This window comes from Streptomyces sp. NBC_00483, from assembly GCF_036013745.1.
In the GTDB taxonomy this organism is placed as follows: Bacteria; Actinomycetota; Actinomycetes; order Streptomycetales; family Streptomycetaceae; genus Streptomyces.
On record NZ_CP107880.1, the window covers coordinates 5798349 to 5856019 of the forward strand.

Below are 57671 nucleotides of genomic sequence, written 5' to 3' on the forward strand. Positions count from 1 at the left end.
ACATGGCCGAGCGCGAGCTGGACATTCTCGTGGTGGGCGCCGGGGTGGTCGGCGCGGGCACGGCGCTCGACGCGGTGACCCGCGGCCTGTCCACAGGGATCGTCGAGGCGCGGGACTGGGCCTCCGGCACGTCGAGCCGGTCCAGCAAGCTGATCCACGGCGGGCTCAGGTATCTGGAGATGCTGGACTTCGCGCTCGTACGAGAAGCGTTGAAGGAGCGGGGGCTGCTTCTTGAGCGGCTGGCCCCCCATCTCGTGAAGCCGGTTCCGTTCTTGTATCCGTTGCAGCACAAGGCGTGGGAGCGGGTGTACGCCGGCTCGGGCGTCGCGCTGTACGACGCGATGTCGATGGCGCGCGGGCACGGGCGCGGCCTCCCGATGCACCGGCACCTGACGCGCAAGCACGCGCTGCGGGTCGCCCCCTGCCTGAAGAAGGACGCGCTGGTCGGAGCGTTGCAGTACTACGACGCGCAGATGGACGACGCCCGGTATGTGGCGACCCTGGTGCGGACCGCCGCCATGTACGGCGCCAAGGCCGCCAACCGCGCGCGGGTCACCGGGTTCCTGCGGGAGGGCGAGCGGGTCGTCGGCGCGCGGGTGGAGGACGTCGAGGGCGGCGGCGAGTACGAGATCCGGGCCAAGCAGGTCGTGAACGCGACGGGCGTGTGGACCGACGACACGCAGGCCATGGTCGGCGAGCGCGGGCAGTTCCATGTGCGGGCTTCCAAGGGGATTCATCTTGTTGTCCCTAAGGACCGGATCAATTCGACGACCGGGCTCATCCTCCGTACCGAGAAGAGCGTGCTGTTCGTCATTCCGTGGGGGCGGCACTGGATCGTGGGGACGACCGACACCGAGTGGGATCTCGACAAGGCGCATCCGGCGGCTTCGAGCGCCGACATCGACTATCTGCTGGAGCACGTCAATTCCGTTCTCGGTGTCCCGCTTTCGCGTGATGACGTGCAGGGCGTCTATGCGGGGCTGAGGCCGCTGCTTGCCGGGGAGTCCGACGCCACCAGCAAGCTGTCGCGGGAGCACACGGTGGCGCATCCCGCGCCGGGTCTGGTCGTCGTGGCGGGCGGCAAGTACACGACGTACCGGGTCATGGCCAAGGACGCCGTCGACGAGGCCGTGCACGGGCTCGACCAGCGGGTCGCCGAGTGCGTGACCGAGGAGGTGCCGCTGGTGGGCGCCGAGGGGTACCGGGCGCTCTGGAACGCGCGGGCGCGGATCGCTGCGCGCACCGGGCTGCACGTGGTGCGGGTCGAGCATCTGCTGAACCGGTACGGGGCTCTGGCCGAGGAGGTGCTCGAACTGGTGGCTGCCGATCCGGCGTTGGGTGCGCCGCTCACCGGGGCCGACGACTATCTGCGGGCCGAGGTCGTGTACGCGGCCTCGCACGAAGGGGCGCGGCATCTCGACGACGTGCTGACGCGGCGTACGCGGATCTCCATCGAGACGTTCGACCGGGGGGCGCGGTGTGCGCGGGAGGCGGCGGAGCTGATGGCGCCGGTACTGGGGTGGGACAAGGATCAGGTGGAGCGGGAGGTCGAGCATTACGAGAAGCGGGTGGAGGCGGAGCGGGAGTCGCAGCGGCAGCCGGATGACCTCACGGCCGATGCGGCGAGGTTGGGGGCGCCGGACATTGTTCCGCTTTGACCTTCGGTGGGGCGGGTGTTGTTTGTTGCGGGAGCCGGGGTTGCGGTTGCGGGGCTCTGCCCCGGGCCCCGCGCCTCAATCGCCGGCGGGGCTTGATTTTGCGGGGCTGGACTGGCAGAACTCTGCCGTGAGTATTCGGCGCTCAGGGGCCCCGCTGCCCGACAAAGTTGCCTTTGTCGTGCGGTAGGTGACGACGTGTGAGCCGGTGCGGGTGGCTGCTGCGCGGATGTAGGTGTGGGCTATGCGGCCGTTGTGGCCCCAGACCGTGGTGCCGCAGGGGAGTTTTTCCGGGTAGAGGCCCATGCCGTAATGACCGTCCGTGGGGCGGGTGTTGAGCATCGTGCGGAGGGCCCCGGGTGGGAGGAGGCGGCCCTCCAGGAGGGCTGCGTAGAAGCGGTTCAGGTCGGGGAGCGTGGAGATCAGTTCGCCGGATGCGCCGGCCGTGCGTGGGTCGAGGCGGACCGCGGCGGGGCCGTGCGGGCTCGGGACCGTGGTGCGGGTGCCGGGGAACATGGTGCCGGTGAGGTGGAGCGGGTCGATGATGCGGCTGCGGGCCTCCGTGGCGTAGGAGTGGCCCGTGACCTGATGGATGATCATGCCCAGGAGTACGTAATTGGTGTTGGAGTACGCCCAGGTGCCGCGCTGGGTCGTGCGCGGCTCGGACAGGGAGAGTTTCGCCACCGCCGTCGGGGTAAGCGGGACGTGGCCGCGGGTGGTGGTCGTGAAGTCGTAGAGGCCGCTGGTCTGGGTGAGCAGCGAGCGGACCGTGAGCGTACGGGTGCCTGTGAGGGAGGGGAGGTAGGTGGTGACGCGTGCGGAGAGTTTCAGACGGTGTTCCGCGGCAAGTTGGAGGACGACCGTCGCGATGAAAGTCTTGGTGATGCTGCCCGCGCGCACATGATCGGAGCGCGTGAGGGTGGGGCTGGTGGTGGTGAAGTGGCCGGTGGAACCGGCGGTTGCGAGGAGCGCGGCCGATGGGGCCTTGCCTCGCGTCACGAGCAGCGGAAGAGTGTCGTCCGCAGGTGTCGTCGGGCCGGGCGCGCTGCCCTGGCCCAGGCACAGCACGGCCACGGCCAGCGGTATGGCCAGGAGTGTCCGGAGTGCGGGCAACGACGGTCCCTTTCGGCGGCGCGGGCCATCATTGTGGGACGTTCCTGTGCGTGTCGGGTGGGGGTGACCCGGCGCGCGGAGTGGTGGTCCAGTGATGGGACAATGAAGGCTCTGTCAGGGCGGGTTGCTAGAGGGGACGCATGTCGGAGGCGGAGCGGGCGGGCGAGGCCCGTGAAGACAAGGGCACTCGCCAGGATTCATCCGGTCGGGACACTCAGGGGGCTTCCGTGAAGGACCCGGAGGGCCGGCTGCTCGCCGGCCGGTACCGGCTCGGCGACGTGCTCGGCCGTGGCGGCATGGGCACCGTGTGGCGGGCCAAGGACGAGACGCTCGGGCGCACGGTGGCGGTGAAGGAGCTGCGCTTCCCGAACGCCATCGACGACGACGAGAAGCGCCGCCTGATCACGCGCACCTTGCGTGAGGCGAAGGCGATCGCGCGGATCCGCAACAACGGCGCGGTGACGGTCTACGACGTGGTCGACGAGGACGACCGGCCGTGGATCGTCATGGAGTTGGTCGAGGGCATGTCCCTCGCCGAGGCCATCCGCGAGGACGGGCTGCTTGAACCCCGGCGGGCCGCCGAGGTCGGGCTCGCCGTGCTCGACGTGCTGCGCTCCGCGCACCGCGAGGGCATCCTGCACCGCGACGTGAAGCCGTCGAACGTGCTGATCTCGGAGGACGGTCGCGTCGTTCTGACGGACTTCGGGATCGCGCAGGTCGAGGGCGACCCCTCGATCACCTCCACCGGCATGCTCGTCGGCGCCCCCTCGTACATCTCGCCGGAGCGCGCCCGCGGCCACAAGCCGGGCCCCGCCGCCGACATGTGGTCGCTCGGCGGTCTGCTGTACGCGGCCGTGGAGGGCGTCCCGCCGTACGACAAGGGGTCGGCGATCGCCACGCTGACCGCCGTGATGACCGAGCCGGTGGACCCGCCGAAGAACGCCGGGCCGCTGGAGCCCGTGATCTACGGCCTGCTCGAGAAGGACCCCGACCACCGGCTCGACGACGCGGCGGCGCGGTCGATGCTCAACGACGTCATCCACGCCCCGGAGCCGAAGCCGGCCCCCGAGCCGGAGCCGGTCGAGGCCACGAAGGTGGTGCCGCTCCCGCCCGCCCCCGCGCCGAAGAAGCGCAGGGAGCCCAGGGAGAAGGGTGCCTCCACGGCTGCCGCCAGGGCCGCTGCCGCCTCGGCCGCGGCCGGTGTCGCCGCGAAGAGCGCGGAGACCGCGGAGAAGATGCGCGGCGCCCTGACCAACGTACGCAAGGCGGCCGCCGCGGCGACGGCCCCGAAGGAGAAGACGGAACCCGCGGCGACCGCGCCCGCGGGTCCGGCTCCGGGCGGTGCGCGCCCCGGCGGCGCGGCCGTCCTCGCGGACGCGCTGCGGGGCCGCTCCCTCGTCATCGGCGCACTCGTCGTCGCGCTCGTCGTGCTCGCCGGCATCCTGGCCCTCGTCCTGAACAACGGCGACGGCACGGACGCCAAGGGCGGCGACAAGGGCGCGTCGTCGGGGGCCACGGCCGGCTCGGACGACAAGAACGCCGGCAGCGGCGACAAGGACGCCGACAAGGGCCAGGACAAGGGTTCAGGCGACGACAAGAAGCCTTCCGGAAGCCCGTCGGCGAGTGACTCCGGGTCTCCCGACCAGAGCGCGAGCGCCTCACCGAGCGGTGACGACGCCGGGGGCAAGTCGGCCACGGCCGCCAAGGAGACGTACAAGCACTCCCAGGGCTTCTCGATCGGCCTGCCCAAGGGGTGGAAGTACGTCAAGACGGAGGCGGCGGGAGCCCGCTTCACGGGGCCCAACGGGCAGCGGCTGCTCGTCGGCTGGACCAACAGCCCCAAGTCCGACCCGGTCGCGGACTGGCGCAATCAGGAGCGGAGCATGGTCCGCCCCCAGTACGACCGGGTGCGCATAGCGTCGGTGGACTATCGCGGCTGGAAGACGGCCGACTGGGAGTTCACGTACGTCGACGGCGGCACGAAGTGGCACTCGATAGACCGGGGGACCGTGGTGAACGGCTCGCTGGGATACGGGCTCATGTACACCGCCAAGGACTCCGCCTGGAGCGGCGAGCAGCGCAAGACGACCTGGAAGACATTCACACAGACGTTCAAGCCCAAGTCCTGAACCAGCGGGGCGCCCGGCACGTATCGTGAATGTTTGCGGACCGTGCGCAGTCGCTCGGCAGAGCCGGTGGAACAGGGGGAGTCGTCGTGGACGAGTACGCGGGGCGGGTGCTCGCGGGCCGGTACCGGCTGCCGGTCCTCTCCTCCGACGCGTACGACTCCTCGGCCGAGACGCGGGCCTTCGACACGTACAGCGGCCAGGAAGTCCTTGTACGGCAGGTGCCGTTGCCCGAGGTCGTCGAGGCGGAGGTCCTTGACGCCGACGGGCTGCCGGAGGGCTTCCGGCCCGGGGGCGATACGGGGCGGGAGGCCGCCGAACCGTCCGTGGCGCGCGCCGTCGAGGCGGTGCAGGCCGCCGCGCGCATACCCGACCACCCCCGCCTCGACCAGGTCTTCGACGTGTTCGCCGAGGGCGGCTCGCTGTGGATCGTGAGCGAACTGGTGGCGGCGCGGCCGCTGTCGGCGCTGCTCGCCCGTGGGCCGCTCAGCCCCTACCGGGCCGCCGAGGTCGCCGCGGACGTGCTCACCGCGCTGCGGGTGCTGCACGCGCACGGGTGGGTGCACAGGAACGTCACGGCGCGGACCGTGCTCGTCTGCGACGACGGGCGGGTGATGCTCACGGGGCTCGCCGTGGGCGCCGCGGAGGAGGCGTTGTGCGGGTACGACGTGGTGCCGGCCTTCCCGGAGGAGGCCGACGACGTCGTCGAGGAACCGGTGCCGGTGCCCGGGGCGGGGGATCATCGGGCGGCTCGGGCGGGGGCGGTCGCGGCGTATCGCGCGGGCGCGGTGGCGGGGCGGGCGGAGCCGGCGGGGGCCGGGTTGCCTGTTCAGCCGTCCCGCTGGAGGGAGTTGATACCCGAGGCCGATGGGGGCGACGACTCGGGGCTCCGCCCCGGACCCCGCGCCTCAAACGCCGGCGGGGCTGGAATTGCCGGAGGGGCTGGATTTGGCGGCACTGTGATCGCCGAGCGCGCACGCCAGGTGCGGATGACCGTCGTCGGGCCCGTCACCGAGCGGTGGGCGCCCGAGCAGGCGCATCCGGTGCAGGAGAACTGGCAGTTGGCGGCGCCCGTCGGGCCCGCCACCGATCTGTGGGCCCTCGGCGCGCTGCTGTTCCGTGCCGTGCAGGGGCACGCTCCGTACCCGGAGGAGTCCACGCCCGAGCTGGTGCAGATGGTGTGCGCCGAGCCGCCCGCGTTCGCCGAGGAGTGCGGGCCGGTGCGCCCGGTCGTCGAGTCGCTGCTGCGCCAGGACCCCACCGAGCGGCTCGACATCGAGGAACTGCGCGGCTGGCTGCGGTCGTTGGTGCGCTCCGCGCCGGAGCCCGAGGCCGGGGCGAACGTCATCCCCGCGCCCGCCTTCGACGCGGGCCGGCTGCCCGTCGTACGCCGCAGGGGAGAGCTCGTCCGCAAGCGCAGGGCGCGGGTTCCGGCCACCTCCGGGCAGCACGGTCGACACAAGCGGAGCCGGGCCGTGGAGCGCGCGCCGCGTCCCGCGAGGGCTCCCGGTCAGCGGCGGCCGAGATCGCTCGGGCGCTGGCTGCTCGTGCTGATCCTGCTGGGGCTCGTGGGCGCCGTGGCGTACGCGATGGTGTTCATGCCCAAGGAGGGCCGTGGAGCGGGGTCCGGGGCGGCGGGCGCCCAGCAGGAGAACGCGGTGGGGGCCGTGCCCTCCGCCTCGTCGGAGAACCGCGGCAAGCCGTCGTCGGAGCCGAAGCCGTCGAAGAGCGCCGCGTCCCCGTCGGGCAAGCGCAGTTCGACTCCGTCCTCCACCAAACCGCAGTCCGATGTGGCCCCCGGTTTCGTGCTGCGCGAGGACCCCGCGGGGTTCGAGGTGGCCGTCGCCAAGGGGTGGCAGCGGACGGGGAAGAACGGTCGGGGGCAGGTCGTGTACGCGCACGGCGCCTTCGAGATGATCGTCGTCCCCGGGCGCGACTCCACGGCGACGTACGGCAAGGACCCCATGAAGTACCAGCGTGAGGAGGAGCGGGAGTTGCAGCCGTTCCGGGACTCCACCTGGGCCACGTCGAGCGGCATGAAGAGCATCGACGTCGGCGGACGGACCATGGCCGAGGGGCAGTTCACCTGGCAGGGCTCGGACGGGCGCGAGATGTACGTCCGCAATCTCGCGATGGTGGTCGGCGGGAAGTACCACGTGGTGCAGGTACGCGGCCCGGAGGCCGAGCGGGACGAGGTCACGCGGCTGTACCAACAGGCGTACTCGACGTATCGCTACGGTGGTTGAGCCGACGACAAAGCGTCACAGTGCGGTCTCTGTGGGACCCCGGCTGTTCCGTGGGTGGCGGCTGATCCCTAGTGTGAACCGGGTCGACACAGTAGCGGGGAAACGTGAATCAGATGCAGGGCGAGGTCCTCGCCGGCCGGTACCGGCTCGGTGAATCCATAGGGCGCGGCGGCATGGGCAGGGTCTGGCGCGCGCACGACGAGGTGCTGCACCGCGCCGTCGCCGTGAAGGAGCTGACGGCTGCCCAATGGGTGGCCGAGGCGGACCGGGCCGTCCTGCTCGCCCGTACGCAGACGGAGGCGCGCGCCGCCGCCCGGATCAACCACCCCGCCGTCGTCACCGTGCACGACGTGCTGGAGCACGACGACCGGCCGTGGATCGTCATGGAGTTGGTCGAGGGCCGCTCGCTGGCCGACGCGGTCAAGGAGGAAGGGCGCGTCGCCCCCGCCGAGGCCGCCAGGATCGGGCTGTGGACGCTGCGGGCATTGCGCGCCGCGCACAACGCCGGTGTGCTGCACCGGGACGTGAAGCCGGGCAATGTGCTGCTCGCCAGCAACGGCCAGGTCAAACTGACGGACTTCGGCATCGCCCAGGTCGAGGGCGACTCGACCATCACGCGGACCGGCGAGATCGTCGGCTCCGTGGACTACCTCGCGCCCGAGCGGGTGCGCGGGACCGAGTTCGGGCCCGCCGCCGATCTGTGGGCGCTCGGCGCGACGCTCTACACCGCCGTGGAGGGCCTCTCCCCGTTCCGGCGCACGTCGCCGATCAGTACGATGCAGGCCGTCGTCGAGGACGACCCGGAGCCGCTGGAGAACGCCGGGGCGATCGGGCCCGTCATAGGCGCGCTGCTCAGCAAGGACCCGGCCGCGCGACCGGACGCCGACGCGGCCGAGGCGATGCTCGCCGAGGCGGCGGAGGGACGCCGGGCGAGCGCGGCGCAGGCGTACGTGCCGACACAGGTGCACGTCCCGGCCCAGCCGACCGGCTTCACGCCGCCCCCGCCGACGCCGATGAGCACGGCCGCCACCACGACCGTGACACCCCCGGGCCTCGACCGGGCTCCCGCGTCCACCACCAGGGCGCGGCGCTGGCCGAAAGCGCTCGCCGTCGTCCTCGCCGCCGCGCTCGTCGGCGGCGGAGGCGCGTTCGCCGCCCTGTACTACGCCGAGCACCGCAGCACCGGGACGGAGGCCACGTACGACCAGGGCGGCGCACAGGAGAAGGGCTCGGGCAAGGACGGGGCGGGCAGGGACGGGTCGGGGGAGGGCTCGAAGGGGTCCGCCAAGGCCGGTTCCGTTCCCGCCAATTGGGAGCGCGTCGCCGGAGCCGAGGGGTTCAGCCTGATGCTGCCGCCCGGCTGGCAGCGGCAGACGGACAGCAACCAGATCGACTACTCACCGGATGGCGGAGAGACGTTCGTCCGCATCGCCATCGACGCGCAGACCGACTGGCAGGACTCGTACCAGCACCAGCTGGACCTGGAGAAGACCCTGCGGCGCACGCTGCCCGGCTATCAGCGGGTGAGCCTGAACGCCAACACGTTCCGGGACCAGCGCGGTTCGCGGTGGGAGTTCACCTGGAGGGCCGGGACGAAGGACGCGTCGTCCGGCCCCCGGCACGCCATGGAGGAGACCTACCGGGCCGATGACGGCACGGAGTACGCGATCTACCTGGCGGTACCGGCGGGGAAGTGGAACGGGAACCAGACCCGCCAGACCTTCGACGCGATCCTGCGTGGCTGGCGGGAGCCGCAGGCGCAGTAGCGGCTCCGCCCCGACCGAAAAGATCAAGCCATGGTTGCGTATGCCGCTGACATGTACAGCACCTAAGTGATCTCCTCGTGCCTGACCAAATGACTGCCCTCGAGCGAGCCGTTGGGCGCGCTTCGAGTGTCGAGAAGACGGGGTGCTTGAAGTTGATGCGGATGAAGAGGGCTCTTGCCGCGGTGAGTGTCATTGCTGCCGCGGGAGTTGTGCCGATCGTGACGGCGGCTCCGGCCTCGGCGGACATCTCTCTGTGCAAGAGCTATCTGTCGAAGTGGTACACGGTGGGCCCGAAGGTCACGAAGGCGTGCACGAGGGGGTCGTACGACGGATCCGGGGTCTCCGACTGCTCCAACCAGCTGGTCGCGATCGGGGTGACGCGTTCGCGCGCCAATAACGCCTGCAGCTACGCGCACATGACCGAGGGAAGCTAACCCTGACCGGCGCCCCTGACCGGAAGCGAGGACTCGGTCCGCACACCCGTGCGGCATGATGGGGCGCATGGGGACCGAGGGGGACAACGCCCGTGTGATCGCCGGGCGTTACCGGCTGGAGGCCAGGATCGGGCGCGGTGGCATGGGCGTCGTCTGGCGGGCAGCCGACACTTTGCTCGGGCGCCAGGTCGCCGTCAAGGAACTCGGCGTCGACGAGACCCTCTCGGAGGACGAGGCCCAGCAGCAGCGGGAGCGGATGCTGCGCGAGGCGCGGGCCGTGGCCCAGTTGCAGCACGCGAACGTGATCGTCGTGCACGACGTGGTGCTGTACGAGGGACACCCGTACATCGTGATGGACCTGGTGAACGGCGGCTCGCTCGCCGACCGCATCGCGAGCGAGGGCCCCGTCGAACCCCTGGAGGCCGCCCGGATCGGGCTCGCGCTGCTCGGCGCGCTGCGCGTCGCCCACGCCGCGGGCGTGCTGCACCGGGACCTGAAGCCCGCGAACGTACTCCTGGAGAGCTCGACGGGCCGGGTCGTCCTCACCGACTTCGGGATCGCCCAGGTGGAGGGCGCCACCACGCTCACCGAGAACGGCGGGTTCGTCGGCTCGCCCGAGTACACGGCGCCGGAGCGGATGCAGGGGGAGCGGGCCGGGGCCGGGGCCGACCTGTGGTCGCTCGGGGCGCTGCTGTGCGCGGGCATGAGCGGCGAATCCCCGTTCCGCCGCGACTCGTTGGGCGGCATCCTGCACGCCGTCGTCTACGACGAGATAAGACCGCCGGAGGAGGCCGAACCGCTGCTCCCGGTGATCCGCGGCCTGCTGGAGCGGGACCCCGTGCGCCGGATGAACCTGGACGAGGCCGAGCGGCTGCTGCGCGCGTACATCGCCACCGGGGCGACGCCGCAGCCCGCGATCCCCATCCCGCTCGTGCCGCGGGTGCTCTACACCCCGACGCAGGCCAACGTGCCCACGGCGGAGCGCAGGCGCGTCGTGTCGACCCGGGCGCTGCTCGTGGCGGCGGCGCTGGTGGCCGCGGTCGCGGGGGCCGGGATCGCCACCGCGGTGCTGCTGGCAGGGGACAACGGCAAGACGCCCGCGCCGCCCCCGACGACCACCGTCTCCGCCCCGACCCGTACGCCGTCCGCCTCCGCCTCGCCCTCGCCGACCTCCACCGTCACCGTGACCCGGCCGGGGACCCGTACGCCGTCCGCCGCGGCCCCGCAGGGGTATCGCACGGTCACGGACCGCGAGGGGTTCCGGCTCGCCGTGCCCGACGGGTTCACGCGCTCCGTGGACGGGTCGCGGATCTTCTACATGTCGCCCGGCGAGACCTACCGCATCGGCATCAAGGTGGGGCGCACGCAGAGCGGCGGCCCCGGCGCCGTGCAGCGGCGCTCCGCCGCCGAAGGGCCGAAGAGCAACCCGGGCTACCGCGCCGCCAAGGTCACCGACACCTCGCACAACGGGCACGACGCGGCGCTGTGGGAGTTCACCTGGGACGGGTTCAGCGAGGCCGAGGGCGCCCGGCGCACCGTCGACCTGTGCTGGGAGGAGGGCGGCCGGCTGTACGACGTGTGGGTCTCGGCGCCCGTCGCCGACACCGCCCGGGCGCGCGCCCACTTCGACGCGGCCGTCGACACCTTTGCGGCATCTGGGCGGTAATGGCCGGGTGTTGGTGTGCCTGGGGTCCGGTGCCTCGCATCAGCGCGGTCACAATTCGTGTCCTCGGTGGAACCCGGCGTACCCCGCGAGGTAGGGATGACCCCATGAGTGACAACGGGGGAGCCGCACACGGCCCGAACGATCCCACCAGCTACGGCCTCCAGCCGCCGCGACAACCGTACGCGCCGCACCCCGGCAACCCGTACGCCCAGCCCACGCAGGCCGCGCCCCAGCAACAGCAGCCGCACCAGCAGCAGTCGCATCAGCAACAACAACAGCAGCAGTCGCATCAGCCGCAGCACCAGCCCACCCAGGTCGTGCCCGAGCAGCACGACCCGGGCGCGGGGCGGCTCGTGGCCGGGCGCTACCGGCTGCTGAGCAAGCTGGGCCACGGCGGCATGGGCACGGTGTGGCGGGCGAAGGACGAGACGGTGGACCGCGAGGTCGCCGTGAAGGAGCCGCGGCTGCCGGACCACCTGCCGGAGCGGGAGCGGTCCAACGCCTTCGAGCGGATGCGCCGCGAGGCCCGCGCCGCGGCCCGGCTCGACCACCCGTCGGTCGTGAACGTGCACGACGTGGCCGTCGAGGACGGCCAGCCGTGGATCGTCATGGAGTTCGTGCAGGGCCGCTCGCTCGGCGCCGCCCTCCAGGAAGGCACGCTCGGCGTCCGCGAGGCCTCCCGCATCGGCCTCGAGGTGCTCGGCGCCCTGGAGGCCGCGCACGCCGCGGGGATCCTGCACCGCGACGTGAAGCCGGACAACGTGATGCTCGGCCGCCACGACCGCGTGATCCTCACCGACTTCGGCATCGCCCAGATCGAGGGCGAGACGAATCTGACCGACACCGGCGGCTTCGTCGGCTCGCCCGAGTTCATCGCCCCGGAGCGGGTCCTTGGTCAGCGCCCGGGACCGGCCTCCGACCTGTGGTCGCTCGGCGTCGTCCTGTACGCGGCGACCGAGGGCGTGTCCCCGTTCCGCCGCAACAACACGCCCGCCACGCTCCAGTCCGTGCTGAACGCGACGCCGGCCGCGCCCGCCGCCGCGCAGGGCCCGCTGGCCGACGCCATCAACGGCCTGCTGCAGAAGGACCCGGCGCGCCGGCCGAACGCGGCGCAGGTGCGGATCCTCCTGGAGAAGGCCGCCGAGCCCCCGTCCCAGGCGCCCACGCAGGTCGTCCAGATCGGCTCGGCCCAGGGCGGCCTGCGCCTGGGCCGCAAGACGCTGCTCGGCATCGGGGCGGGTGTCGTGGTGGTGGCTGCCGCGGCGTACCTGGTCCTCGCGAACCCGTTCGCGGGTCCGCTGCCGGACGGCTGGAAGGAGTTCGAGGCGGGGGCGCCGCTGAACACGACCCTCGGGCTGCCGGACGCGTACATCCCGATCCCGGACGAGGACGACGAGTCCGTGATGACGTACGCGGACCCGAGCGGCGCGATCTCCGTGAACCTGGTGCGCTGGGACCACAAGGAGGACACGACCGACATCGCGAGCACGGCCGACGCCGAGGCCACCAAGGACTCCGAGGACATCAAGGGCGGCACGTTCAGCGGCGCCGGGGTGTCGATGTCGAGCGACACCGAGAGCACCAGCAAGACGGACTCCAACGTCACGTACAACGACCGCGACGCCGCGCTCAACACGATCACGTACGGCGTGAGCAGCACGGGGACGGACTTCGACAAGGACGTCCCGCGCGAGGCGAAGGCGTTCTACTACAAGACCAAGGCCGGCGACATGTACCGGTTGTGGATCGACTATCCGGGCAAGGGCGACTTCACCGAGCGCGGCCGCGAGGTCGCCAAGACCGCCATTGCCAACTTGGGGATCAAGAAGCTCTGAAGTGGCGGAGGTTGGCGGCAAAGCCCTGATCAGCGGCTTTGCTGCCAGCGATCACTGGCGCGGTGTGTGCACTCGGTGAAACCTGTTACCGACCGGTACCCAAAGCGCACGCCCCGGCCTACGCTCGCGCTATGAAGCAGTCGCAGGCCACCCCCGAGCACGTAGCAGAGAAGACCCGCACGAACCCGGTCGCGGCCGCCCCCGAGGGCGCCCGCACGGCCGTCGACGTGGTGACACCGGACCTGATCGCCCGGCTCACGAAGGACGTGGTCGGTTCGGGGCGGACCGCGAACCACACGCCGTTCACCGGCGAGAAGCTCGCGGACCTCCCGGAGTCGACGCCCGAGGACGTGGCGACGGCGTTCGAGCGGGCCCGCGCCGCCCAGGAGGTCTGGGCGAAGACGCCGGTCCGCAAGCGCGCCGCCGTGCTGCTGCGCTTCCACGACCTGGTGCTCGCCCGCCAGGCCGAGGTGCTCGACCTGATCCAGCTGGAGACCGGCAAGGCCCGGCTGCACGCGCACGAAGAGGTCCAGGCCGTCGCGGTCGCGGCCCGGCACTACGGCCGCAAGGCCCCGTCGTACCTGAAGCCCAAGGGGCACACGGGCGCGGTGCCGACGCTGACCAAGGTGACGGAGCTGCGCCAGCCGCGCGGTGTCGTCGGCCAGATCGCGCCGTGGAACTACCCGCTGGAGCTCTCCGTCGGCGACGCGCTCCCCGCCTTCGTCGCGGGCAACGCGGTCGTCATGAAGCCCGACACGGAGACCTGCCTGACCGCCCTGTGGGCGCGCGATCTGCTGATCGAGGCGGGGCTGCCGTCCGAGGTCTTCCAGGTCGTCATCGGCGAGGGCCCGGTCGTCGGCCCCGAGCTGGTCAAGCACGCCGACTACGTCTCGTTCACCGGCTCGACCCGCACCGGCCGCGAGGTCGCGCAGGGCGCCGCCGCCCGTCTCGTCGGCGTATCGCTCGAACTCGGCGGAAAGAACGCCATGTTGGTCCTTGAGGACGCCGACGTGGAGAAGGCCGCGGCCGGCGCCGTGCGCGCCTGCTTCTCCTCGGCCGGTCAACTGTGCATCTCCATCGAGCGGTTGTACGTCCACGAGTCGATCGCCGACGAGTTCGTGGCCCGGTTCGCCGCCCGCACCAAGGGGATGCGGCTCGGCCGGTCCCTCGCGTACGGCGCGGAGATGGGCTCGCTCGTCGGGCAGCGGCAGCTGGACACGGTGACGCGGCACGTCGACGAGGCCGTCGCGAAGGGGGCCACGCTCGTCGCGGGCGGCGCCGCGCGCCCCGACATCGGCCCGTTCTTCTTCGAGCCGACCATCCTGGACGGCGTCGAGGCCCCGATGTCGGTCTGCAACGAGGAGACCTTCGGCCCGGTCGTCTCCATCTACCGCTTCAGCGACGAGGAGGAGGCGATCACCCTCGCCAACTCCACGGCGTACGGCCTGAATTCCTCGGTCTGGACGAAGAGCGCCAAGCGCGGCCACGAGGTCGCCGCCCGCCTGCGTACCGGCACCGTGAACATCAACGAGGGGTACGCCCCCGCGTACGGCAGCGTCCAGTCCCCCATGGGCGGCATGAAGGAGTCCGGCCTCGGCCGCAGGCACGGCTCCGAGGGCATCCTCAAGTACACCGAGGCCCAGACGGTCGCCCATCAGCGCGTGATGCCGATGGCCCCGTCGTTCGGCATGGACGACGAGGCGTACGCGAAGTTCATGAGCGTGAGCCTGTCGGTGATGAAGAAGTTCCGCCTCAGGTAGCCAATGGCCGCTCCACCGCTCAAAGTTCAAAGGAGAACGTACAAGTGACGCAGGACGGCTACGACTACGACGTGGTGGTCATAGGCTCCGGCTTCGGCGGATCCGTGTCCGCCCTCCGGCTCGCCGAGAAGGGCTACAAGGTCGGGGTCCTCGAAGCGGGGCGCCGCTTCACCCCGGACACCCTCCCCAAGAACTCCTGGGACCTGAAGAACTACCTCTGGGCGCCGAAGCTCGGCATGTACGGCATCCAGCGCATCCATCTGCTCGGGAACGTCATGGTCCTGGCGGGCGCGGGCGTCGGCGGCGGTTCGCTGAACTACGCCAACACCCTCTACGTACCGCCGAAGCAGTTCTTCGAGGACCCGCAGTGGGCGCACATCACGGACTGGCAGGAGGAGTTGAAGCCGTATTACGACCAGGGGCAGCGCATGCTCGGCGTACGGCTCAACCCGACGATGACCCCCGCCGACGTGCACCTGAAGGCGGCCGCCCAGTCGATGGGCATCGGCGACACCTTCCACCTGGCGCCCGTCGGCGTCTTCTTCGGAGACGGCAAGGACGCCGAGGGCGAGTCGAAGGCCGCCCCCGGCCAGCAGGTCGAGGACCCGTACTTCGGTGGCGCGGGCCCCGCCCGCAAGGCGTGCACCGAGTGCGGCGAGTGCATGACGGGCTGCCGCCACGGCGCGAAGAACACGCTCAACGAGAACTACCTGTACCTCGCCGAGAAGGCGGGCGCGGTCGTCCACCCGATGACCTCGGTCGTCTCGGTGACCGACGACTCGCGCGGCGGCTACGCGGTCTCGACGCTGCCCACGGACGACAAGAAGGCGGCGGGCCGCACCTTCACCGCGCCCAAGATCGTCGTCGCGGCTGGCACGTACGGCACCCAGACCCTGCTGCACCGCATGAAGGCGGGCGGCCAACTGCCGCACCTGTCCGAGCGGTTGGGCGAGCTGACCCGCACCAACTCCGAGGCCCTCGTCGGCTCGCAGACCACCAACCGGCGCTACAAGAAGGCGCACGGCGCCGCCAAGGTCGACTTCACCAAGGGCGTCGCGATCACGTCCTCGATCCACCCGGACGCCAACACGCACATCGAGCCGGTCCGCTACGGCAAGGGCTCGAACTCGATGGGCGGCCTGTCGATCCTCCAGGTCCCGTACGCGGAGGGCTCGTCGCGCGTCGCGGGCTGGCTGGCGAACGTGGTCAAGCACCCCAGCCTGATGGTCCGCTCGCTCTCCAACCGCCGCTGGTCGGAGAAGACCATCATCGGGCTCGTCATGCAGTCCCTCGACAACTCGCTGACCACGCACCTGAAGCAGGACGGCGTCGGCAAGGGCCTGCTCACCGCGAAGCAGGGGCACGGCGCCCCCAACCCCAAGCAGATCAAGGCGGCGACCGAGGGCGCTTCGGCGATCGCGGCGGAGATCAACGGCTTCGCGGGCTCGAACGTCGGCGAGCTGATCGGCACCCCCCTGACCGCCCACTTCCTGGGCGGCTGCCCGATCGGCGACAGCGCGGAGACCGGCGTGATCGACCCGTACCACCGGGTCTACGGCCACCCCGGCATCTCCGTCGTCGACGGCGCCGCGGTCACCGCCAACCTCGGCGTGAACCCGTCCCTGACGATCACGGCGCAGGCCGAGCGGGCCCTGTCGTACTGGCCGAACAAGGGCGAGGAGGACACCCGCCCGGAGATCGGCTCGGCGTACCGGCGGCTCGCGCCCGTCCAGCCGAAGAACCCGGCGGTCCCGGCGGAGGCCTTCGGCGCGCTGAGGCTCCCGCTCCTCGCGGTGCCGGAGGTGCCGCCCAAGAAGGAGCCGCTGCAGCCCAGTTGATCCTCTGTGGCGATACGAGAAGGACCCGCACCCCCCTCCGAGTGCGGGTCCTTCTCGTACGTACGGACGACTACGCCTCGTTGCTCACTTTGCGGCGACGCACGGCGTACATGACCCCGCCGCCCGCCACGACGGCGAGACCGGCGGCCGCGCCGAAGGTCGGCAGCACGGAGCCGGCACCGGTCGAGGCGAGCGAGCCGTCGGCCGGGGCGCTGCTTGCCTGCGGCGACGGGGCGTTGGACGCGGAGGCCGACGGGGTTGCCGTGGCCGGGGCCGAGGGCTTGGGCGAACCCGTGTGGCCGCCGGCCGGCGGCACCTGGCCGGTGGCGGTACCGGCGGCGAGGATGTCGAAGTCCCAGTACGCGTCCTCGGGCACGCTGTCGCCACAGACGCCCTCGGGGTCCACGCTCACCGCGAGGCCGAGCGCGGCACCGGCGCCGGCCGGAGTTTTGGCGTCGACCGAGATGCGCAGCTTCACGTCGGAGTGCGCACCGCGGTCGAGGGGGCCGGAGGCCGGGAACGACGCGTCGTGCTCGACGTTGTTGTCGAGGTCCCGCCACCCGGAGCCGTCGAACCACTGCAGGCGCAGGTACCGGCTCGTGTCCGACTCGTCCTCGTAGGCGAACGAGAACGCGTACACCTGCGCCCGGGAGGACACGAACTCCTGGTCGGTCATGTTCGTGACGCGGAACGTGAAGCCGTGCCACCCGGAACCGGCGACGAGCTTCGACGGGAGCCCGCGCAGCTCGGCGAGGGTGCCGGGGCTGTCCTCGGCCGCGGTGCACTCGTCGGACGGCTCGGTCTTCTCGTCGCCCGCCTTCTTCGCCTCCGGCGGCGCGGGCTTTGACGTGGTCGGATCGGTCGAGGGGATGTCCGGAGCGGACGCACTGGGCGACGCAGAGGCGCTCGGCGACGCGGACTCGCTCGCTGACGGATCGGGCGACGCGGTCTCGGTGGACGTCGTGTCCGAAGGCGCTCCGTCCGCGAACGCGGCCGGAGCGGACAACAGGGCGATCGGGGCGAGCGCGGCGGTCGCGGCCGCGGACAACAGTGCGCGACGAAGTTTCATCGGGTCCTCAGAGGCTGGGAGATTCCGCTGAAGTGACCCGTGATGGCCAAAAAGGGTTGTACGGGAGTCCGGTCGGCCTCGGGCGTCCCCGAGGCCGACCGTTCTCTGGTGTGACCGGGCTGCTGTCCCCTGCCGTCCGGTCACTTGTCTGGAGCGAGGTCCCACGACGTACGGCATGACCCGTGACGTCTCAACGCTCCAGCGGAGCCACGCGTGGTTCGATCGGCCCGCCCCTGGCTGGCACGGACACCGGGACCAACGAAGCCTGTGCCAACGGGTCACGCGCCGTATGGGTGAGGGCGCAACCGAACTGAGGTGCCCCCGCCGGTCAGGCCCGGCCCCGGCACAGTTCGAGCAGCGTCATGGCGAGCGAGGTGCCGGGCTTGCCGATCGCGTCCCTGTAGCGCCCGAGCACCTCGTTCTCGCGCGACAGGTGCACCCGCCGCCCGCCCGAGGCGATCCGCGCCTCCTGGACGACGGCGGAGACGGCCATGCGTTCCTGGACGAGGCCGATGATCCGGTCGTCGAGCGCGTCGATGCGCTCGCGGGCGCCGGAGATGACGTCGGCGGTGGTGTTCTCGGTCGTGGCGGTCATGAGGGCTCCTCGGGTGTGGTGGGAGCCCCGGATCGACAGGTCCCGGAAACGCCAGACGCCCCGGGCCTTGTCGGCCCGGGGCGCCTGGGAAAGTCGCTGGTCAGTAACTCAAGCAACACAACCATGGCATCCGGCGGGCCGGCTGCCATAGATAAAGACGTAGGTCGTGTGCGAGAACATGCGGCCACTATAGCCCCTGCGGCGATTGAGCAGCCGGGGTCCGGGACGGGGCCCCGCGACGCCGACCACGGGTGACGTACCCGGTAGAATCGGCCACACGACCCCCTGCTAAGCCGCCGGAAGGCAACCCGTGTCATCAGCGACTTCCGCTGCCGCCGCCCCCGACACCGTTCTGGTCGTCGACTTCGGTGCGCAGTACGCCCAGCTCATCGCCCGCCGCGTCCGTGAGGCCCGGGTCTACAGCGAGATCGTGCCGAGCACCATGCCGGTCGCGGAGATGCTCGCCAAGAACCCGGCGGCGATCATCCTCTCCGGCGGCCCCTCGTCGGTCTACGCGGAGGGCGCCCCGCGCCTGGACCGCGCGATCTTCGAGGCCGGCGTCCCCGTCTTCGGCATGTGCTACGGCTTCCAGCTGATGGCCACGGCCCTCGGCGGCACCGTCGACGACAACGGCGCCCGCGAGTACGGCCGCACCCCGCTCTCCGTGTCGAAGGGCGACTCGACGCTCTTCGAGGGCACCCCCGTCGAGCAGCCCGTGTGGATGTCGCACGGCGACGCCTGCTCCGCGGCGCCCGAGGGCTTCACCGTCACCGCGTCCACGGACGTCGTACCGGTCGCCGCCTTCGAGAACGACGAGAAGAAGCTGTACGGGGTCCAGTACCACCCGGAGGTCATGCACTCGACGCACGGCCAGCAGGTGCTCGAGCACTTCCTGTACCGCGGCGCCGGCATCGAGCCGAGCTGGACGACGGGCAGCGTCATCGAGGAGCAGGTCGCCGCGATCCGCGCCCAGGTCGGCGACAAGCGCGCCGTCTGCGGTCTGTCCGGCGGTGTGGACTCCGCGGTCGCCGCGGCCCTCGTGCAGAAGGCCATCGGCGACCAGCTGACCTGTGTGTACGTGGACCACGGTCTGATGCGCAAGGGCGAGACCGAGCAGGTCGAGAAGGACTTCGTCGCCGCGACCGGCGCGAAGCTGAAGGTCGTCGACGCGTCCGAGCGGTTCCTGAACGCGCTCGCCGGGGTCTCCGACCCCGAGGAGAAGCGCAAGATCATCGGCCGGGAGTTCATCCGCGTCTTCGAGCAGGCGCAGCTGGAGATCCTCCAGGAGGACGGCCCGGAGGTCGCGTTCCTGGTCCAGGGCACGCTCTACCCGGACGTCGTCGAGTCCGGTGGCGGCACCGGCACCGCGAACATCAAGTCGCACCACAACGTGGGCGGCCTTCCCGACGACATCGAGTTCGAGCTCGTCGAGCCGCTGCGCCAGCTGTTCAAGGACGAGGTCCGCAGCGTCGGCGCCGAGCTGGGCCTGCCGGACGAGATCGTCCAGCGCCAGCCGTTCCCCGGCCCCGGTCTCGGCATCCGCATCGTCGGCGAGGTCACCAAGGACCGCCTGGACCTGCTCCGCGAGGCCGACGCCATCGCCCGCGAGGAGCTGACCACGGCCGGCCTCGACCGCGAGATCTGGCAGTGCCCGGTGGTCCTGCTCGCGGACGTCCGCAGCGTCGGCGTCCAGGGCGACGGCCGCACGTACGGCCACCCGATCGTCCTGCGTCCCGTCTCCTCCGAGGACGCCATGACGGCGGACTGGACGCGGATGCCGTACGACGTGCTCTCGAAGATCTCGACGCGGATCACGAACGAGGTCAAGGACGTCAACCGGGTCGTGCTCGACGTGACGTCGAAGCCCCCGGGCACCATCGAGTGGGAGTAGTCCCCACGGCAGCATCCTGAAGGGCGCCGCGCACCGAGAGGTGGGCGGCGCCCTTCACGTGTGTCACGAGCGCTTCATGACCCGGACCGCCTCACCCGGCGTCCAGACCTGCACCACCAGGTACTTGTCGTCCTCGACGTAGGTCCTGGTGACCTCGGTCAGTTCGGTGCGGAACAGGTGGAAGTCGTTCGGGTCAGGGACGGTGACCTGGTCGGTGTAGCGGGAGACGGTCGCGGCGTCCTCGACCAGCTGCGCCCGGCCGCTGATCCGGGCGTCGCCGCCGCCCATGGTCATGCCCTCGCCCGGATTGGCCTGCACCGCGAACCGCGGGTCGCGCAGCAGATCGCGGGCCTTGAGCGAGCCGGGCATCATGCCGAGCCAGAACTCCCCGTTCAGGAAACGGACTTCGAGGCCGCTGGTGCGCGGCGAGCCGTCCTTGCGGAGCGTGGCCAGTACGTGGTGGATGTGCTGCCCGAAGCGGTCCTCGACGGTCTTGGCGAGGTCCGGTTCGGCTTCGGTGAAGGTGGCCCAGGTGGCCGCATTCGACGTCATGGAGCGAGTCTCGCGCGTAATGCCGACATCCCCTGTCCGGTATCCCTGCGCGTTTCGCCGCATTCTTTTCACACATCGGCCCTGTCACCTTGCGGGTCGCGGAGGTACCTTCCGCACCATGTCGACGCAGAACCTCGCCCCGATACCCCACGACCAGCTCAAGTTCGCGATGCCGCCCGTGCACGAGAGTTACGCCGACGAGCGCAGGTACCGCAAGGAGCGGCTGGCCGGCGCCCTGCGCATCTTCGGGCGGCTGGGGTACGAGGAGGGGGTCTCCGGGCACATCACCGCCCGCGACCCGGAGTACGACGACTGCTACTGGGTCAATCCGTTCGGCGTGCCCTTCAAGCACGTCACGGTCGGCGACCTCGTCCTCGCCAATGGGGACGGGCAGGTCGTGGACGGCCGCTTCCACGTCAACCAGGCCGCCTTCACCACGCACGTCGCGGTGCACCGGGCCCGCCCCGAGGTGGTCGCGGTCGCGCACTGCCACTCCACGTACGGCCGCGCCGTGGCCGCGCTCGGCGAGCTGGTCGAGCCGATCACGCAGGAGGCCTGCGCGTTCTACGAGGACCACGCGCTGCTCGACGAGTACACGGGCGTCGGCGTGGACCCGGAGGAGAGCAAGCGGATCGCCGTCGCGCTCAGCTCGAACAAGGCGCTCGTGCTGCGCAACCACGGGCTGCTCACGGTGGGCGACTCGGTGGACGCGGCGGCCTGGTGGTTCATCGCTCTGGAGCGGGCCTGCCAGGTGCAGTTGGCGGCGCGCTCGGCGGGGCGACCGGTGCTGATCGACCGGCGGCAGGCGGTGGCGACCCGCGAGCAGACGGGCAGCGACCTGGTGGGCTGGATCAACTACCAGAGCCTGTGGCAGGACATCTCGCGCAGCGAGCCGGATCTGCTGTCGTAGCCCTGCTGCCGTAACTCTGCTGTCGTCGCCCCTTGAGTAGCTGCTGATCACCGGAAGTCGCGCAGCACCGCCCGTTTCGTCGTCGCGAACTCCTCGTCCGTGAGCACGTTCTGGCGGTGCAGCTCGCCCAACTCCCGCAGCCGCCGCAGCAGTACGTCGTGGTCGGTCCTGTGCGGCAGCAGCGGGGGAGTGCCGCGGGGCGCCGAGGGGTGCGGGAGCCGGGCGGTGACCGCCGCGGCGACGAGGGCGGTCAGCAGGTCCTTGCGGGCGTTGCCCCACAGGTCGAGGGCGTACGAGTCCTTCTCCGGCGGCAGCTTGGTGTACGGCGAGCCCTTGGGGACGAAGCGCAGCACCCCGTCCTCGTAGCCGGAGTTGGGGACCCACTCCACCTCGTCGAGGTCGTCGAGCGCGATGACGCGCGGGCCCGTGGAGCGCTTCACCCGGTCCGAGGTCTCGCTCCAGTCGATGCGGACCCGGCTGCCGTCGAAGGAGACGAGGCCGTCGCTGGAGCGCACCGAGACCGGCACGGCGGGGCCCGGGACGAGGTACGACTCGGCGGGGCCCGGCGGGAGTTGTTCGAGCAACAGGGCTTGGCGGATCTCCTCGGCGACGTATTCGGCGACCCCGGAGCGGTCCGCGTCGACCGTGAGCCGGTACGGGTCGGCGGTCTCCGGGAGGCGGCCGCCGGTGGCCTGGAGGAGCGGATCGGCGGCCTCGCGCAGGGTGAGGCGCAGCCGGCCGCGCTTGCGCTCGGGTTCGTAGGCGACACCGGCCACGGCGGTGAGCGGCACGTCGATCTCGCCGTAGGTCTGCCGCAGCAGGGCGACCGACCGGTGCAGACCCGGGGTGATGCGGACCCTGGTTCCGTCGAAGGCCCAGGTTCCGTCCCGCTGGATGATCTCGGCCATACGGAAATTCTCGCAGCGACGTCAACACTCCGGTCAATGCAGGTCAAAGCCATTCACTCCTGAGGGGTGAGCCCGTGCGTCCTCGCGCCCCCGGCGTGCGGCACAATTCCCCTTCAGGGTGCGGAAGTTGACGAGGGTGGGGGCGGCAGTGGCGGTGCAGGAAGCGCGGAACGACCGGACGGCGCACGAGGGCGGGTGCACCTGCGGCGACTGTCCGCGCGGGGCGCGTGAGGGGCACCGCAGGGCTGTGGCCCGATTCGCCGCGAAGCGGGACGAGTTGGCGGCGGGCCAGGGCCTGCCCGCGGCCGTCGCGCACTCGGCAGGTGCGTCCCGGCAGTGGATCTCCGACGAACTCACCCAGTCCGCACGGGCGATGGCCGACCGCGGCCGCGAGGAGGGCGTGGCCTGGTTCACCCAACTGTGGCCGCGCACGCTGTGCGTGGTGTGGGGCGGCGTGGTCGCGCTGCTGATCACCCAGTCGCTCACCGCGATCGGCGCCGGCTGGACCGCCGCCCGCACGGCGGGGCTCGTGGCCGCGCTGGTGGTGGGCGGGCTGCTCACAGCGGCCGGGTATCTGCACCGGGCGCGCGGCGGCATGCTCGCGCCGCTGATCGGCGAGGACAACCGCCTGTCGACCTCGCGCGCGGTGGCGTGCGGTGTGCTCCTGCCGACCTTGTACGCGGTCCTCGTCCTCGCCGGTGAACTGGCGCTCGCCTCGGGGCCCGCGCGGCGTGACGCGCTCATCGACGGCCTCGAACTCGCGCGTGGGGCAGGTCTGTTGACGGTGCTCGCGGTGGTGTGCGCGGTGGCCGTGCTCGTACGGCGGGTGGTGGGGGTCCGCGTCGGCGGGCAGCGGCTCCAGAAGCTCCGGGCGCCGCGGCCGCGCGCCGCCGACCTGCTCACCGACGACTCCGGACGCGGCAGCTTCACGGACATCCAGTACGCCGCCGTGGGCGCGGCCGTCGTCGTCTGGGCGGTCGTCCGCCTCGCCCGCCGTCCCGACCAGCTGCCGGACCTGCCGTGGTCCCTCGCGGTCCTGGTGGCCGTGTCCGCGGCGACGTATCTCACCGGCAAGTACGCGGAGGGCGGCCGACCGGCGATCCTCTCCGTGGTGCGGGCGCGGGAGGCCGGTGACCTGGACGCGCCGATCCGCACCGGCGACGACATCGAGATCCGTGGCGCCGGATTCGTGCCGGCAGGGGCGGGCACCGTGGACCAGCTCGCGCGGGTCGCCGTGCGGATCGGGCCGGTCCACGTCCATGTGCCGCTCGTCCCGGTCGCCGGCGGCTTCACCAACCCGACCGACGCGCTGCTCACGGTGCCTGTCCCGGTGGATGTGGAGCCGGGGCGGGTCGAGGTGCAGGTGATCACGGCGGCGGGCGTCGAGACGAACCGGTGCGGCATCGACGTCGTCGACTGAAGGGGCCGATCGGCTTCCGTAGTGAGCCCGGGCGTGCTCTCGTACGTATGGTCAGGTAAAGACACCAGGCCCGAGAGGCGGCGGAGCGGCTATGGCGCACGGCATGCGATCCGACCTGACCACGAACTACGGCCCACCGTCCGGAGGCCGGCGCGACGCGGCGCAGAGGTACGCGCTCGTGCCGTTGCGCATCTTCCTCGGCGTCACGTTCATCTACGCTGCCTTCGACAAGCTCACCGACAGCGCGTTCTTCAAGGCCAGTGGGAGCGGCTCGATCGGTGACCAGATGCGGGGCGTGCGGGACACGTCCGCGATCCCGGCGCTGGTCGACCTCGCGCTGAAGTCGCCGTCGGGGTTCGGCTACGCGATCGCCTTCGGCGAACTGGCGGTCGGGGTCGGGGCGCTGCTCGGAGTTCTTACGCGGCTCGCGGCGGTCGGTGGGGCGTTGATCTCGCTGAGCCTGTGGTTGACGGTGAGTTGGGCGACGGAGCCGTATTACCTCGGGAACGACTTGGCGTATCTGATGGCGTGGCTGCCTTTGGTTTTGGCGGGGGCGGCGGTGTGGTCGGTGGATTCGTGGTGGCGGGGCCGGAGGGCCAGGTCGTCCGGGTATTGAGGCGGAGGGCGTTGAGGCCGCGGGGCGCTACTTATTGAGCCCCGTTGTCGAACGAGAGCCCGCGGGGTCCGGGGCGGAGCCCCGGGAGCGCAACCCCGTCATCCGCCGAACCATTCCGACGACCGCCGCCAGGCAAAGGCCCCCGCACACCAGCGGGATCCCGGCGAACCACGGCGTGTCCCACGCGCCCCCCGCGTCGCCGAAGTAGACGACCGCCGTCGTCATCAGGACCAGGCCCGCGACCAGCCGGCCCGGATGGAATTCACTTCGCACGGTCCACCTCCACCTGTCCGAGCCCGACCTCGACGTGCACCTTGAGGGTGCCGGCGTCCTTCGCTCCGTCGCCCCGCGCCGGAATCGTGATGTTCCGGTCGAGGCCCGGCCGGATGTCCACGTCGCGCGACACGTCCTCGGGGAGCCGGATGGCCCCGACCCCGACCTCGAGGTGCAGTTCCGCGTCCGCGTCCGGCGGCAGCACGATCGTCGCCCGACCCGCGCCGACCTCGACGTGGGTGGTCGCGGTCGCGTGCTCGGCGAGGTCCACACCGGACAGGTCGAGCGTGCCGTCGCCCGAGCCCAGTTCGTAGCTCTGGCGCAGGTCCGTGGCGCTCGCCGGGTTCCAGTTCCGCTCCGCCCACTCCGTGCTGATGTTCGCGGGCAGCGCGGCGGACGCCGTGAGCAGGCCCGCCGTGATCAGCGCGAGGAGGATCGAGCCGACCCCGGTGCGGCCGCGGAAGGCGCTCACCGCGATGCCCAGGCCGAACACGGCGAGCGCGCAGGCGAGGCCGGTCTGCAGGCTGGCGCTGAACGTGCGCTCGTCCCACGTGACGCCCGTGCCGACGGCGCCGGCGATCAGCGCCCCGAGGAACGTGAGCGCGCCGATGCCACGCGGTCCGGACGGCTGCGGTGGCGCGGCCGGCCCTGCGGCGACGGGCCCGCGCCAGGAGCCGAACCGGGCCGCCGGGCGTTCATCGGCGCCGGGCGGACCCCACAGGTAGCCGGTGGCGCCGTCGTGCGTACCGTCCTTCACGATCGGGTCGCGCCACCACGAAGGCCCGCGCGCGACCGGCGGCGCCTGCGCCTCCGGCGGCGCGTCCGCGACGGCCTGGGCCGCCACCGGGTCCGGGTCGGCGCCGCGCCGCGCCTGCGACCAGTAGCCGGCGCCGGCCAGCAACAGGGCGAGTACGACGGCGAAGGTCAGCGCGCCTCCGTTGTTGAGCATGGAGAGGAACACCCCGCAGCCGACGAGCGCGGTGACGATCGCGGCGAGCCCAGGGCCGTCCACCCGCCCCGTGAGGAGCTTGCGGAACTCGTTCTCGTCCTCGTCGTCGTACGGCGCGAACAGCCACGCGAAGCCGTAGAAGATCAGCCCGACGCCGCCGGTCACCGAGAGCACCGACAGGCCGATGCGGAAGATCACCGGGTCCATGTCGCACTGCCGGCCGAGCCCCGCGCACACCCCGCCCAGCGTCTTGTACCGCCGGTCCCTGCGGAATCCGCGCAGTGACCTGGCCGGGGGCGGTTCGGGGGCCACGGTGTCCGTGTCCTGAGGAGGCTGCTCCGTCATACGTACATCGTGACGGCCGAGGCCCGTCCGCGGCAGTCGGGACAACCCTGGCCGAACCCTGAGATCGTCCCTGAGTCCTCGGCGTCACCCGCGGCCACGACCCCGGGCCCGAAGATCAGGGAAGTATCCGGGGCCGACCCTGATGCCCGGCCCCTCTCCCGCGTGTGACGATCGGTGGCATGCCGGAAGCAGCGACCGCCCCCCTCGCCGAGGACCGAGACCCGCGGCCGCCGCGCAAGCTCTACCGCAGCAGCGACGGACGCTGGCTGGGCGGAGTCGCGCGGGGCCTCGCGGGGCATCTCGGGCTGCCGGTGATCTGGGTGCGCCTGGTCTTCGTCGGCCTGTTCATGGCGGACGGGCTCGGGGCGCTGCTGTACGCGGCGTTCTGGTTCTTCGTGCCGCTCGGCGTGGGCGGCGTCGGCGCGGACCGCCCGCCCGTCCTCAGTACGGAGACGTCCCCCGACGGCCGCCGCCGGCTGGTGACGCGCAAGCCGGACAAGGGCCAGATCCTCGCCCTGCTCCTGATGGTCGTCGTAGCGATGATCTTCGTGGAGAACGTGAACCTGACCGGCAACACCAAGGCGTATCTGATCCCCACCGTGCTCGTCGCCGCGGGCGTCGCCCTCGTCTGGCGGCAGGCCGACAACGCGCGCAGGGCCCGCTGGATGGAGGTCGGCCGCCGCAAGCGCACGCTGAGCCTGGCCCGCGCGGCCTCCGGCGTGCTGCTCGTCGGCGTGGGCGTCACCGGCGTCTTCGTCACGCAGGGCGCCACCGAGCACATCGGCCCGATCCTCCAGGCGGCGCTCGCCGTCATCGTGGGCATCGCGCTTCTTGCCGGCCCCTACCTGATCCGGATGACGCAGGACCTCTCCGAGGAACGCCTGATGCGCATCCGCGCGCAGGAGCGGGCGGAGGTCGCGGCCCATGTGCACGACTCGGTCCTGCACACGCTCACCCTGATCCAGCGCAACGCGGACAGCCCGGCCGAGGTGCGCCGCCTCGCCCGCGCCCAGGAACGCGACCTGCGGGCGTGGCTCTACAAACCGGCCGCCGCGGAGAACCCGCAGGAGCCGGAGACCGTGGCGGAGGCGGTGAAGCGCAACGCGGCCGAGGTCGAGGACAAGCACGGGGTCCCGCTGGAGGTCGTGGTGGTGGGCGACACCCTGCTCGACGAGCAGTTGTCGGCACAGATGCAGGCCGCGAGGGAAGCGATGGTGAACGCCGCCAAGTACGGTGGCGTGGGCGGCGCGGTCCAGGTGTACGCGGAGGTCGAGGGCGACGTCGACGGGGAAGAGGTCTTCGTCTCCGTACGTGACCGGGGACCCGGCTTCGACCTCGACTCCATCCCGCCCGACCGCATGGGCGTAAGAGAATCCATCATCGGCCGGATGGAACGCAACGGCGGGACGGCCCGGCTGCGGGCGGTACCGGACGGCGGCACCGAGGTCGAACTGACCATGAAGAGGGCGGAAGGGACGTCATGACCGACGAGGCAGCTCAGACGCGACGAGTACGAGTGGTCCTGGTCGACGACCACCGGATGTTCCGCACCGGCGTCCAGGCGGAGATCGGCCGCACCGAGGAGACGGGCGTCGAGGTGGTCGGCGAGGCCGCCGACGTCGACCAGGCGATCACGGTGATCACGGCGACAAGGCCCGAGGTGGTGCTCCTCGACGTGCACCTTCCCGGTGGCGGAGGCGTCGAAGTGCTGCGCCGCAGCGCCCAGATGATGGGGGACGCGGAGAACCCGGTGCGCTTCCTGGCGCTGTCGGTCTCGGACGCGGCGGAGGACGTGATCGGCGTGATCCGGGGCGGCGCCCGCGGCTACGTCACGAAGACGATCACCGGCACGGACCTCGTGAACTCCATCTTCCGCGTCCAGGAGGGCGACGCGGTGTTCTCGCCACGCCTCGCCGGTTTCGTCCTCGACGCCTTCGCCTCGACGGACGCGCCGCCGGTGGACGAGGACCTCGACCGCCTCACCCAGCGCGAGCGCGAGGTCCTGCGCCTCATCGCGCGCGGCTACGCGTACAAGGAGATCGCCAAGCAGCTCTTCATCTCCGTCAAGACGGTCGAGTCGCACGTCTCTGCGGTGCTGCGCAAGCTCCAGCTCTCGAACCGGCACGAGCTGACGCGGTGGGCGACGGCGCGACGGTTGGTGTGACGGTCCGGTAGGCGGGCCCGCGATCACACGGTTACCCTGTGCCCGACGGGAGGAGGGCGGCATGCTGCTGCGATTCCGCACAGCCAATGTGCGGTCACTGCGCGACGAGCAGGAGCTGTCCTTCGTCGTACCCCAGGGCGAGGAGTCGGACGCGGCCCGCACGGTGGAGCTGTCGGACGGCAAGACCCTTCAGGTCTACCCGGTGATAGGGGTCTTCGGCGCGAACGCCTCCGGGAAGTCCAACGTCATCACCGCGTTGAAGAAGATGCAGCAGGCCGTCGTCGACTCCTACGGCCGGTGGACGTCGTACTCCGGAATCCCCGACCGTGAACCGTTCGCGTTGGACAGCGAATCCACCGACGAGAGCACTTTCTACGAAGCAGACTTCGTGCTCGACGACGGCGTGCGCTGGACCTACGGTTTCGAACTCAGCGACAGGCGTGTCGAGTCGGAGTGGCTGCACGCGTACCCCAAGGGGCGCAGGCAGGTCTGGCTCGACCGTGACGCGTCGAGGGACACCGTGTTCGAGTTCCCGGGTGAACGTCTTCAGGAGCGCGCCCTCCTCGCCCGTACGACCCGCCAGGACGCCTTGCTGCTGAGCCGGGCGGCCAACGACAACCACCCCCAACTCACTCGGATCTTCCACTGGTTCAGGTCGAATCTCTGGGACATCACGCCCGAGACGGAGCTGAAGAAGCGTGAGGCCTACACGGCCCGCCAGCTCCTCGACGGGAAGAACCGGGGCCGGGTGCAGGAGCTGCTGCGCGTGGCCGACCTCGGCATCCGAGGCGCCGAGGTGGAGCGGGCACCGGGCAACTCCGCCCCCAAGGTCCGACTCTTGCACGGTAGTTCGGACAGCGACGCGGTCGCCTTCGACTGGGACAAGGAGTCGTATGGCACGCGGTCGTGGTTCGCGCTCATCGGGCCGCTGCTCCTCGCCCTCGACAGTGGCGCCGTGCTGTTGATCGACGAGCTGGACGCCAGCCTCCATCCCAAATTCGCCGCCGAGGTCGTACGCCTCTTCCAGGCCCCCTGGTCCAATCCGCAGGGCGCCCAACTGGTCTTCACCTCGCACGACGCCTCGCTCCTCAAGACCCCGCGCGGTGGCCGCTTCCTCGAACCGGGCCAGATCTGGCTGACGGAGAAGGACAAGCGGGGGGCCACGGAGCTGTTCCCGCTCAGCGATCTCGACCCCGGCCCCGAGGAGGACCTTGAGGACTCCTACCTCGCCGGCGCTTACGGGGCCGTGCCCCAGGTCGACCAGGGACAACTCGGCCGCGAGGTGCTGGCTGCGCTGACGGCATCTTCGGCATCGACAGGGGAGGCAGAGCGTTCCTGATGGCGAGGGACAGGGGGCGGGACAATCCTGCGCGCGGCAAGAAAGCACGGGCCCTGAGGCGGGAGGTCTTCGTTTACACGGAGGGCGAGGTCACCGAGCCCGGCTTTGTGACGTACGTGATGAAGAACGGCGAGCGCAAGGAGCCCCGGCACCAGATCGTGTGCACGGTCGAGAACCGCAGCGCCCCCAGCAAGCGCCGCAAGCCCCTCCCGCTCGTCGAGGAAGCCGTCGGGAAGTGGCAGGAAGTGCAGCGCGCCGCGAAGAAGGCGAGTATCAAGCCGGACGACTGGAACTGGCCGCAGGTGTGGTGCCTGTTCGACCGTGACGAGCACAAGGACATTCCCACCGCCTTCGCCCGCGCCAAGCACGAGGGCGTCCACGTCGCGTACTCCCACCCCTGCTTCGAACTGTGGCGGCTGCTCCACTACCAGAACTACACAAGCCGCCTCGGCGGTGTCTGCAACAGCGCGGCGAACGCGCTGCGCAGGCAGGACGGCTTCCCCCAGACCTACGGCCCGTCCCTGCGCACGGTCACGGATCAGCAGGCGAAGCAGGTCATGGCCGGGCAACTGGACGGCCGCTATGAGACGGCACGGCGCCATGCCCAGCGGCTGAACGCGCGGCACGAGGGCCGGACGGACCAGAACCAGTGGGACCCGTTCACCGATGTCTGGCGGTTCGTCGAGGACGGTCTTGATGTGAGCGGGTACTGACCGTGTGCTGAATTCCCGTACGTGGTGAAAACGGACCCGGCGCACCCCTTAGGCTTCCGGATGCAACCGGTCCGCCTGCCCTGCGGGCGGTACTGGTCCCCTCAGTCCGCCACCACCTCAGGGAGTGCCGTACGTGGCCAAGCTCACGCTCGCGCAGCTGGAACGCCATCTTTTCGCGGCGGCCGACATCCTGCGCGGCACGATGGACGCCGCCGAGTACCGCGACTTCATTTTCGTGCTGCTCTTCCTCAAGCGAGTAAACGACGAGTTCGAGGTGGCGCGCGACGCGATCATCAAGGAGCTGGTCGCGGAGGGCGAGACCCAGGAGGAAGCGGAGGAGCTGGCGGAGTCGTACGAGCTGTACCGCGAACGTGGCGTGATCTTCGTGCCGGAGGCGGCGCGGTGGGAGCGCCTGGCGGGTGCCGTCGACAACGTGGCCACCGAGTACTTGCAGCCCGCCCTCGACGCCCTAGAGCGGGAGGGCGGCAACAGCGAGCTGCGCGGCCTGTTCGCCCACGTTCACTTCAACCGTATCGGTGGCGGCAGCGGGGGCAGCGCGGCGGCCCTCGCCGACAAGCGTCTCCAGGCGCTGATCGAGCATTTCGGCAGCATCCGGCTGCGCGGGGACGACTTCGAGTTCCCCGACATGATCGGCGCCGCGTACGAGTACCTGATCAAGGACTTCGCGGACACGGCGGGCAGCAAGGGCGGTGAGTTCTATACTCCGCGCGCTGTCGTCCGCATGATGGTCGAGCTGGCCCGCCCCGACAGCGGAATGCGGATCTACGACCCGTGTGTCGGCTCGGGCGGCATGCTCATCCACGCGATGGAGTACGTGGACGAACACGGCGGAGACTCCCGCAACCTCGGCCTGGCCGGCCAGGACGCGAACAGCGGCTCGTGGGTCATGGCGACGATGAACATGCTCTTCCACGGGGCCAAGAAGTTCTCGCTCCGGACGGGCGACACCCTGACGAATCCGCTCCATCCGGAGGGCGGGTTCGACCTGGTTCTGAGCAATCCGCCGTTCTCCATGGACTACAAGCAGGGGGAGGTGCCGCGGCTCCTGGAGCGCATGCCCCATGGCCATACATCGGAGCGCGGCAAGGCCGACCTGATGTTCCTCCAGCACATGCTGGACATGGTGAAGTCCAAGGGCGGCTCGGTCTACACCGTCATGCCGCACGGCGTGCTTTTCCGCGGTGGCGACGAGCAGAAGATCCGTGAGCGGCTGCTGAAGGCCGACCTGATCGAGGCGGTCATCGGTCTCGCACCGAACCTCTTCTACGGGACCGGCATCCCGGCGTGTGTGCTCGTGCTGCGGCCACCGAGCAAGCGGCGCAAGGACCGGCGCGGGCAGGTGCTCTTCATCAACGCCGACCGTGAGTTCCACGCGGAGCGCGCGCAGAACGTCCTGCTCCCCGAGCACATCCAGAAGATCGTCTCCACTTTCCACGCCTTCCAGGACGACGAGGTCTTCGAGGACATCGAGGGCTTCGCGAAGGCCGTGACGCGGGAGACACTGGAGGCGAACGGCTGCAACTTCAACATCCGCCGGTACGTGGACAACACCCCGCCGCCCGAACCACAGGATGTACGGGCCCACTTGGTGGGCGGAGTGCCGCTGGCCGAGGTCGAGGCGAAGAAGCCGCTGTTCGACGCGTACGGGATCGGTGTCTCGGACCTGTTCGACGTACGGGGCGACGACCCGGGGTATGTGGACTTCCCGGAGGGAGAGCGGCGTCCGGACGCCGCGCGCCTCTCGGAGCTGGCCGCCGAGCGCACGCAGAAGGTCTGGGACGCCTTCGAGGAGTGGTGGGGGAGCGAGAAGGATCAGATTGCCAGGCTGGTTCCGGTGGACGGTGACGATCGCACCGAGCGGGAGCGCAAGGCACAACTCGCGCGACTCCGCGGGGAGTTGATCGGCTCCTTCGAGGGGCGGTTGCTGTCCGTGGGCGTGCTGGACGAGTACGCGCTGGCGGGGGCGGTCGCGGGGTGGTGGCATGAGGGCAAGAACGACCTAAAGGCGCTGTCCGTGAACGGCTTCAGCGGCGTCGTGGACGGCTGGGTCGAGTCCGTCAGGACCATGCTGGCGCCCGAGCCGGACCCGCGTACGGGCGGTCAGCGCGAGCGTTCGGCGGCCGAGCGCAGGCATGCCTACGACCACAAGGTGGTCGCCGCGATGGTGCCCGGCTTCCTGGAGGACCTGGCCTCGCTCGACAAGACCTTTGCGGAGCTCGATGCCAAGGTGACGGAGGCGGAGGAGGCCGAGGCTGCCGTGAAGGCGGCGCGGGAGGCTGCGCTGGGCGAGGGTGATTCCGAGGACTCCGAGAGTGAGATCGATCAGGCGCTCCTCGACGCCCTGGTTTCTGACGCTGAGCTGCGCGCCCTGAAGAAGAAGCGCACTGCGGCCAAGCGCGCGATCGAGGACCTGGAGAACGACTTCTGGCCCGTCGCCGCTGTCCAGAAGCGGCGGGACGCCGAGCGCGAGAGGGCGGCGAAGACCGCCAAGTCCCCGAAGGGGAAGAAGGCCGCGCAGGCTACGCAGGATGCGTTGGTGGAGTTGCCGGGGGCGGAGACGGCCGGGGTTGGCGCCGTTGCCGAGGCGCGTCTGACGCGGGCCCGCAGGGAGCTGGCCGAGCGGGCGGGGGAGCCGGGGGTTGTTCTCGGCATTCTCCGGGATGACCTCGCGGGCAAGTTGGCGGGCCATCTGGTGCGCAGGGAGCGGAAGTTGGCGGAGGCGTACCGGCTCTGGGAGGACAAGTACGGGGTGTCGTTGCGGGTGATCGAGCAGCGGCGCGAAGAGGCGGCTGGGGCGCTGGACGGGTTTTTGCGGGAGCTGGGTTATGTCGACTGAGGTCCAAGTGGTGCCCCTCAAGAAGGTCCTGCTGCGTATCGAGTCGGGCTGGAGTCCTGTGTGCGAGCCGTACGAACCGGGCGGCTCGGAATGGGGAGTCCTGGGCCTCGGGGCCGTAACGTCTGGCGCGTTCCTGGAGAGTGACGCGAAAAGGCTTCCGGCGTCGCTGTTGCCGCGACCAGCCTTGGAAGTGCGGCCGCGAGACGTCCTGGTGGCGCGGGCCAACGGCTCGAAGCGGTTGGTGGGCGTCGGCGTGGTGGTGCCGAAGAATGTCCGACAGGGCTTGATGTTTCCGGACCTTGTGTACCGCCTGGTGCCGGATGCTGAGGTTCTCGATGCCGACTATCTGGGGATTCTTGTCTCGGCGCCGGCGTTTAGGCGCCAAGTCGAATCGGCGATGCGCAGCACGAGTGGGCAGTTCAAGATTTCGAAGGCCGACCTCAGGGAGTTCAGCATTCCAGTCCCGCCGCTCTCGGAGCAGCGGCGGATCGTTGAGGTGCTGGGGGCGGTGGCCGAGCAGGAGCGAGTCGTTGAGGCGGCGATCGCCAAGCTGAACTTGATGTGTTCAGGCGCTATCGAGAAGTACCTTGCCCGGCGTGATTGGGACGGTGAGCTGAAGGAGGCGCTGAGCGGTGATCCGCGAAACGGGTATTCGCCGACCGGTGTCGCAGAGTGGACGGGCGTGCAAATGCTGGGCCTGGGGTGCCTGACGCCTAATGGCTTTGCTGCGCGCCAGCTCAAGAACGCGCCGAAGTCGGTGTCGCGGAAGCATTTCGCCATGCTGAAGACTGGTGACCTCTTGATGGGTCGGGCCAATACCCGTGAACTGGTCGGCCTGGCCGGGCTGTTCAGGGACGTGGGATCCCCCTGTATCTATCCCGATCTCATGATGCGTCTTCCCGTGAGTGAGGAATGGCTCCCGAGGGCGTTGGAGATTGTGTTGCGGTCGGTGCGGGCGCGGCGACAAATCCAAGCGCGTGCCCAGGGGACGTCGGAGAGCATGGTGAAGATCTCAGGGAGGGCGGTCAAATCCCTGCGGATCCCCAGGCTGAACTCTGACGAGCAGGCTCAAGTCGTGCGGATCGCTGAACACTTTGAGGAGCGCCTGTCGAGCGAGCGGGAAGCGCTCGCCAACCTCGGGCTCTCGAAGGCTGGCCTGATCGACGACCTGCTCTCCGGCCGCAAGGCACTGTCAGACGCAGCCTGACGTCTACTCGGGCGGCGTGAGCCCCAGTTCGAACCACACCACCTTGCCCACGCCGCCCTCGCGTCCCTCCGCGCCCCACTCATCCGCCAACATCACCACCAGCGCCACCCCCCGACCCGACTCATCCTCCACGGACGCCGTTCGCGGCACCGGAAGTGCACGCTCGCGTCCGTCACCAGTACACGGAGCCGGTCCTCCGTCAGGATCGCCCGCGCCCAGATCTCCCGGCCGGCCGGGACCCGCGCGTGGCGGTAGGCGTTGGTCATCAGCTCGCTGAGCAAGAGTTCTGCCGTCTCCGTGATCTCCTGCGGCAGCGCCCATGAACCCGCCTGCTCCCGGAACAGTAACCGCGTCCGGCTCACGCTCCGTGCATGACGCGGCAGACGCCATTCGATGTCCTGAGGGAGTTTCGTCTGCATGCCCGGACCGGTCCTTACGTGGGGGATTCGGTGTTTGCCGAGTCCACCGTCGCGGCCCACGCCTACTCTCGGGAGTAACAGCGTTTGTACTTTGGGTAGTTGTACCCATGGTGTACACGGTGATCCGGCGGAGGTACGCGTGACGACGTCAATGGAGACGAATCTCGCCTGGCGGTATTGCGGAAACCAGATCAAGATGTGGCGCGAGCAGGCGAGCGTCACCAGAGAGGCCCTGGTCAAGGAGACCGGCTACGGCTACGAGTACGTCAAGTCGATGGAGACGGGGCGGCGCAAGCCCACCATGCGGTTGCTGCAAACCGCCGACCAGATGTGCGGAGCAGGCGGGAAACTCATCGCCGCGCAGGAGTTCCTCAAGCCGGAGGCACACCCGCAGCGGGCCCAGGAGTACATGGCGCTGGAGAAGGACGCCATCGCGATCAACTCCTATCAACCGCTACTTATCCCCGGGATGCTCCAGACGGAGGAGTACGCACGTGCGCTGATCGGCGAGAGCATCCCGCTCCTCGACGAGGAGACGATCGAGGAGCGCGTGGCGAGCCGCCTCAAGCGGCAGCGGATGCTGACCGAGCGCCAGACGGTGATGTTCAACTACGTGCTGCACGAGGCGTCGCTGCGGATGATGGTCGGCGGTCGTGAGGCCATGAGGCGACAGCTCGCACAGATCCTGGAATTCGGTAAGTTAAGGAACGTAACGATCAAGGTGCTGCCGTACGGGAGAGCGTTCAGTGTGGCGCTCAACGGAGGCGTCACGCTCCTGGAGACGACTGACCTTGAGCACTACGCGTACGTGGAAGGTCCGGAAACCAGCGCCCTGTACGCCGACGGAGACAAGGCCAGTGTGCTCGCCCGGGTCCATGACATGATCCGCACACACGCTCTCAGCCCCGAGGAATCGGCCGAGTTCATCAGAAAGGTGGCAGAAGAACTGTGAACGCCCGCCTGACGTGGTTCAAGTCCAGTTACAGCGACAGTCAGGGCGGCGAATGCCTCGAAGCGGCCCTGGATTGGAGCGAGTCCACCCCTCGCGCTGTCCACATACGCGACTCGAAGCTCGGCCCCCAAAGCCCGACCTTCACCGCCGCCGCGTCCGCCTGGAACGCCTTCCTGGCGCACGCTCGTACCGTCTGAGCTTCGAGCCGCGAAATCCGAGCTCTGCTTGTAGGGAATGGGTGGTTGGGTCTCAACCCACCACCCACCCTCCCCGCCGCGACCAGCACGCGTGACTTTCCGCGATCAGGTTGCGACGCACAGTCGCAACCCTCTAGCGTTCGCGACAACAAACAACCCCGGCCAGGTGCTACCAACACCCGCCGGGGTCTGACCAACAAGATCGAAGCGAGCGATCTCATGGCTACCCAAAACCTTAGCCCTGCCCTGCCTTCCCCCGCACACCCCCTGGCCAACCCCGGCTACGGAAAACGCGGCGCTCCCGACCAGGGGCCCCTCCGCCGCGACACCTTCGCCCATCTCCCCCTCCGCGCCCGCTACCTCGCCGGATTCATCGACGCGCTCCCCGAGCACGCCGCCATGGACGCGAAGACCCTCGCCAAGGAACAGCCCCTCTACGGCCAGGCAGCTGTCCGCTCCGCGCTCAACGAACTCACCCTCGCCGGGCATCTGCGCCGCGTACGCCGTCTCTCCGACACCGGCGCCGAGAACGGCACAACCCGCTGGGTGTTCCACACCTACTGGTCGCGCACCGCACGCAGCAACGAATGGTGGGCGCGCTTCCTCGAAGGTGACGTACCGGAACCGGAGCCAAGGCCAGAGGCCACGACACAGGCGCCCGCACCACGCTCCGACGCCTACCGAACCCTCGCCCAACTGGGCCTGCATGAGCCGCGATTGACCCTCTCCGCAGGCGACTGCGCCGCACTCGAAGACCTCGCCGCCACCTGGCTGGCCCGCGACCCGGCCCCGTACAACCTCACCCACGCCCTGACGGCCGGGCTGCCTCCGACCGTCCACTCACCCCGCGCCTTCGTCGCCCGCCGCCTGCGCGACAAACTGCCGCCGGAACGGCCCCGGTTCACCCCGAACCGGCCGTCAGCGGAGCGCCCCCGCAACCTCGTCGAGTGCACGGACTGCGGCGTCCCCGGCCGTCCCGAAGCGATCCCCGACGGCCTGTGCCGGGCGTGCCGACCCGCCAACATCAGGACACCCGCACGGATCTAGCCAGTTCGATGCCGGTCGCACGCCAATTCCGCCCCGCCCCAGCGCTCTCACGCGCACAATAGAACACAGGTCGGAGCACGGGGTCACAGAAGTACGGGGAAAGGCGCCACGCACATGGCACGCAGCGCACGCGGCACGGTCGAGCGGGACGAAGTCGAGCGGCCGATCATCGACCAACTGGTCAGCATGGGTTGGACGCACATCCACGGGCCCGATCTCAGCAGTGCCAGCGACCATGAGCGAGAACGGGACTACGACGATGTCCTCCTCCGCAAGCGCCTGCGCCGAGCGATCCAGCGGAACAACCGGGTCAACGGCGAGTCCTGGATGACCGACAAGGACGCCGACACCGCGATCGACGCGCTCAAGCGCACCGCGCGCAACGTCGCCGCGTCGTCCCTGCTCAGCGTGAACAGTGACGTCACCAGCCTGCTGCTCAGCGGAGCCCCGATCACCGGGGACGAGGAGCACCACCGGGGGCGTACCGTGAACGCCCAGTTCATCGACTGGGATCTGGAAGGGCTCGGGGATGGCGAGATCCTCAAGCGCAACGACTTCCTCGTCGTCGATCAGCTCCGCGTACGCACCCAGGACGGCGCCGAATGCGTCCTCGACCTCGTGCTGTTCATCAACGGCATCCCCGTCGTGGTCATCGAGTGCAAGAGCCCGGACGTGCCATACCCCCTGGGAGAGGCGGTCCGCGATCTGCGGCTGTACACGGGCTCCCCTCTCGATATCGACGAGCGGGACAGGCGGCAGGTGCGTGAGCTCGGCGTGCCCGAACTCTTCGCCCCCGTGCAGTTGCTCGTCGCCGCCTGTGGAACGAGTGCCGCCCTCGGCACCATCACCTCCACCGAAGACCACTTCGCGCAGTGGCGAAGCGTGACCCCTGACTATAAGGACGACGACGAGCTGCTGCGCGCGCTGCAAGGCGTGCGACGCGCCTCCGACGGGGAACGGCTGATCGAGGTCGGCGGTCAACTGACCGACCAGCACCGGCTCGTGGCCCTCGTCCTGCAACCGCGCAACCTGCTCAACATCATCCGGCACTACGTCTTCGAGATGCCGGTGAAGACCAAGCAGGGTGAGCCGCCCGTCACCGTGAAGGCCGTCTGCCGGCATCAGCAGTACCGGGCCGTCGAGAAGATCGTGCACAAGCTGCGCACCGGCCGGACCCTCGACGATCCGGCCGCCGAGCACGACGAGCGCGGTGGGGTCATCTGGCACACCCAGGGGTCGGGCAAGAGCCTCACCATGGCCTTTCTCGCCCGCCGTCTGCACACCAGCCGCGATCCTCGCCTCAACCGGTTCACCCTCCTCGTCGTCACCGACCGCAAGCAACTGGAGAAGCAGCTCGCGGCGGCCGTGCGGATCAGTGGCGCCGTCGTGCGCGTCGCGAAGTCGCGTACCGATGCCGAGGGGATGCTCAAGCGGGCGGGACAGCCCGGTGGGCGCGCCGTCATCTTCACCATGATCCAGAAGTTCCTGGGGCGGATCCCCGGCCTCGCCGGTACGGCGGAGGGAGAAGGTGGGGACGACCGTGACCTGACGGCCGAGTTCCAGGCCACGCAGGAGCACATCGCCGCAGGTGGCGACGCGGAGGAGGCGTCCGACCCGACACCGGACACAGCGGCCGTCGAGGAAGTGCGGCGGCGCTTCGCCGAGTGCAGCACGGACCCGCGAGTCCTGGTACTCGTCGACGAGGCGCACCGGTCGCACACCTCCGTGCTGCACGCCTGCCTGCGCGACGCCCTCCCGAACGCCGCGCGCATCGGCTTCACGGGAACGCCGATCATGAAAGGTCGGCTGACCGACACCGGAAGGATCTTCGGCCTCGAACCCGACGGGAAGTTCCTCGACGCGTACCTGATGGACGAGGCCGAGCGGGACAGGGTCGTCGTGCCCGTGCGCTACGAAGGGCGTACCGGATCGGCGGAGGTCAAGGACCAGGACGGGTTGAACCGGAAGTTCGAGGACCTGATCGCCCAGCTGCGCGCCGACCGGCTGCAGGAACAGAAACTGCGCAAGCGGCTGACGCCCACCAGCCGGGACGTCGCCGAGTCCGAGCCGATGATCGCCCGCAAGGCCCTCGACATGATGGAGCATTACGTCACGGGCCCGCTCACCGGCGGCTTCAAAGCGCAGGTCGCAGCAGTGAGCCGTAAGGCAGCCGTGCTCTATCGGCACAAGCTCGACGACGCACGCCATGAACTCCTCGCGCGCATCGTCGACTTCGACCCGGCCGCGCTGCGCGACAAGCCGCTGCCCGAGTACACCTGGGACGACCTGGTGCTGCTGCGTACCTGGCAGTACCAGGAAGTGCTGCGGCGCATCGACTTCGTGCCTGTGATCTCGGCGAGCAAGAAGGACGACAAGGTCTGGGAGGCCTGGACGGACCCGGATCGGCAGGACGAGGCGGTCCAGCGGTTCCTCGAACCGTTCCCTCAGCTCCCTCCCGACAACCCGTGGGCGGCGGGATACACGTCGCGGACCGAGTGCGCCGATCCGGTCGGCACGAACCCGTGGAGCGACACCGAGGTCCCCTCCGAGGAGGAGGTCAGGCCGGTCGCCTTCCTGATCGTGAAGTCCATGCTGCTCACGGGCTTCGACGCGCCGATCGAGCAAGTTCTGTACCTGGACCGGCCGATCCAGGACGCCGAACTGCTCCAGGCCATCGCCCGCGTGAACCGGCCCCGGCGCGACAAGAAGTTCGGCCGCGTCGTCGACTACTACGGCGTCCTCGACAATCTGGCCGACACGCTGCCCGCCTACAAGGGGGAAGCGCCCACGCAGCGCATGGCGCGCGACATGGTCCAGAGCCTGAGCGCCGACCTGCCGGAACTCGACGACAGCGCAAGGAAGTTGTCTGCGTTCCTCGGAGGGATGGGCATCGCGGATCTGGACTCGGCGCAGGGCCTCGCGCGAGGCATGCTCGCCCTGGACGACGAGGGCGACCGGGCCGAGTTCGACCGGCTGCTCGGCGCTTTCATGAACGCGCTGGAGCGCGTCCTGCCCCATCAGAGCGCCCTGGACCGAGTGCCCGACGCCCGGAGGTGGACACTGCTGCAAAAGCGCGTACGCCGGCACTACCGCGACGCCGAAGGCGGAGGTTTCTCGCTGCGGGGATACGGGCGCCAGGTGCGGGCCATGGTCGCCGACCACCTGGAACTCGCGGAGGTCGAGCAGGTCATCGCCCCCGTCTCCATCCTCGCGCCGGACTTCGACGAGGTGGTGGGACGCATCGTCGACGTCGAGGAATCCGCGGCCGAGCAGGTACAGGCGCTGCGCTACCACCTGGAGGAGCGGCGCGAGGAGGAGGACCGGCCCGTCCTGCGGACGCTGTCCGAGGAGCTGGAACGGATTCTGGAGGAATTCGAGGGACGCTGGGACGAGATCCAGACCCGTATCGGCCCCCTGATCGAACGGGCACGGAAGGCCGAGCAGGTCGACCCGATGGTCGCCGATATGACCACCGTCGAGCAGCAGCTGTACACGAAGCTGAGCGACTGCCTCACCGAGAACCCCGCCTTCGACCTGCCCGAGCCGACCGCCCTCAGGGACGTGACCAAAGAACTCGGAGGCGTGATCGTCCAGCATGTCTCCAGCGCCGCCTGGTCCGACAACGAGGCCAGCGTCGGCGATCTGCAAAGCGCATTGTGGGTCAGGCTCCGGCAGGTCAGGATCCGGCCGAAGGCGGGTGAGAGGCAGGCACTGCGGGACCTGTCCAACGCGCTCGCCGCACATGCGGCGCGGCACGCGGCGGCATTCAGGAGTGCTCCCAGGGGACAATAGGGAGGTGCCCGTACCTGCCGCTCCCCAACGTGACACCGGTCTGCCCGCCCTTGCCGACGGGCAGACGCTCGCGCTGAGCGGCAGGACGTTCCACGTCACCGTGAGTGCACGGCGCAGGCGCCTTGGCATGACGGTCGAGAGAGACGGCTCGCTGACCCTGCGCGTCCCGCCGCACTGCGATCCGGGGCGCGCCGAGCGCTTCGTGAGAAGCAGCGAGACATGGCTGGCGGACAAGCTGAAGCGGCGGGAGGACCATTCTCCGGCACACCCGATGCGGGTGTTCCGTGAGGGAGAGTCCTACTTCTACCTGGGGCGCGAATACCGGTTGCACATCGAAGAGGCCGGGTCGGGCCCGGGAGCGGTGAAGCTGGCGGCCGGCCGTCTGGTGCTACCGGAGTCTCTTGCCCAGGATCCCCGGAAAGCGCGCCGGGCTGTCATCGGCTGGTACCGGCGGACCGGACTGCGCTGGGCGTCGTCCAGGTTGCAACCTTGGGCTGCCCGTCTGGGAGTCCCAGAACCGATTGTCCGCGTCCGTGACGTCGGCAGTCGGTGGGGGACGTACCGGTCGGCTGCCTCCGGTCCAGGAACGATGGCCTTGCACTGGGCTGTCTTCCAGCTGCCCTCCCACCTGGTCGACTATGTCATCGCCCACGAGCTGGCGCACATCAAATTGCCAGGTCACGGGCCTGGCTACTGGAAGCTGCTGCGGATGGCGATGCCCGAGTGCGAGGAACACAAGGCCGAACTCGACGATCTGGGCCGACGGCTGTGGCTGGGTGACGTGCGCTGACGGGAAGTCCCGGGGAGCATGCGCGCCGAGCGTCTGGTGGGCCTCACAACGGCAGGAGCTTTCCGTCCGGCCCGCCGCCGCTCGCGCCGCACAAACCGGATGCGGCGCCGCGTGCCGCCGTGCCTGAATGGACCCCATGATGTCCACCGACCGCCTCCTCGCCTTCGCGGCGATGTCCCTGCTGCTGATCGTCATCCCGGGCCCGAGCGTGATCTTCGTCGTCGGCCGCGCCCTCGCCCAGGGCCGCCGCGCCGCGCTGACGACGGTCGCGGGCAACACCCTTGGGGCGTACGTCCTCGTGATCGCCGTCGCCCTCGGTATCGGCTCGCTCGTCGAGCGCTCGGTGGCGATCTTCATGACGCTGAAGCTGGTGGGCGCGGCGTATCTGATCTACCTGGGCATCAAGGCGATACGCCAACGGCGTTCGCTGCGCGCGGTGTTCGAGGAGGAGCGGGGCGAGGCGGGCCGCGGCAGCACCCTGCGCACCCTCTGGAGCCTCGCCGCGTCCACGGCCCGCACCTGGTTCGCCCGCTCCCCACGCCGCCTCGCGGCGGTCGGCGGCACGGGCGGCCTCGCGATGGTGGGCCTCGGCGTGACGGTTGCGGTCACGGGGAGGGCGGAGTGATGACGGACGACCCCGACGGCTACTTCGACGAGCACATCGCGGCGGACTACGACCGGTCCTCCGCCCGGATGTTCACCCCCGAAGCCCTCGACCCGACCGTCGACTTCCTCGCCGAACTTGCGGGTACAGGCCCCGCGTTGGAGTTCGCCGTCGGTACGGGGCGCGTGGCCCTGCCGCTCGCCGCGCGGGGCGTCGACGTACATGGGATCGACCTGTCGAAGGCGATGGTCGAGCGGCTGCGGGTCAAGCCAGGAGGGGCCGACATCCCGGTCACGATCGGGGACTTCGCCACCGCCCGCGCGGGGCGCCCGGACTTCACCCTCGCGTACCTCGTCTTCAACACCGTCATGAATCTGACCTCGCAGGACGCGCAGGTCGACTGCTTCCGCAACGCCGCCGCGCATCTCGCGCCCGGCGGCTGCTTCGTCATCGAGACCAGCGTGCCGGACCTGCGGCTGCTGCCGTACGGGCAGGAGGCCGTGCCGTTCGAGGTGAGCGAGAACCGGTGGGCCTTAGACCGCTATGACGTCGCCACGCAAGCCATGAGCTCGAACTATGTGGAGGTGGATCCCGGGACCGGGAAGGGGTCCTACTGGACCATCCCCTTCCGCTACGTCTGGCCCGCCGAGCTCGACCTCATGGCGCGGATCGCCGGGCTGCGGCTGCGTGAGCGGTGGGACGGGTGGACCCGGGAGCCCTTCACGGGCGAGAGCCGGCAGCACGTGTCGGTGTGGGAGAAGCCCGTGTGACCGGTGCGGCGTCATGCCACCCGCGTCGCCCCGGCGAACGGCATCTCGTCGATCGGGGCCACCCGTACCGGTGCGCTCGGGTTCGGGGCGTGGATCATCTTGCCGCCTCCGATGTAGAGGCCCACGTGGCTGATCGAGGAGTAGAAGAAGACCAGATCGCCCGGCTGGAGTTGGGACTTCGGGATACGAGGGCCCGCGTCGATCTGGGAGTACGTCGTGCGGGGGAGTGAGACCCCGGCCGCCTTGTACGCGGCCATCGTCAGGCCCGAGCAGTCGAAGGAGGAGGGCCCTGTGGCGCCCCATACGTAGGGGCTGCCCAGTGCGCCGTACGCGAAGGAGATCGCCTCCTTGGCGCGGGAGTTGGGCGCCTGGGAGAGGTCGGCGCGTTCCGCCGAGCGGGAGGAGCGCTCGCTCGTCGCGGGGGTGGCGGTGCGCTCCTCAGGGGTGAGGCGGTCGAGGAGGCGCCGGGCCTCCGCGAGTTTTCGCTTCACCTTCTTCTTGTTGTCCTCCAACTCGGCCTTCTTGGCGCGCAGTTCGGAGAGCGTGCCGTCGGCGTCGCCGCGCAGCTGGTCGATCTCGCGGAGTTCGCCCTGTACGCGGGTGACCGCGGCGGCCTGCCGCGCGCCGACGCGCTCCGTGAGGGACGCCTTGTCGAGATAGGCGTCGGGGGAGGAGGAGAGGAGCAGCTGGACCGACGGGTCCACGCCTCCCGTGCGGTACTGGGAGGCCGCGACCGAACCCAGCTTCTCCCGCTGGGAGTTGAGCGATTCGGTGCGCCGGGACGCCTCGTCCTGGAGGGCGTCCACCTTCTTCCGCGCCCCGTCCGCCTTCTCCTTCGCCCCGTTGTACTTCTGGGTGGCGACCTCCGCCTCCTGGTACAGCTTGTCGACCTTGGCCCGCACCTGTGCGGGGCCGAGCTCGGGCTCCGCGTGCGCCGCCCCGCCATCGAGGGCGGTGACGGTGGCCGCGGAAGCGAGGGCGAGCGTGGCCGCGGTGCGGGCCGTGCCCCCACCGCGGAGCGAACGCGGTCGGGGCTTTCGATGAGCTGCCGGCACAAGGTCCTCCTCTGGGCGCCGTACGCATCGCACGGCCCCCGGTCGCGCGTCCGGCGGCGGCCCGCACAGGGGAGCGGGCCGCCGCCGGACCTTTCTCGGCGGGGTGTCCGACTGCCGCCCCTGGCCCGGGCGGCGGTGGGGAGCCGGTCACCTGAGGAAGGACGCTAAACCTCTGCGTAACGGGTTGGTGTCGGATTGTTCGCAACTGGCCTGTTTGTTACGGATGGTGGCGGAGAGTGATAACAGAGTGGCAAAGGGGTGCCCGTAGTGGGCCATGGGCGTCCGGTTAGGCTCCGAGCCATGGACGTACTCATCCACCTCTTCGTCGGCCTGCACATCATCGGCATCGCCTCGCTGCTCGGCGGCTTCCTCACGCAGATGTCGGCGATGAAGGAGGGCGCGGCCCGCTTCAACAAGGCGATGCTGCACGGCGCCCTGACCATGCTGGTGACCGGCGTCGCCCTGGTCGGCCTCAACCAGGCCGACGGCAGCACCGTGAACAACATCAAGATCGGCGTGAAGCTCGCGCTCCTGATCGTGATCCTCGGCATCGTCTACGTGAAGCGGGACGAGGAGAAGGCGGAGAAGGGCCTCTTCATCACGGTCGGCGCGCTCACCGTCGTCAACATCTTCATCGCGGTGCTCTGGACCTGAGCGAGCGCGTACCAAGACGTACAAGCGCGTACCAAGACGTACAGAAGGGCCCGGCAGGTCGCACCTGCCGGGCCCTTCTGTGTGGGGTCAGGCCGGCCGCACCACGCTGTGGATCGACGACGTGCCGTCGTAGTAGATCGACTCCTCGCGCACGACCGCGCCCGGCTTCGGCGCGTGGACCATCATGCCGTCGCCCATGTAGAGGCCCACGTGGCTGATGTCGTCGTAGAAGAACACCAGGTCACCGGGTTGGATGTCGGAGAGCGGCACCGTCTTGCCGACCTCGACCTGGTCCCAGGTCGTCCGGGGCAGCGAGATCCCCGCGGACTTCCACGCCGCCTGCGTCAGGCCCGAGCAGTCGTACGAGTCCGGGCCCGTGGCGCCCCACACGTACGGCTTGCCCTCCTGCGACTTGGCGAACGCGAGCGCCTGCGCGGCCTTCGTGGCGTACGAGGCGTCCGAGGAAGAGGAACCGGAGCCGGAGGAGCCCGAGGAACCCGAGCCCGAGGAGCCGGACGACTCCTGCTCCTTCTGCGCGGCCTCCTCGGCCGCCTTCCGCTTCGCCTCCGCGGCCTTCTGCTTGGCGGCCAGCTCGGCGGCCTTCTTGCGGGCCGCCTCCTCCTTGGCCTTCTGGATCGCCGCGAGCCGCGCCTTCTCCTTGGCCGTCAGGTCGGCCAGCAGCTTGCGCGCGTCGGAGAGCTTCGTCTGGACGGTCTCCTTCGTCGACCTCAGCTCGGTCTGCGACTCGGTGAGGTCCTGGAGGCTCGACTGCGCCTCGGTGCGCTTCTTCGCGGTCTCGCGCGCCTGCGCCTGATAGTCGTCGACCGACTTCTTCTGCTCGTCGGTGAGCCGGCTCATCAGCTGGCGCTGCGAGAAGTAGTCCTCCGGGTCGTCCGCGAGGAACATGGTCGCGGTGTCGCTGACCGCGCCCGAGCGGTACTGCTCGGCGGCGTATCTGCCGAGCTTCTGGCGGGCCGTGTTCATGTCGTCGGTGCGCTGGGCGACATCGTCGAGGAGCTTGTCGACCTGCTGCTTCTTGGAGTCGGTCCGCTCCTTCACCCCGTTGTACTTCTGGGTGGCGACCTCGGCCTGCCGGTACAGGGTGTCGACCTTCTGCTGGACCTCTTCGAGGCGCGGCTTGGACGACGGCTGCGCGGGCGCGGCCTGTGCCGTCTGCGAGAGCAGTGCCACGGAGGTGAGGGCGGCGGTGGTGATGCCGACCGCGGGGGTCGTGCGAAGGCCGCCGGTGATCCGGGAACGGCTGCGGGGCTTGCGGTGCGACGCCAAGGCAGGCGACTCCTTCCGTCCTCCGCCTACCGGGTTAGCTGTCGGGTTCGGGCGTGGTACGCGGAAGGCTGCCCTACGGTCGGCTGACCGATTCACCCCAAGGTCGGTTGGGTCCCCGGTTCCCTGCCTTACGGCGTACGGAACTCAGCGGGGGCTGCCCGTTCGCCGCGACATCCGCGGGCGGGGGGACGGGCTGCCCGGCTGCACCGTAGCCAACTCGTGTGGCTGCTGTGAAGGTTGATGTTCGATATGCCCGATACATTTTCGTGATCTGGCCTCTGGAGGGCCCTCGGAGTTCCGAGGAGAGCCCATGGAGTTCGGAGCAGGGCCCTTGGAGTTCCGAAGGCAGCCACGGGTTGTCAGTGGGGCGGCCTAGACTCGGAGAGCGATGAGCAGCCTCTTTGACGACAGCTTCCTGACCGGCCTCCAGAAGAACGGTGCGGAGGAGCCCCCGCCGCCGCCTCCGGACCCCGAGTACGACGACGGGGCACCGGAGCCGATGCCGGACGACCTGTTCGGCGGGAGGCTCGGCGCGCCCGAAGACAGGGACACGCACTACCGGGACGGCGCCCCGCGCCCGGTCCTGAGCGCGGCCACCCTCCTGGAGGGGCTGAACGAGAACCAGCAGGCGGCCGTCACGCACGGCGGCACCCCGCTGCTCATCGTCGCGGGCGCCGGATCCGGCAAGACCCGCGTCCTCACGCACCGCATCGCGTACCTGCTCGCCGAGCGCGAAGTGCACCCCGGCCAGATCCTCGCGATCACGTTCACGAACAAGGCCGCGGGCGAGATGAAGGAGCGCGTCGAGGACCTCGTGGGCCCGCGCGCGAACGCCATGTGGGTCTCCACGTTCCACAGCGCCTGCGTCCGCATCCTGCGCCGGGAGAGCAAGAAGCTGGGCTTCACGTCCTCCTTCTCGATCTACGACGCCGCCGACAGCAAGCGGCTCATGGCGCTCGTCTGCCGCGACCTCGACCTGGACCCGAAGAAGTTCCCGCCGAAGTCCTTCAGCGCCAAGATCAGCAATCTCAAGAACGAGCTGATCGACGAGGAGGACTTCGCGGCGACCGCGGCCGACGGCTTCGAGAAGACCCTCGCCCAGGCCTACGCGATGTACCAGGCGCGCCTGCGCGAGGCGAACGCGCTGGACTTCGACGACCTGATCATGACGACGGTGAACATGCTGCGCGCGTTCCCGGACGTCGCCGAGCACTACCGCCGCCGCTTCCGCCACGTCATGGTCGACGAGTACCAGGACACGAACCACGCGCAGTACGCGCTGGTGCGCGAGCTGGTCGGCCCCACCGAGGGCGAGGACGCGGACCCGGCCGAGCTGTGCGTCGTGGGTGACGCGGACCAGTCGATCTACGCGTTCCGCGGCGCCACGATCCGTAACATCCTCGACTTCGAGGACGACTACCCCAACGCGAAGACGATCCTCCTGGAGCAGAACTACCGCTCCACGCAGACGATCCTCAGCGCGGCGAACGCGGTCATCGAGCGCAACGAGTCGCGTCGGCCCAAGAACCTGTGGACCAACGAGGGGCCCGGCGCCCAGATCACCGGCTACGTCGCGGACACCGAGCACGACGAGGCCCAGTTCATCGCCGACGAGATCGACCGGCTCACCGACGCGGGCGACGCGCTGGCGGGCGACGTGGCGATCTTCTACCGGACGAACGCGCAGTCCCGTGTCTTCGAAGAGATCTTCATCCGCACCGGCCTGCCCTACAAGGTCGTCGGCGGCGTCCGCTTCTACGAGCGCAAGGAGGTCAGGGACGTCCTGGCCTATCTGCGCGTGCTGTCCAACCCCGAGGACTCGGTGCCGCTGCGCCGCATCCTCAACGTGCCCAAGCGCGGCATCGGCGACCGCGCCGAAGCGATGATCGACGCGCTCTCCCAGCGCGAGAAGATCTCCTTCCCGCAGGCGCTGCGCCGCGTCGACGAGGCGTACGGGATGGCGGCCCGCTCGACGAACGCCGTGAAGCGGTTCAACACGCTGATGGAGGACCTCCGCACGATCGTGGAGTCGGGCGCGGGCCCGGCCACGGTCCTGGAGGCCATCCTCGAACGGACGGGGTATCTCGCCGAGTTGCAGGCCTCCACCGACCCGCAGGACGAGACCCGCATCGAGAACCTCCAGGAACTCGCCGCCGTGGCCCTGGAGTTCGAGCAGGAGTCCGCCGCGGGCGAGGACACGGCGGAGGGCGAGTCCGAGACGGGCGGCGGGGGGCTCTCCGACTTCCTGGAGCGCGTCGCGCTCGTCGCCGACTCCGACCAGATCCCCGACGAGGACGACGACGGCAGCGGCGTCATCACGCTGATGACCCTGCACACCGCCAAGGGCCTGGAGTTCCCGGTCGTCTTCCTCACCGGCCTGGAGGACGGCGTCTTCCCGCACATGCGCTCCCTCGGCCAGGCCAAGGAGCTGGAGGAGGAGCGGCGGCTCGCGTACGTGGGCATCACGCGCGCGCGGCAGCGCCTCTACCTGACGCGCGCCTCCATGCGCAGCGCCTGGGGCCAGCCCTCGTACAACCCGCCCTCCCGGTTCCTGGAGGAGATCCCGGCCGCGCACCTGGACTGGAAGCGCACAGGACCGTCCACGCCTGCGGCCTCGACCAAGAGCATCGGTGGCGGCATCGCGGCGTCCCTGTCGTCCTCGCGCTCCCGTACGGGTTCGACGCCGGCCTTCGCCACGCGCCGCGCGGGCGACAAGCCGGTGGTGGCCCTCTCCGTCGGCGACCGCGTCACGCACGACCAGTTCGGGCTCGGCACGGTGGTGGGCGTGTCGGGCACGGGCGACAAGTCGGAGGCGTCGATCGACTTCGGCGACCCGAAGCCGAAGCGTCTGCTGCTGCGGTACGCGCCGGTCGAGAAGCTGTAGTCGCGCTGCGGCCGCTCTCTACGGGGGGCGGCTCAGTTCGGGTTGAGGCCGTGGCTGCGCAGCCACGGCAGCGGGTCGATCGCCGCGCTGCCGCCGGGCCGCACCTCGAAGTGCAGGTGCGGGCCGGTCGAGTTGCCCGAGTTCCCGGACCGCGCGATCACGTCACCGGCCTTCACCGGACCGTTCATCACGGTGTGCGAGGACAGGTGGCAGTACCAGGTCTCCGTGCCGTCCTTGGCGGTGACTATGGCCATGTTCCCGTACGCGCTGTTCCACTGCGTCTTCACGGTGCCGTCCGTCGCGGCCATCACCGGAGTCCCGTACGAGACGGGGAAGTCGATGCCGGAGTGCTGGGACATCCAGTTGACGCCGGCCTGCCCGAAGAAGGCGCTCAGCCCGTGCTGCTTCACCGGCAGCACGAACTTGGGCCGCGCCGCCTCCTTGCGCGCGGCCTCCTCGGCGGCCTCCTTGCGCGCCGCCTCCTGCTTCGCCTTGAGGTCGATCCGCTCCTGCGTGCGGCTCGCCCGGTCGGCGAAGTCGCCCGCGTCGGCGGAGAGATCCTTCAGCTGCGAGTCCAGCTTGTTGTTGGCGACGGCCGGCTTCACGGCCTGCGCGTCCGTAGCGGCCGCGGCCTGCGTCTCCTTGCCGTCGTCCCCGCTGCCGCCGACACTCGCCGCGGCGATCCCGGCGACGCCGACCACACAGACCGACGGCACGACGACGGTGACGAGCGCGGACCGCTTGACCGGACGACGGCGGCCGGCGCGGCCACGGGAGACGTTCTTCCCGGCCCTGCGTGTCGTAGGCTTCGGGGTCGCGGGGGCGGGCTCGGGAGCGGAGTCGAGGTCGAGGGCGGGCCCGTGCGCATGGTCCGCTTCGGGGGCCGACTCCGCGATCGCTTCGGGCTCGGGCTCGGGCTGGGGCTGGGGCTCTGCGGTGCCGGTGGCGTCCGAGGCGTTCCACTGCGTGGCGTCGTACGCGCCCGTGTCATAAGCGGTCGTACCGAAGACCGGGGCTTCGAAGGTGTGGGTGAAGCCCTGCGTGTCGTGCGGGTCGGGCGCGCCGAGCATGTCGTGCGTGCTGAAGCTCTGCGTCTCGAAGCCCTGGGCCTCGAAGTGCTGGGCCTCGTACCCCTGGAACTCGAAACTCTGGGTCTCGAAGCTCTGGGCCTCAAAGGACTGCGTCTCAAAGGACTGGGTCTCAAAGGACTGGGTCTCGAAGGACTGCGTGTCGAACGACTGCGTGTGCGTCTGTCCGTCGAAGGTCTGCGTCCCGAAGGACGGGGCCTCGAAGCTCTGCGTGTCGGGGTGTTGAGCCGCGTACATCTGCGCCTCGTACGCCGAGGTGTCCCACTGACCCGTGGTGTGCTGCTCGGCCATCGACCGGGGCTGCTGCGCCGGGATGTCGGCGACCTGCTCGTACCCGCCGGTCGCCCAGGCGCCGGTCGTGTCGTAGGAACCGGTACCGAAGGAACCGGCGTCGTACGTGCCGGTGTCGTAGTACGCGGAGGCGTAGGGGTCGGCGTACTGCTGCTGGGGGGCCGTGTTCCACTGGCCGGTCGCGTGGGAACCGGGTTCGTAGGGGTCCTCTGCCATGTCGCCGAAGAGCGGATCGCTTGCGAAGCTGGTCGCGGAGTGACCGTCGTACGCCGCATAAGGCGCGGTCCCCGACGGATTGCGGTCGTTCACCAACTTCTCTTTCGCCTCGACAACAGGGGCTGCCAGAGCAGTGCGGTGACTGTACCCGTCGGTATGAGGGCACGACAATCTTCGTCGGGTTTCCGGGCCAGGGGAAACGGGCAATCAGCCGCCTTTGGGTGGACTGTGGACAGTTCCTTGGCCCTGAGTTCGAGACCCGTTCGACGAAACCCGCGACATGTCGCGGGTTTTACGTGCGTCCGGTGCGGGTCGGGGTGCGGATCGCGCTCGGGTTCTACGGGTGCCGGTGAGCGCGGAGCGGGCGGTCAGGCGACCGTCAGACCACCGCCGGCCTTGTCCGCGGCGCGCGCTCCTTCCGCGTGCTCCGCGTCGAGGGCCTGACGGATGCCGATCGCGACGGCCGGGTGCACCGGCAGCGCGAGATGGCCGATGCCCGTGACCCGCACGTTCTGCGCGAGCAGGTCCACGTGGTCCACGCACGCGGTCTCCAGGGGCAGCATCAACTGGTCGAGGTCGCTCCAGAAGCTCACGAAGCGCGTACGACAGCCGGGCGCGGGCCGCTTCAACTCCTCGACGACGGACGAGCCGGGCCGCATCTGACGGACGATCGGGTGCGCGTCCGCGAGCGGCGCCACCCGCGTGCCGCCGTGCGGGGTTCCGAGGGTGACGAGCGTGCGCACGCGCGTGTCGCCGCCGAGGCACTGCACGTAGTAACGGGCTATCAGACCGCCCAGGCTGTGCCCCACGATGTCGACCCTGTCCTGGCCCGAGCGCTCGCACACCTCCTCCACGTGCCGGGCGAGCAGCGCGGCCGCGGCCCGGATGTCGCAGGTGAGCGGGGAGTAGTTGAGCGATTCGACGTGCTGCCTGCCGTGCTGCGCGAGGGAACGGCGCAGCAGAACGAAGACGGAGCGGTTGTCGATGAATCCGTGCAGGAGGAGGACCGGGGGCTTGGCGCGGGAGGGCAGGCGCGGCGCGTCCGCTGCTGTCGGGGCGCTCGCCTCTGCCGGTTCTATAGGAGGGCTCTCCTCCACCGTGACGGTTTCCATGTCCATCGGGACGTAGGCCGAGGGCTGGCGGGGCAGCGCCAGGGGCTGCTGCCTTCGTTCCGGGAGGATGCCCGAGGGATAGAGGAGCAGATGGCCCGCGAGGATCGCCAGCTCCAGGGCGGTCGCCTTCAGGAGCGCGATCGAGAGACCGGCCAGTCTCGTGGGCAGCAAGTGGCAGAGGGGGCGAAAGGGCAAAGTCCTCGTGACCTTCATCGGTCAACCTCCCGTCGGCACACGGGAGGACTCCTCTGTCCCCCGTGTGCGCTCATGAGAGCCGGCCGAAGCGGTCCCGCGGCGCCGGCCGTGCCCGATGCGCCGACTCATCGGTCCGAACGGCAGCCGGAAGCACCGTGCCACCGTGCCGTGCGGCTGTCGGCGCGGTGGCGCGGCGACCTCGAAGCGGCTCCCTCGCGCCTGTCCCGGATCTGGCGGTGAAGTCCCGCCTGGCAGTCGCGGCGCGCAGCGAATGTGTCCCACGTGTGATTTCCCCCTCGGTCCGCACCGCGAAACGGCGGCTTGCGGGATGCTGTCGATAACGTTCGTTCACTTCGGGCATCAGTCTTTTGAACAATCGCTTCAACTTTTGCTTGAGCAGTCGTTTCAGGGAGGCAGTGATGGGTGTGGCAGCCGGTCCGATCCGCGTGGTCGTCGCGAAGCCGGGACTCGACGGCCACGATCGCGGGGCCAAAGTGATCGCGCGGGCGCTGCGCGACGCCGGTATGGAGGTCATTTACACGGGCCTGCACCAGACGCCCGAGCAGGTCGTGGACACCGCCATCCAGGAGGACGCCGACGCGATCGGTCTCTCCATCCTGTCCGGCGCGCACAACACGCTCTTCGCCCGCGTCATCGAGCTCCTCGCCGAGCGCGACGCCGCGGACATCAAGGTCTTCGGCGGCGGCATCATCCCTGAGGGGGACATCGCGCCCCTGAAGGAGAAGGGCGTTGCCGAGATCTTCACCCCGGGCGCCACGACCGCCTCCATCGTCGACTGGGTCCGGTCCAACGTCCGCCAACCGGAACCGTCCGGCGGCTGACCAATTAAGCCCCTGCGGCGATTGAGCAGCGGGGCCCGGGGCGGAGCCCCGTGGCCTCGCTCCCGGTGCCGCGCACCAGGGACGCGGGGCCGGGCCCCGGGGCCGGATCACGGCGGAGCCAGTTCGTCCCGCATCGCCCGGCGCAGCCGCAACGTGCCGGCGAGGCGTTGGAACGCCTCCGTCCAGTACCCCCCGGCTCCGGGCGCCGACCCCTCCGGTTCCTCCACCGCCGCCGTGAGCCCGTCGAGCCGCACCACTTCCTCGGGGTCCAGGCAGCGCTCCGCGAGCCCCATCACCCCGCTGAAGCTCCACGGGTAACTCCCCGCGTCCCGCGCGATGTTCAACGCATCGACCACGGACCGCCCGAGCGGCCGCGCCCACGGCGTGCCGCACACCCCCAGCAACTGGAACGCCTCGGACAGCCCGTGCGCCGCGATGAACTCCGCGACCCAGTCCGCCCGTTCCGCCCCCGGCAGCGCCGCGAGCAGCTTCGCCCGCTCGGCGAGCGACACCGCCCCGGGCCCGGCCGCATCCGACGCGGTCGGCGCCCCGAGCAGCGCCCGCGACCAGCCGATGTCCCGCTGCCGGACCGCCGCCCTGCACCACGCGGCGTGCAGCTCCCCGCGCCAGTCGTCGGCGACCGGCAGCGCCACGATCTCCTCCGGGCCCCGGCCGCCGAACCTGTCCGGCCACCGGCCGAGCGGCGCCGCCTCCACCAACTGCCCGAGCCACCACGCCCGTTCACCCCGCCCCGCCGGCGGCTTCGCCACGACGCCGTCCCGCTCCATCCCCGCGTCGCACTCGTGCGGCGCCTCCACGACGATCGCCCCCTCCGCACGGTCGAGTGCCACGCAGGTCAGCGCCCGGTCCGCCATCCGCGCGGCGAGCGCCGAGCGGGGGAGCGCGGAGAGCAGCTCGGCCGCCGTCGCCCGCACGTTCTTGCTGCGGTCGGTCAGCGCCTGCTCGAGGAACGGCTCGTCCGCGTCGCCCAGCCCCGTACGCAGCGAGTCGAGGAACATCAGGCGGTCCTCGGCGCGCTCCGTGCCCCATGTCCCGGCCAGGAGCGCCCGGGCCGCAGCCGGGTCGTGCGCCCGAACAGAGGCGAGGAGTGCCACCCGCTCCGCGAACAGGCCCTCCTCCCACCGCAGATGAACCTGCTCGCTCTCCTCCGGTGCAGGCAGCACGGCTCCGATGCCCGGCGTGGCGCGCAGCGCGAACTTCCAGTCCGGGTTGAGCCGGGCCAGCCACCGGGCGCGCGGCCCCGCGAACGTGAGGGCCGGTGGGCGCAGGTCGGTGCGGCCACGCGCCGCGTCGAGCAGTGCGGGCAGCAGCTCGTGCGGGGGCGCGTACCCGTGCGCGTTGGCCGTGGCCAGCCACTGCGGGAGCAGTTCGAGGAGGTCGGGGGCGGTGCCGCGGCGCGACCCCGTGCCACTGGAGCGGTCGGTGAGCAGGAGCGCGAGCCGCTGCCGCGCTGCGGTCGGCAGCGGGGGACGCGGGTCGTCCTCGGCGCGGTCCGGCGGCGCGGTCGCCGCGGCGGGACGCAGACCGGCCCGGCGGCGCACGGTGTGCATGGCGGCCTCGTCGAGGAGGGCGAGCGGCGGGCGGTCCGAGCGCCGTTCGGTTCCGAGCAGGGCGGCGCTGACGAGGTCGTCCCAGGTGGCGGTGGTGGTCATCGTGGGTCCTCTCCGTGGTGCGGTCCTCTTCACCGACAACGGTGTTTCGGCGTGGTGGTGGTCCTTGGATTGGTCAGCACAGCGATATGACCTCCCCGGCTTCCTCCGCCCATGTGGCCAGCGGGCGGAAACCGGCCGGTCCGCATTCGCCGAACACCGTCACCGGAGCGCCTCCCGAGACGGCGACCAGGCGCCACAGGCCGGGGGACGCCGCCGCGTGCGCGGTGAGGGGGAGCCCCGACTTGCCTTCGCTGTCCGCCAGTTGCCAGTGCCCGGCCGGGTCCCGCGTCGGTATCACCTCCGCGAGCGTCACCGGCCAGGACTCCAGCCAGGGGTCGGCCGCGAGCGCCGTTCCGTAGGCGGCGAGGCCGGTGGTGACGTCAACTCCCTTGGGACGTATGCCGTCCGACTCGGCCGGGGCGAACTGCTCGCCCAGCTCTGCCCGGAGGGCCCCTGCTCCCGGATACGCCGACACCGCGGCGTCGAGCGTGCGCCCGGTCGGCAGGGCGAGCGCCGGTGCGCGGCCGGCCGCCCCGTAGGAGAGGAGCAGTACGGTGCGCGCGCTCTGCGTGCCGTGCAGCCATGCCCGGCGCGTGGTGAGGTGGCCGTCCGCCGTGTCGTACTGGGCGAGGATGAGCCAGCGGTCGCGCACCGGTGGCTCTCTGTCCGAAGCCGGCAGGCCCACGCGCGATCGGACCGTCGCCGCCAGGTCGTCGGGCAGGGCGTCGCGGCGCAACCAGCCCTGGTCGAGGAGGTGGAGCAGCGCGCACGCCTCGAGCAGCCGCACCGGCCAACCGGGCCCGGACGCCGGGATCGCCCCCAACTCTCTTACGCGCGCGGCAAGTCCGGGCGCCTGCGCGTCGACCATGCGCGCGGCCGTCTCCTCCCACAGCCCGTAACCCGACTGCTCAGCCTGTGCGAGGCCGCCGCGCAGCAGGTCGGCGAGGCGCTGCTCCAGCTCTGTCGCGCCCGCCGTGATCCGCTGGGCGCGGCGCTCGGCTCTGCGCCGGGCCGCATCCGGATCCGCCGCGGCGCCGCCCGATCCGGCCGCCGACGCATCGGTCTGCTGGGACTCGGCCCGCTTCTGCCGCCCCGCCAGCCATGGCTCGGCCCACTCCGGTGGCGACTGGTCGGCCGGCACCTGCGCATCGCCGCCCGCCCAGAGCAGCAAGAGCCCGAGCGCGTGCTTGCACGGGAACTTGCGGCTCGGGCAACTGCACTTGTACCCCGGCCCGTTCGACCCCGCGGCGCCCGCGCCGATGTCCACGATCGTCTGGTACGGCTTGCTGCCGCTCCCCTTGCACAGTCCCCATACCGCCCCCTCGTCCGAATTCCCCACGCCCGCGGAACTCCCGGTCCCCGACCACGGGCCCGGCCCCCCGAGCTTGCTTCCCGCCTTGCGTGACGCGGCGTCAGGCGCCAGTGCGAGCACCTGATCCGTCGTCCAGCGCACCCCCAGCTGATTCATGTCCTCGACGTTAGATCCCGCCACTGACAATCCGTCCGCCAACGGCTCCGACCTGCGGTGATTGCGTGGCCGAGGTCGATTGTCAGTGGCGTGGTGCACCGTGGAATCCATCACGCGACGAGAGCGGTCGAGGGCTCGTCGTGCGGATTCGAGTTGGGCGAGTTGGAGGGGGACAGCCATGACCATTTCCGTCGAGAGCCAGACCGAGAACCAGACCGAGAGCCAGACCGGGAACGGGGCCGGGAGTCAGGGCGGGGGCCAGGTCGCGGACGAGGTGCTGCGGGCGCACGCCGAGGACGCGTTCGCGGAGGAACTCGCGGCGCTCGCCGCACAGGACGACCGGCCGCGGCCGGCCCGCTGGCGCATGTCGCCGTGGGCCGTCGCGACGTATCTGCTCGGCGGCACGCTGCCCGACGGCACGGTGATCTCGCCGAAATACGTGGGCCCGCGCCGCATCGTCGAGGTCGCCGTGACGACACTGGCGACCGACCGGGCGCTGCTCCTGCTCGGCGTGCCCGGCACCGCCAAGACCTGGGTGTCCGAGCATCTCGCCGCCGCCGTGAGCGGGGATTCGACGCTGCTGGTGCAGGGCACGGCGGGGACGCCGGAGGAGGCCATCCGCTACGGCTGGAACTACGCGCAGCTGCTGGCCAACGGCCCGAGCAGGGACGCCCTCGTGCCGAGCCCGGTCATGCGGGCGATGGCGGAGGGGATGACCGCGCGCGTCGAGGAACTGACGCGTATCCCGGCCGATGTGCAGGACACACTGATCACGATCCTGTCCGAGAAGACCTTGCCGATACCGGAGTTGGGGCAGGAGGTGCAGGCCGTGCGCGGCTTCAACCTCATCGCCACGGCCAACGACCGGGACCGCGGGGTCAACGATCTGTCGAGCGCGCTGCGGCGCCGGTTCAACACGGTCGTGCTGCCGCTGCCCGCGAGCGTGGAGGACGAGGTCGACATCGTCTCGCGGCGGGTCGACCAGGTCGGCCGCGCACTGGAACTGCCCAGCGCGCCCGACGGGATGGACGAGATCCGCCGCGTCGTCACCGTCTTCCGCGAGCTGCGCGACGGTGTGACGGCCGACGGGCGGACGAAGGTGAAGTCCCCCAGCGGCACGCTGTCGACCGCCGAGGCCATCTCCGTCGTCACCAACGGCCTTGCGCTGTCCGCCCACTTCGGGGACGGCGTGCTGCGTCCCTCCGACGTGGCCGCCGGAATCCTCGGGGCCGTCGTGCGTGATCCGGCGGCGGACCGGGTCGTCTGGCAGGAGTACCTGGAGGCCGTGGTGCGCGAGCGCGACGGCTGGAAGGACTTCTACCGGGCCTGCCGAGAGGTGAGCGCATGACGACACCGACCACGGGCCCCGCGCTGCTCGGCGTGCGGCACCACGGGCCCGGCTCCGCGCGCGCCGTGCGCTCCGCGCTCGATGCCGCGGAACCGCGGATCGTTCTGATCGAAGGGCCGCCAGAGGCCGATGGTCTGGTGCCGCTCGCCGCCGAGGCCGGCATGCGGCCGCCGGTCGCACTGCTCGCGCACGTCGTGGACGAGCCGGGGCGGTCCGCGTTCTGGCCGTTCGCCGAGTTCTCGCCCGAATGGGTCGCGATCCGCTGGGCGTTGGAGCGCGACGTGCCGGTGCGCTTCATCGACCTCCCGGCCGCGCACAGCCTGGCGATGCGGTCGGAGGACGACAAGGGGGAGGAGGCGGCGGAGGACGAGGGGGACTCCGTGCGCGTGGACCCCCTGCGGGTCCTCGCCGAGACCGCCGGGTACGACGACGCGGAGCGCTGGTGGGAGGACGTCGTCGAGCACCGGGACGGCGACGCCTTCGCCGCGCTCGGCGAGGCGATGGGCGCGCTGCGGGAGACGTGCGGGGACGGCGGACACGAGCGCGATCTGGTGCGCGAGGCGTACATGCGACTCCAAGTGCGCGCGGCCCAGCGTGAGTTCGCGGACGACGTGGCCGTCGTGTGCGGGGCGTGGCACGTGCCCGCGCTGCGGCAGCGGACGACCGTCGCGGCCGACCGCGCCCTGCTCAAGGGGCTGCCGAAGGCGAAGGTCGACATGACGTGGGTGCCGTGGACGCAC

Annotated in this window: 44 protein-coding genes and 1 riboswitch (2 of these 45 cut by a window edge); of the genes, 31 read left to right on the top strand and 13 right to left on the bottom strand. The window is 70.4% G+C overall.

Annotation, left to right across the window (positions count from 1 at the left end; translation table 11 throughout):
- A protein-coding gene (locus OHA73_RS26160) for a glycerol-3-phosphate dehydrogenase/oxidase (protein ID WP_266713179.1) crosses the window boundary here: on the top strand, positions 1 to 1658 show its 3' portion. Its footprint begins 49 nt before the window's first position; the window shows 1658 of its 1707 coding nt (coding positions 50-1707); its start codon lies off the left edge, out of view; its stop codon occupies positions 1656 to 1658.
- A gap of 75 nt (positions 1659 to 1733) precedes the next feature.
- On the opposite strand, the gene OHA73_RS26165 is transcribed toward OHA73_RS26160, so the two are convergent.
- Positions 1734 to 2768 (bottom strand): serine hydrolase domain-containing protein, encoded by a 1035-nt coding sequence (locus tag OHA73_RS26165; protein ID WP_327656262.1) that lies wholly within the window; start codon positions 2766 to 2768, stop codon positions 1734 to 1736.
- 140 nt (positions 2769 to 2908) lie between these two features.
- Between OHA73_RS26165 and OHA73_RS26170 the strand changes: the two genes are divergently transcribed.
- The 8 genes from OHA73_RS26170 to OHA73_RS26205 all read left to right on the top strand — a co-directional run bounded on the left by OHA73_RS26170 (position 2909) and on the right by OHA73_RS26205 (position 16439).
- Entirely contained in the window at positions 2909 to 4897 is a 1989-nt protein-coding gene (locus OHA73_RS26170) for a serine/threonine-protein kinase (protein ID WP_327656263.1), read from the top strand.
- Positions 4898 to 4983: 86 nt separating this feature from the next.
- Positions 4984 to 7140, top strand: a complete 2157-nt coding sequence (locus tag OHA73_RS26175; RefSeq protein WP_327656264.1) for a protein kinase — start codon at positions 4984 to 4986, stop codon at positions 7138 to 7140.
- A gap of 113 nt (positions 7141 to 7253) precedes the next feature.
- Positions 7254 to 8906: a serine/threonine-protein kinase gene (locus OHA73_RS26180; protein WP_327658526.1), complete on the top strand. Its 1653-nt coding sequence runs from the start codon at positions 7254 to 7256 to the stop codon at positions 8904 to 8906.
- A 161-nt stretch (positions 8907 to 9067) separates the two neighbouring features.
- Positions 9068 to 9340: a hypothetical protein gene (locus OHA73_RS26185; protein ID WP_327656265.1), complete on the top strand. Its 273-nt coding sequence runs from the start codon at positions 9068 to 9070 to the stop codon at positions 9338 to 9340.
- A 67-nt stretch (positions 9341 to 9407) separates the two neighbouring features.
- A complete protein-coding gene (locus OHA73_RS26190) occupies positions 9408 to 11006 on the top strand; it encodes a serine/threonine-protein kinase (protein WP_266713187.1) in 1599 nt (532 codons plus the stop codon).
- Between the two features lie 104 nt (positions 11007 to 11110).
- Positions 11111 to 12841: a serine/threonine-protein kinase gene (locus tag OHA73_RS26195; RefSeq protein ID WP_327656266.1), complete on the top strand. Its 1731-nt coding sequence runs from the start codon at positions 11111 to 11113 to the stop codon at positions 12839 to 12841.
- Positions 12842 to 12972: 131 nt separating this feature from the next.
- On the top strand, positions 12973 to 14601 hold the full coding sequence (locus tag OHA73_RS26200) for a succinic semialdehyde dehydrogenase (protein WP_327656267.1): 1629 nt from the start codon (positions 12973 to 12975) through the stop codon (positions 14599 to 14601).
- A gap of 44 nt (positions 14602 to 14645) precedes the next feature.
- Positions 14646 to 16439 carry a GMC family oxidoreductase gene (locus OHA73_RS26205; protein WP_327656268.1) on the top strand — a complete coding sequence of 598 codons (1794 nt, stop codon included), beginning with the start codon at positions 14646 to 14648 and terminating at the stop codon, positions 16437 to 16439.
- Between the two features lie 70 nt (positions 16440 to 16509).
- On the opposite strand, the gene OHA73_RS26210 is transcribed toward OHA73_RS26205, so the two are convergent.
- A complete protein-coding gene (locus OHA73_RS26210; protein ID WP_327656269.1) occupies positions 16510 to 17508 on the bottom strand; it encodes a peptidase in 999 nt (332 codons plus the stop codon).
- 328 nt (positions 17509 to 17836) lie between these two features.
- Positions 17837 to 18103, bottom strand: a complete 267-nt coding sequence (locus OHA73_RS26215; protein WP_266713198.1) for a chorismate mutase — start codon at positions 18101 to 18103, stop codon at positions 17837 to 17839.
- A 310-nt stretch (positions 18104 to 18413) separates the two neighbouring features.
- Here OHA73_RS26215 and guaA point away from each other — a divergent pair, with 310 nt between their 5' ends.
- Positions 18414 to 19994 carry a glutamine-hydrolyzing GMP synthase gene (gene guaA / locus OHA73_RS26220; RefSeq protein ID WP_266713200.1) on the top strand — a complete coding sequence of 527 codons (1581 nt, stop codon included), beginning with the start codon at positions 18414 to 18416 and terminating at the stop codon, positions 19992 to 19994.
- A gap of 63 nt (positions 19995 to 20057) precedes the next feature.
- Here guaA and OHA73_RS26225 read toward each other — a convergent pair whose 3' ends face one another.
- Entirely contained in the window at positions 20058 to 20546 is a 489-nt protein-coding gene (locus OHA73_RS26225) for a pyridoxamine 5'-phosphate oxidase family protein (protein WP_327656270.1), read from the bottom strand.
- Positions 20547 to 20664: 118 nt separating this feature from the next.
- Here OHA73_RS26225 and OHA73_RS26230 point away from each other — a divergent pair, with 118 nt between their 5' ends.
- Complete coding sequence (locus OHA73_RS26230) at positions 20665 to 21456, top strand: class II aldolase/adducin family protein (RefSeq protein WP_266713204.1); 792 nt, start codon at positions 20665 to 20667, stop codon at positions 21454 to 21456.
- A 47-nt stretch (positions 21457 to 21503) separates the two neighbouring features.
- On the opposite strand, the gene OHA73_RS26235 is transcribed toward OHA73_RS26230, so the two are convergent.
- Positions 21504 to 22364, bottom strand: a complete 861-nt coding sequence (locus tag OHA73_RS26235) for a DUF4429 domain-containing protein (RefSeq protein WP_266713206.1) — start codon at positions 22362 to 22364, stop codon at positions 21504 to 21506.
- Between the two features lie 148 nt (positions 22365 to 22512).
- On the opposite strand from OHA73_RS26235, the gene OHA73_RS26240 reads away from it, so the two are divergent.
- Positions 22513 to 23784: a hypothetical protein gene (locus OHA73_RS26240; RefSeq protein ID WP_267069495.1), complete on the top strand. Its 1272-nt coding sequence runs from the start codon at positions 22513 to 22515 to the stop codon at positions 23782 to 23784.
- A gap of 91 nt (positions 23785 to 23875) precedes the next feature.
- Positions 23876 to 24400: a DoxX family protein gene (locus OHA73_RS26245; RefSeq protein WP_327656271.1), complete on the top strand. Its 525-nt coding sequence runs from the start codon at positions 23876 to 23878 to the stop codon at positions 24398 to 24400.
- Positions 24401 to 24662: 262 nt separating this feature from the next.
- On the opposite strand, the gene OHA73_RS26255 is transcribed toward OHA73_RS26245, so the two are convergent.
- Complete coding sequence (locus OHA73_RS26255; RefSeq protein ID WP_266713212.1) at positions 24663 to 25967, bottom strand: PspC domain-containing protein; 1305 nt, start codon at positions 25965 to 25967, stop codon at positions 24663 to 24665.
- A gap of 179 nt (positions 25968 to 26146) precedes the next feature.
- On the opposite strand from OHA73_RS26255, the gene OHA73_RS26260 reads away from it, so the two are divergent.
- The 6 genes from OHA73_RS26260 to OHA73_RS26285 all read left to right on the top strand — a co-directional run bounded on the left by OHA73_RS26260 (position 26147) and on the right by OHA73_RS26285 (position 34247).
- Entirely contained in the window at positions 26147 to 27451 is a 1305-nt protein-coding gene (locus OHA73_RS26260; RefSeq protein WP_266713214.1) for an ATP-binding protein, read from the top strand.
- Positions 27448 to 28131, top strand: coding sequence for a LuxR C-terminal-related transcriptional regulator (locus tag OHA73_RS26265; RefSeq protein WP_266713216.1), 684 nt, complete (start codon positions 27448 to 27450; stop codon positions 28129 to 28131). Before OHA73_RS26260 ends, OHA73_RS26265 begins: the two co-directional genes overlap by 4 nt.
- Before the next feature lie 61 nt (positions 28132 to 28192).
- A complete protein-coding gene (locus tag OHA73_RS26270) occupies positions 28193 to 29470 on the top strand; it encodes an AAA family ATPase (protein WP_327656272.1) in 1278 nt (425 codons plus the stop codon).
- Entirely contained in the window at positions 29470 to 30183 is a 714-nt protein-coding gene (locus OHA73_RS26275; RefSeq protein ID WP_327656273.1) for an RloB family protein, read from the top strand. The genes OHA73_RS26270 and OHA73_RS26275 overlap by 1 nt, the downstream gene beginning before the upstream one ends.
- A gap of 133 nt (positions 30184 to 30316) precedes the next feature.
- Positions 30317 to 33040, top strand: a complete 2724-nt coding sequence (locus OHA73_RS26280) for a type I restriction-modification system subunit M (protein ID WP_327656274.1) — start codon at positions 30317 to 30319, stop codon at positions 33038 to 33040.
- Positions 33030 to 34247, top strand: coding sequence for a restriction endonuclease subunit S (locus OHA73_RS26285; RefSeq protein WP_327656275.1), 1218 nt, complete (start codon positions 33030 to 33032; stop codon positions 34245 to 34247). The genes OHA73_RS26280 and OHA73_RS26285 overlap by 11 nt, the downstream gene beginning before the upstream one ends.
- A 92-nt stretch (positions 34248 to 34339) precedes the next feature.
- Here OHA73_RS26285 and OHA73_RS26290 read toward each other — a convergent pair whose 3' ends face one another.
- Entirely contained in the window at positions 34340 to 34666 is a 327-nt protein-coding gene (locus OHA73_RS26290) for an ATP-binding protein (protein WP_327656276.1), read from the bottom strand.
- Positions 34667 to 34805: 139 nt separating this feature from the next.
- On the opposite strand from OHA73_RS26290, the gene OHA73_RS26295 reads away from it, so the two are divergent.
- From OHA73_RS26295 to OHA73_RS26325, 7 genes are all read left to right on the top strand, one after another.
- A complete protein-coding gene (locus tag OHA73_RS26295) occupies positions 34806 to 35618 on the top strand; it encodes a helix-turn-helix domain-containing protein (protein WP_327656277.1) in 813 nt (270 codons plus the stop codon).
- A complete protein-coding gene (locus OHA73_RS26300) occupies positions 35615 to 35815 on the top strand; it encodes a DUF397 domain-containing protein (protein ID WP_327656278.1) in 201 nt (66 codons plus the stop codon). The genes OHA73_RS26295 and OHA73_RS26300 overlap by 4 nt, the downstream gene beginning before the upstream one ends.
- A gap of 219 nt (positions 35816 to 36034) precedes the next feature.
- The gene (locus tag OHA73_RS26305) at positions 36035 to 36862 is read left to right on the top strand and encodes a hypothetical protein (protein WP_327656279.1); all 828 of its coding nucleotides are present in this window, start codon (positions 36035 to 36037) and stop codon (positions 36860 to 36862) included.
- 114 nt (positions 36863 to 36976) lie between these two features.
- Positions 36977 to 40654: a type I restriction endonuclease subunit R gene (locus OHA73_RS26310; RefSeq protein ID WP_327656280.1), complete on the top strand. Its 3678-nt coding sequence runs from the start codon at positions 36977 to 36979 to the stop codon at positions 40652 to 40654.
- A gap of 4 nt (positions 40655 to 40658) precedes the next feature.
- Positions 40659 to 41444, top strand: a complete 786-nt coding sequence (locus tag OHA73_RS26315) for a M48 family metallopeptidase (protein ID WP_327656281.1) — start codon at positions 40659 to 40661, stop codon at positions 41442 to 41444.
- 136 nt (positions 41445 to 41580) lie between these two features.
- On the top strand, positions 41581 to 42069 hold the full coding sequence (locus OHA73_RS26320) for a LysE family translocator (protein WP_327656282.1): 489 nt from the start codon (positions 41581 to 41583) through the stop codon (positions 42067 to 42069).
- Positions 42069 to 42818 carry a class I SAM-dependent DNA methyltransferase gene (locus OHA73_RS26325; RefSeq protein WP_327656283.1) on the top strand — a complete coding sequence of 250 codons (750 nt, stop codon included), beginning with the start codon at positions 42069 to 42071 and terminating at the stop codon, positions 42816 to 42818. Before OHA73_RS26320 ends, OHA73_RS26325 begins: the two co-directional genes overlap by 1 nt.
- 11 nt (positions 42819 to 42829) lie before the next feature.
- Here the strand turns inward: OHA73_RS26325 and OHA73_RS26330 are convergent, their stop codons facing one another.
- Complete coding sequence (locus tag OHA73_RS26330) at positions 42830 to 43873, bottom strand: C40 family peptidase (protein WP_327656284.1); 1044 nt, start codon at positions 43871 to 43873, stop codon at positions 42830 to 42832.
- A gap of 300 nt (positions 43874 to 44173) precedes the next feature.
- On the opposite strand from OHA73_RS26330, the gene OHA73_RS26335 reads away from it, so the two are divergent.
- The gene (locus OHA73_RS26335) at positions 44174 to 44527 is read left to right on the top strand and encodes a hypothetical protein (protein ID WP_266713222.1); all 354 of its coding nucleotides are present in this window, start codon (positions 44174 to 44176) and stop codon (positions 44525 to 44527) included.
- Positions 44528 to 44614: 87 nt separating this feature from the next.
- Here OHA73_RS26335 and OHA73_RS26340 read toward each other — a convergent pair whose 3' ends face one another.
- Positions 44615 to 45814, bottom strand: coding sequence for a C40 family peptidase (locus tag OHA73_RS26340; RefSeq protein ID WP_267069491.1), 1200 nt, complete (start codon positions 45812 to 45814; stop codon positions 44615 to 44617).
- An 8-nt stretch (positions 45815 to 45822) separates the two neighbouring features.
- Positions 45823 to 45974, bottom strand: a riboswitch (cyclic di-AMP (ydaO/yuaA leader).
- Positions 45975 to 46202: 228 nt separating this feature from the next.
- On the opposite strand from OHA73_RS26340, the gene pcrA reads away from it, so the two are divergent.
- A complete protein-coding gene (gene pcrA, locus OHA73_RS26345) occupies positions 46203 to 48698 on the top strand; it encodes a DNA helicase PcrA (protein ID WP_267069490.1) in 2496 nt (831 codons plus the stop codon).
- A gap of 32 nt (positions 48699 to 48730) precedes the next feature.
- Here the strand turns inward: pcrA and OHA73_RS26350 are convergent, their stop codons facing one another.
- Positions 48731 to 50386 (bottom strand): M23 family metallopeptidase, encoded by a 1656-nt coding sequence (locus tag OHA73_RS26350; protein WP_266713228.1) that lies wholly within the window; start codon positions 50384 to 50386, stop codon positions 48731 to 48733.
- A 275-nt stretch (positions 50387 to 50661) separates the two neighbouring features.
- Positions 50662 to 51618: a lipase family alpha/beta hydrolase gene (locus OHA73_RS26355; protein ID WP_266713230.1), complete on the bottom strand. Its 957-nt coding sequence runs from the start codon at positions 51616 to 51618 to the stop codon at positions 50662 to 50664.
- A 401-nt stretch (positions 51619 to 52019) separates the two neighbouring features.
- Here OHA73_RS26355 and OHA73_RS26360 point away from each other — a divergent pair, with 401 nt between their 5' ends.
- Positions 52020 to 52442, top strand: a complete 423-nt coding sequence (locus tag OHA73_RS26360; RefSeq protein WP_266713232.1) for a cobalamin B12-binding domain-containing protein — start codon at positions 52020 to 52022, stop codon at positions 52440 to 52442.
- Between the two features lie 107 nt (positions 52443 to 52549).
- Here the strand turns inward: OHA73_RS26360 and OHA73_RS26365 are convergent, their stop codons facing one another.
- Together OHA73_RS26365 and OHA73_RS26370 are read right to left on the bottom strand one after the other, a co-directional pair.
- A complete protein-coding gene (locus OHA73_RS26365; RefSeq protein WP_266713234.1) occupies positions 52550 to 54115 on the bottom strand; it encodes a DUF5691 domain-containing protein in 1566 nt (521 codons plus the stop codon).
- Between the two features lie 73 nt (positions 54116 to 54188).
- Positions 54189 to 55583 (bottom strand): SWIM zinc finger family protein, encoded by a 1395-nt coding sequence (locus tag OHA73_RS26370; protein WP_327656285.1) that lies wholly within the window; start codon positions 55581 to 55583, stop codon positions 54189 to 54191.
- A 178-nt stretch (positions 55584 to 55761) separates the two neighbouring features.
- On the opposite strand from OHA73_RS26370, the gene OHA73_RS26375 reads away from it, so the two are divergent.
- Positions 55762 to 56931 carry an ATP-binding protein gene (locus OHA73_RS26375; protein WP_327656286.1) on the top strand — a complete coding sequence of 390 codons (1170 nt, stop codon included), beginning with the start codon at positions 55762 to 55764 and terminating at the stop codon, positions 56929 to 56931.
- Positions 56928 to 57671 carry the 5' portion of a DUF5682 family protein gene (locus OHA73_RS26380; RefSeq protein ID WP_327656287.1) on the top strand. The gene runs 1587 nt beyond the window's last position, so 744 of the gene's 2331 nt are visible here — the first part of the coding sequence; the start codon lies at positions 56928 to 56930; its stop codon lies beyond the right edge, outside the window. Before OHA73_RS26375 ends, OHA73_RS26380 begins: the two co-directional genes overlap by 4 nt.

Coding starts and splice junctions, on each gene's coding strand:
- OHA73_RS26230 (WP_266713204.1), top strand. CDS start 20,665: ATGTCGACGCAGAACCTCGCCCCGATACCCCACGACCAGCTCAAGTTC.
- OHA73_RS26215 (WP_266713198.1), bottom strand. CDS start 18,103: ATGACCGCCACGACCGAGAACACCACCGCCGACGTCATCTCCGGCGCC.
- OHA73_RS26180 (WP_327658526.1), top strand. CDS start 7,254: ATGCAGGGCGAGGTCCTCGCCGGCCGGTACCGGCTCGGTGAATCCATA.
- OHA73_RS26190 (WP_266713187.1), top strand. CDS start 9,408: ATGGGGACCGAGGGGGACAACGCCCGTGTGATCGCCGGGCGTTACCGG.
- OHA73_RS26355 (WP_266713230.1), bottom strand. CDS start 51,618: ATGAAGGTCACGAGGACTTTGCCCTTTCGCCCCCTCTGCCACTTGCTG.
- OHA73_RS26245 (WP_327656271.1), top strand. CDS start 23,876: ATGGCGCACGGCATGCGATCCGACCTGACCACGAACTACGGCCCACCG.
- OHA73_RS26360 (WP_266713232.1), top strand. CDS start 52,020: ATGGGTGTGGCAGCCGGTCCGATCCGCGTGGTCGTCGCGAAGCCGGGA.
- OHA73_RS26270 (WP_327656272.1), top strand. CDS start 28,193: ATGCTGCTGCGATTCCGCACAGCCAATGTGCGGTCACTGCGCGACGAG.
- OHA73_RS26275 (WP_327656273.1), top strand. CDS start 29,470: ATGGCGAGGGACAGGGGGCGGGACAATCCTGCGCGCGGCAAGAAAGCA.
- OHA73_RS26195 (WP_327656266.1), top strand. CDS start 11,111: ATGAGTGACAACGGGGGAGCCGCACACGGCCCGAACGATCCCACCAGC.
- OHA73_RS26325 (WP_327656283.1), top strand. CDS start 42,069: ATGACGGACGACCCCGACGGCTACTTCGACGAGCACATCGCGGCGGAC.
- pcrA (WP_267069490.1), top strand. CDS start 46,203: ATGAGCAGCCTCTTTGACGACAGCTTCCTGACCGGCCTCCAGAAGAAC.
- OHA73_RS26365 (WP_266713234.1), bottom strand. CDS start 54,115: ATGACCACCACCGCCACCTGGGACGACCTCGTCAGCGCCGCCCTGCTC.
- OHA73_RS26225 (WP_327656270.1), bottom strand. CDS start 20,546: ATGACGTCGAATGCGGCCACCTGGGCCACCTTCACCGAAGCCGAACCG.
- OHA73_RS26170 (WP_327656263.1), top strand. CDS start 2,909: ATGTCGGAGGCGGAGCGGGCGGGCGAGGCCCGTGAAGACAAGGGCACT.
- OHA73_RS26235 (WP_266713206.1), bottom strand. CDS start 22,364: ATGGCCGAGATCATCCAGCGGGACGGAACCTGGGCCTTCGACGGAACC.
- OHA73_RS26265 (WP_266713216.1), top strand. CDS start 27,448: ATGACCGACGAGGCAGCTCAGACGCGACGAGTACGAGTGGTCCTGGTC.
- OHA73_RS26320 (WP_327656282.1), top strand. CDS start 41,581: ATGATGTCCACCGACCGCCTCCTCGCCTTCGCGGCGATGTCCCTGCTG.
- OHA73_RS26290 (WP_327656276.1), bottom strand. CDS start 34,666: ATGCAGACGAAACTCCCTCAGGACATCGAATGGCGTCTGCCGCGTCAT.
- OHA73_RS26335 (WP_266713222.1), top strand. CDS start 44,174: ATGGACGTACTCATCCACCTCTTCGTCGGCCTGCACATCATCGGCATC.
- OHA73_RS26310 (WP_327656280.1), top strand. CDS start 36,977: ATGGCACGCAGCGCACGCGGCACGGTCGAGCGGGACGAAGTCGAGCGG.
- OHA73_RS26285 (WP_327656275.1), top strand. CDS start 33,030: ATGTCGACTGAGGTCCAAGTGGTGCCCCTCAAGAAGGTCCTGCTGCGT.
- OHA73_RS26255 (WP_266713212.1), bottom strand. CDS start 25,967: ATGACGGAGCAGCCTCCTCAGGACACGGACACCGTGGCCCCCGAACCG.
- OHA73_RS26370 (WP_327656285.1), bottom strand. CDS start 55,583: ATGAATCAGCTGGGGGTGCGCTGGACGACGGATCAGGTGCTCGCACTG.
- OHA73_RS26260 (WP_266713214.1), top strand. CDS start 26,147: ATGCCGGAAGCAGCGACCGCCCCCCTCGCCGAGGACCGAGACCCGCGG.
- OHA73_RS26185 (WP_327656265.1), top strand. CDS start 9,068: ATGAAGAGGGCTCTTGCCGCGGTGAGTGTCATTGCTGCCGCGGGAGTT.
- OHA73_RS26200 (WP_327656267.1), top strand. CDS start 12,973: ATGAAGCAGTCGCAGGCCACCCCCGAGCACGTAGCAGAGAAGACCCGC.
- OHA73_RS26375 (WP_327656286.1), top strand. CDS start 55,762: ATGACCATTTCCGTCGAGAGCCAGACCGAGAACCAGACCGAGAGCCAG.
- OHA73_RS26305 (WP_327656279.1), top strand. CDS start 36,035: ATGGCTACCCAAAACCTTAGCCCTGCCCTGCCTTCCCCCGCACACCCC.
- OHA73_RS26210 (WP_327656269.1), bottom strand. CDS start 17,508: ATGAAACTTCGTCGCGCACTGTTGTCCGCGGCCGCGACCGCCGCGCTC.